This is a genomic window from Borrelia sp. RT5S (assembly GCF_021165755.1).
Taxonomy (GTDB): Bacteria; Spirochaetota; Spirochaetia; order Borreliales; family Borreliaceae; genus Borrelia.
On record NZ_CP088936.1, the window covers coordinates 634,386 to 692,056 of the forward strand.

A 57,671-nucleotide genomic window follows, 5' to 3' on the forward strand; every position below is an offset into this window, starting at 1 on the left:
TCTTCCATCATCCGAGAATATCTTAAGCTCCTCCGTACTCTTCGCAGCCTTTTGTGTTATTTCTGTTACGGATTGTATACTTCCTATCATTTCCTCAATAGCAGATGACGATTCTTCAACGCTAGCAGCCTGAGTTTCAATTGAGTTGTCAAGTGATGCAATGTTTTTAGACAAACTCTCTATTGTGTTTGTCGTGGTTGAAATGAACTCGACCTGTTTCTCTACCTCCCCCTGCGTTTTTTCTATATACTTATTTGAATTTGTTATAGTATCATAAGCCCTGTTTATCTCACTGAACAGCAAATCTCCGTTGTCTTTTAGTAATTTTACCCTGTCTTGTAGCGAGTTTATTACATTTTTTAAGTTTTCAACGAAATACCCAAAATGATTTATCGTAGAGCTGATTGAATCCTTCCCCTTTGATTCAATCTTGACTGTCAAATCTCCGTATTTAACTTTTGGAATGACTTCGTTTAAATGTTCTATTTTTGTCACTATTAATTTCTTAATGATGCTTATCATTATCAAAATAAACACTATTACAAGTGCCGTTATGATTGATATCGACATTAATTTAATATTGTGTAATTCATTTGAAAATATATTGTCATAATTCATCTGAATAGCCAGGTACCAAGATGAAGTTGTAAGTCTTGCTAAAGAGATGATGTTATTATCATGGTTAGTAATAATACTGTTTTGTCTTCTAGATATTGAATTGAGTAGTTGATTTGTTATATCGGGATTGTCTTGAAATAAATTATTCATGGACAATTTAATATGCTCGAATGTATCTTCGTTTTGTTCTCCAAAAACCTCACCCCGGTTATTAATAGCATATATCTTGAAGTAGTGGTGGCTCTTGTGTTGATTTCCCGTCCCCAACAAAGACCTCTCCAATAGCATAAATATGTTTTTTCTCAGTTGCTTTATGTGCTCCAATATGTCTAAATATAGGACTACGTATCCAGTACCAAAAGTAATCTCCTCGCCTCTTGCGTTAATCTTGTAAACCATGGGTATGTAGTTTCTGTTGCCCATCTCTATTAGATTTTTGTGTAATGCGATTATTTGAGATTTGTTTGCAAAATTTTCTGTTTTTAACCCCTTCAGGTTTACCTGAGAACCTATTCTTCTCTCATCACTTGAGTACAAGACTTCCCCAGCCTGATTCACATAATCTACTACCTTTATGTATGAAGGGAACCAATTAGAGTTACTAACAGATATTATGTTTTTAAGTTGCTGACTCTTTCGCACACTGGATTCATCTTTGTAATTTATGACGAATTCATCAATAGTCTGTAACACATTCTTCGTGTCACCAACGAAGCTTTTCGTCATAATGTGATTGACAAATTTCGTAAAATTTTTAAGCTCTTTGGTTATCACCTTCCTGTACCCATAATTTAATAGCAAAAAAGTAGTCGTTGCGATAACCACTGTGTAGAGCAGAATAGCAACATTAAATTTATAAAAAAGAGTGAAACTGGAACCTTTTTTCTTCACCTAAACCCTCACAAAACTTTTCACAAAATGCCATAACCAACTAGTATTATATATGTTTTACTATATAATTATATACATATATCTGAATAATAAAATAATTATTCTTGCTTAGATGTTTTTGCTATGTGTAAGGCTTTGTTCGCGTAGGTTTAGTTTTGGAGAATTTATGGATGGTGATCTAATAAATGTTAAGTTAAAAAATATGAGGTTTTTCCTTTATTTCGTGCTTTTTGTTTTTGTCTGCTTTAGTTCGCTGTTTTTAGGGCAAGCCTATTTAAATTACAAGAATGAGTATATGGAGCGTGTACGGTCTGATTTTGTTCTATTTTCAAGTAGTGTATCTTCTATGTTTAAGAGCAGGTACGATTATGCTAGGGGTGTCCTTAGTGATTTTGTCAAGAACAATGACTTTTTAAGCGTTTTGCATACTGCTTCAAACAGGTTTGTTTCAGGTGTAGGTTTGAAGTCTATGTATGATTTAAATACGAGTAGCGCTTTGTTTTTAAATTCGGGGGAATTTGATGAGGTAAGTAAGGCTTTGCGCGGTATATCTTTTGCAGAGAATTCATTAGAGGGGATTTTTTATGTTCCCGCTGGACAAAATGTTTTACTCTCGGACAGGAGTTTTTCATTTTTGGGTATAAACAATATTCTTGAGGATCCGATCTATTTTATTCCCGCTAGGAATAAGGTTGTCTATTATTCAAGCTATAAGAGGGTTAAGAATAAGTTTTATTCTATTGTAAGCATTCCAGTTATTAGCAGTGACTCTATATCGGTGGGTGTGCTTTGCTTTATGGTTTGTTTTGACGATTTGTTGAATAATATATCAAATCAATTCAATTCTTATCTTAAGTCTAGCAATAAGAATTATGAGTTTTTTATTGTTGACAGAGACTTTAATCCTTTGTTTTTAAGCCTTAACGATATAAACATCGGAAATTTTACGGAAACTTATGAAAATAGTGTGTTAGCGCGAGCTGTAAGTTATATTAAGACAGATTCTAATATTTCAAGGTATGTTTTCAAGCATAGAAATTCTTCTTACTTATTAAATTCTTCTCAGATTGATGGAAACTTGGTCCAGGGTATTATTTTGAATATGCACTTTGTACCCCTCGGGTTTCAATCGGGTTCAGTATTTTTCTTGGGATTTTTGTTTGTCTCATTCTCCGTTATATTTTATCTTTGCAGTAAGTTGATTTTGCCTGTTATGGACGATTTTGGAATGATGCTTGGTCACAAGAAGGCAAAAGAGGACGTTTTGAGTGTTGACTCTCTTGCAGATGTTCGGTATAGATCTTTGATCTTTTCTTACATTAGTTCTGAATTTGATGGCCTTTTCGTAAAGACTGCTAGTGCTATAAGTAGAATTAGGGGCTATGCGAGTGAGTTGGGTAGTCACTTAGACGATATTAGTATATCTGAGGAGGGGATGGAGGGGGTTAATAGCAGTCTTTCCACCTATGAGAAAATAGGAGATACTTTCTCTAAGTTTGAAAAAACGATTATCAATGTTTTAAGGGATTTTGAGTCAATATCTGAGCCAATTAGTGAGCATAATAAGAATATATCAGATATTGCTACTAAATTTGAGGAAAATGCTACTGCTTTTTACGGGATAGATAAAAATTTAGAGATTTTTAATAAGGTGGTAGGATCGAATTCTGTAAATATTGAAAGTATAAAAAGTAAAGTTTTTGAATTAAATTCTGTTTTTGAAAATGTTAATGTGAATTTTTCTGAGCTTTTATCTCAAACAAATAATCTTCAAAGTGCAAATAAACTTTTAGTTTCAATATCAAGTCAGACAAATATGCTTGCCATGAATGCGGCTATCGAGGCTGCTAAGGCTGGTGAGGCTGGTAAGAGTTTTGCTGTAGTTGCGGAAGAGATTAGGAAACTTGCCATAAACTCTGGTAAGTATTCAACAACCATTAAAGATGAACTTAAGATAGTCAATGGTATTATTTCTCTCATAAGCACAGGGATAGATACTGTTTATAAAAATTTTATGGATATCCAAGATAATGTTAATAATAATTCTGTTCAACATGAGAGGATAAATGCTACTCTTGTCAGGCATATAAAGGAAATAGGAGCTTTTAAAGATCAATACTTGTCTAATGATATTAAGATTAAAGACACTAAGAATATGTATAAGGAGATATTTAATAGTTACTTTTTCATTAACGGAAAGTTTAATAATCTAAATAATGATTTGGGTGAGTTTGAGGTTTCTAAGATGAGTTTGGAAGCGTTGGAGCCCTTGCGTGAGCATATTGCCCTAGTTAATAAATCCAGGGAAAAGATTGCCAGAATAAGGGACATCATTGAAGGTATCAATAATGAACTCAGAGATGTTTGATTTTAAGTTTTATCTTTAAAGCCGATATAGAGGACTTCTTCTTCGAGTGAAAAACCTGTTTTTGTCTTTACTTCGGTTTTTACTTTTTCAATTAGTGCCTTAATGTCTCTGGCTCGTGCGTTGTTTTTGTTTATAATAAAGTTTCCGTGGTGGGGCGATACGAGTGCCTCTCCGATTTTGAGTCCCTTTAGGTTGCATTCTTCGATTATTTTTCCGGTAGGTTTTAGGAATTTTTTATTGTTTTTAAATGTGCTTCCACTACTTGGGAAGAGGTAGTGTCCTCTATCTATCCTATTTTGTTTGTTTTGTTTCATAATATTTAAAATGTGTATTCCATTTCCCTTTGAGAGGTTTAGGGTTGCTTTTAGTATTAAAATATTTTTTTTTTGGAATGGCGAAATTTTGTATGAAAAGTCATTTCTTTCAAATTTTTTGCAGATAGTCTGCCCATTCTCATCTACAAAAAAGACTAAATCTAATATTTCAGAAATTTCACTACCAAAACATCTAGCATTCATCCAAATGGCACCTCCAAGTGTACCAGGGATTCCGTATATAAATTCTAATCCGCTTAACTCGTTTTCAAGAGCAAAGTTACATAAATTTTCAAAATTAGTTCCGCATTCAGCAGTAATCTTATTACCTTGAAGTGTGATTTTATTCAGACAACCAGTGTATATTATGGGAAAGGTAATGTCTTCCTCGTCGTTTATTAATAAATTTGAGCCCCCTCCTAGTACAAATACTTTGATTTTTTCTTCCAGTGCTGTTTTAAACATAAACTCCGCTTCTTTGATTGTTTTGGGTGCTAAAAACAACTTAGAAACACCTCCTATCCTGTAGGTAGTGTAGGTTGCAAGATTTGTTGCAGTGGGAGTAGAGTTGATCTTACTGAGAAATCTATTGACGTTCTCTGACATCCCCCCAATTCTATATTAAATAATTACTTTTTACAAACTTAAACTGGAGTTTTGGAAATCATCTTTTTAGGTTGATTGTAAGAGTTTCATGGATTGCATTGTTAAATAGGTTTGTTAAATTGGGGGTTTTATAATAGACTTGTATGGTAAGCCAATTTGAGATTTTTAAACTAGAGTTCGTGCTTTGTTTGCTCAAGAGTTGGCTTTTTCACAGAGTGTATGATTCTTAAGTTGTATAATACAAAGACAAGGGGTTTGTCTGAGGTAAAGAGGATTGGCGAGACTAAAGTCTATGCTTGTGGTCCTACTGTTTATAATTATGCTCATATCGGCAATCTTAGAACATATATTTTTGAGGACTTGCTTGTTAAGTCTTTAAAAATTTTAGGATATAGAGTTAATTATGCAATGAACATTACTGATATTGGACACTTAACGGGTGAATTTGACGAGGGTGAGGACAAGGTAGTTAAGGCTGCTCGAGATAGAGGTCTTACAGTTTACGAGATTAGTAGAGTTTTTACGGAAGCTTTTTTTTGTGATTGTGAAAAATTAAATATAGTTCGTCCTGATAATATCCTTATTGCAAGTGAATATATAGCTAACATGATAGAGGTTGTCAAAGTTCTTGAGGAAAATAATTTTACTTATTTTGTTAATGGCAATGTTTACTTTGATACTTCTCGTTTTAAAAATTACGGACAGATGGCTGGAATTAGTCTATTTAGTACTAGTGCTTCTATTCCCAGAGTTGAAGCAGATATATCAAAGAAGAATAAAACAGATTTCGTTTTGTGGTTCACTAATTCAAAATTTAAAGACCAGGAAATGAAATGGGATTCACCTTGGGGATTTGGTTATCCAAGTTGGCATTTAGAGTGTGCTGTTATGAATTTAGATTGTTTTAAAGATACTCTTGATATCCATTTAGGAGGCGTTGATCATATTGGTGTTCATCACATAAATGAGATAGCTATAGTAGAGTGTTATTTGAAGAAGGCGTGGTGTGACATATTTGTTCATGGTGAATTTTTGATTATGGGAGATGAAAAGATGTCAAAATCAGGGGGTAATTTTGTTACCATTAAAGACTTAGAAGATGATGGATTTTCTCCTCTAGATTTTAGATATCTTTGCTTAACGGCACATTACAGGACACAACTTAAATTTACATTAAATAATTTGAAATCGTGTAGAACCACTAGAGAAAGTATGATTAGTAGGTTAACATCTCTTTACCTTTCACTGACTCAGTCTGAAATATCATTGCTTGATGAGAATATTGTTTCCTCCCTGGAGAGTGAATATTATGGTAATTTTTTGGAAAAAATAGCTTTTGATTTAAGTATTCCTCAAGGGTTGGCTTTGCTTTGGAATGTTATTAAGGACTCTGAATTAAGTGCGTTTTTAAAGCTTAGGCTTGCATTTAAGTTTGATGAAATTTTATCTTTAAGTTTAAAAGATGAAGTTCTGCAAGCTGTTAAGAGGGATAATGTACATATTGATAATTGGATGAATGTTTTACTGGAAGAGAGACGAATTGCAAAGTTAAGAAAAGATTTTAATCGTGCTGATGAAATTAGGGATTATTTTGCTTCTAAAGGGTTTGTTTTAATTGATACTCAAGAGGGGACTAGAGTTAGAAGAGGTTAGGGTATTGACAAAGTCTTTCAGAGGTAAATATTTTGTTTTAGTCTTAATTTTTATCATTTTTTTGGGTTTATTTATTTTTTCGGGGTTCTTGTTCTATTTAAAACCTGTAATTTATGCAATATCGCCGATCCCTGCTTCGCATGAAAACGTAATTGTAATTAAGGGGCGCAATTTGGGGAGTAAAGTGGGGGATATTAATATTAATGACCACTATTTGATGAGGAGTAGTATCGTTAGTTGGAGAGATGAAGAAATTGTTTTCAGGATTACAGATGAAATAAATTCTGGGCTTCTTTTCGTAAAGAGTGATCAAGGGTTTAGCAATGAGCTTTTTCTTGTAATTAGGAGACAGGTTCCAGTTAAGCTTGAAAGTGAGAATAAGCCATTGCTTTTTGATACCGAAAGTTTGGTTTTAACGACTAATATTCCTGTTGCATTAAGGGGCAGAAATTTAGCGTCGGATTTTTCTGTTGTTGAGGTATTTGTGCAAGCGAAGCAGCAACTTTATAAAGTTCTTCTTCAAGATATATTGAAGATATCCAGAGATGAAATCGAATTTATCCCCCCAAGGACAGTAAATCATAAGGGCGAGGTCTTCTTATTAGTTGACGGAGTTAAGAGCAATAAGATTCCCTTTAATTTTAAGTCAAATTTTTTTAAGTGGACTTTAGGTGAGTTTAAGAACTTTAAGATATCTCAGGAGATTTATTTTGAGCAAGGATCTGATAAGGATTCTAAGCTTAAACGGGATGATATTAATTTTAATGTTTTTTATCTAGGCCCAATTGAAAATGAGAGGCAGAAGATTAAGTTTTTAAATAATGATGGTACTGACCTAGGTTTGAATAATTTGTTTTTTAAAAGTTTAAAAGTTAATAAGCATTATTTGAAGTTCGAAATTGAAGCTCATAGGTTAAGTTTGGAAGTTATAGGTGATGAACATTTTTTATATGACATTAAGGTGAATAAAAATAACGATATGCATGAATTTAAGACATATGTTTTAAATAAAAGGAACAATTATTTATTGTATGATTCACTTGATTTAAGTCCAATTACTGCAAGAATGAACAAGATAGATGGTGAGTCAGCTTATAAGTTGGCTAAATCTCTTATCGATGCTTTAGTATTGTATTTTAAGATTACAGATAATAATAGTTTAAGTTTGGAGGAGTCTATTAGGAGAAAAGAAATCTCGGAAGATAATCTGATTACACTTACTAATTTATTGTTTTTACAGGAAGGTATACCTTTAAGAACAGCAGTTGGGTTTTATTTTGATTCTGAGTCTTCTGTTCTTAAAAACCATACTTGGTGTGAATTTTTTCTAGACTCCATTGGGTTTATCTATTTTGATATAATAAAGGCGGTGTTATTTAAGAATAGTTCTAAATATTTTATGAATATGTCAGAGAATTATATTCATTATGGGTACAAGGAGAGTTTCGATGATTACTTGTCCCCTAATGAATATATGGATCTAGGGTTGTTAAAATACAAGAGCTTAACAAATCGCGATTATTCTCTGAACTATAGCTTTACTTTGGAGGAAAATATTAATGCGAGATAAAGATCTATTTGATTTAATTGATAAAGAGCACAAGAGAGAGAAGGAAAATATTGAGCTTATTGCCTCAGAAAATTTTGTATCTTCAGCTGTAAGAGAAGCTGTTGGGAGTGTTTTAACTAATAAATACGCCGAGGGATATCCTTTAAGGAGATACTATGGGGGTTGTTTTGTTGTTGATGAGGTTGAAAACTTAGCCATAGCAAGAGCAAGGGAACTTTTTGGTGCAAATTATGCCAATGTACAACCTCATAGTGGTTCTCAAGCTAACATGGCTGCAATAATGGCACTCATTAATCCTGGGGATAGAATTCTTGGAATGGAATTGTCCCATGGAGGGCATTTGACGCATGGAAGTAAAGTTAGTTTTTCTGGAATATTTTTTAATGCGTATTCTTATGGAGTATCAAAGGATACTGAGACTATTGATTATGATGAGGTTCTAAAGATAGCTAGGGAGTGTAGACCTAATTTAATAATAGCAGGTGCTTCTTCTTACTCAAGGGAGATTGATTTTAAGAAGTTTCGTCAAATAGCTGATGAGGTTTCCGCTTATCTTTTGTGCGACATTGCTCATACAGCGGGTCTTATTGCTGTGGATTTGCATAATTCTCCGATTGATGTTGCACATGTTACTACAAGTACTACTCATAAGACGTTAAGGGGTCCTAGAGGAGGATTGATTCTTTCGGGTAATGAATCTGGGCGAATAGTCAATTTTAATAAGAAGGAGAGAGTTTTGGAAAGTGCCATTAATTCTTGTGTTTTTCCAGGAACTCAGGGTGGGCCTTTAATGCATGTTGTTGCAGGCAAAGCAGTGGCTTTTGGAGAAGCTTTAAGGAAAGAATTTAAAGATTATATTTCTAAAGTCATAGAGAATACTAAGGCAATGGCTGATTATTTTAGTGCAGAGGGTTTTAGAATAGTTAGTGGGGGAACGGACAATCATTTGTTTTTAGTGGATCTTGGTGTTTTGGGTATGACAGGAGCTGAGGCTGAGAAAATACTTGAGAGCGTAAACATTACGCTTAATAAAAATGCTATTCCTTTTGATTCAAGAAGTCCTTCTGTAGCCTCTGGGATTAGAATAGGAGCAGCAGCTATTACTTCAAGAGGGTTGGGTAAAGATGATTCTTTAAGGGTTGCAAGTCTTATTAACAGGGCTTTAAGAACTAAATCAGAGAGTGAGCTTGTAAGTATAAAGAAAGAAGTTATAGAATTTATTAGCAGTTTTAATATGCCTTGATTTAATTTACAGGTTATTTGTTTTGATATCTAATTTGTTTCGAATTTTCTTTTTGTTGATATTGTTTATTTTGATTTTCAATCCCTTTATTTTAAGTGTATTCTTTATGTTTGTTATTTTTTTAATAATTTCTAGTCTTTTGGGCGGGTTTAGGATATATACAACTAGGGATTATTCTTATTCTAGGACAAGAGAATTCGAATTTTACAAGCTGTCTTTTTTGCTTATGGCTAAGTTGGTTTCTATTTTAGGATCAATTGCTGGAGAGCAATTAAATTATATTAACTTTATTATTAATTCTTTAAATTTATCTGAAAAAAATAAAACAGAGCTTTATAACATATTCCATTTCTCAATTACTAAGAACAGGAATGCAGACAAGATATTGTATACATTAAAGCTTGGATATTTCCAACATAAAGATCTTTTTGTTTGGCTTGTTTCAGCACTCAAAGAGATTAATAATTTGGCCAGATATAAAAATTCAGAGGGCGATAAATTTATTCTTTATGTTATTTCTTTTCTTGAGCTTGATTTTGAAAGTTACAATACTTACAAAAATATTAACATAGAGATCATTAATCCCTACGATGTACTGGGTTTGAAATACAACTCTAGCGATGACGATATAAAAAGAGCATATAAAAAATTGGTCATTCAATTCCACCCAGATAGATTTACAAATGATCCCATTAGGCAAAAGGAGGCTAACGAAAAATTTATCAGGATTCGAGATGCCTATGAGAAGATATGCAAAGAAAGAAATTTAAAATAAGAATAATTTTAAGTATCCTTCTGAATCGTAAAGTTTCGTCATTCAGAAGGATTTGTTTTTGCTTAATTATTCGTCAAAGGCTACTTTAAATGATAGGAATACGCTTCCCGCTCTGTCTTTTTTTGCAAGAATATCATTGGAGTCCCACCCAAGTGTAATTGTTGTAAATTTTATTAGCTTTTCTAGGTCAAGTCCGGCTTTTAAGTATAACTTCTTGTCTGAACCCTTAAATGAACCCAAAACGTGAGTACCTACATATGGAGTTATGTATGCCTTTGGTGATATAGATTCTAAAGGTATTGCGTAATCAACATACAAAGCAGCTCCGAGCTTAGCGGCGTTTACAAACGACACAGAAGGCTCATCCGCTGCAGGAGTAGTCTGATTTAGAATAGCAATTATGTCGTCTACATTAGGTTTTTCTTTTAATAAGTCGTAAATTCCACCTGAAATTATCCATCCAAGGCCAGGAATAATCCCCTTTTTATTATCTTCATAAGTTGATAGTTCAACATTTAAAGTCTTAAATGACTTTTTTGCAATATCCTTTACTAGTTTCTTTCCAGAAGTAGGGTTATACAAATTTTGTCCATAATTAACTCCAACACCGATTCCAGATTTTTTATCTTGTTCTCCAAAGATCCTTGTGCTATAAGAATCTTTTCCTTTAACGGAAAATGACTCTTTTTCGCCTTCATCCTTATTCCAAGCAAAACCTATGTTAGCTCCCACAGAGAATGCAAAGTTGGTTTTTTTGTCTTGATTAAAGCCAAGCTTGTTTTCTGCTGGGTTGAATGCCACATCCTTGTCATCTGGTGTATTTGCTTTCTTGGAAATGTGTCCAAATGTAGAGAAATCGCTAGCAAAGAGATCTATTCCCAAATCAGATCCTGTTTGGAAAATTAAATAGGTATTCTTATTGTTTATCTTTGCAAGTCCAAGCTTGTATTGAAAACCAAGGGAAGCCATGATAGATGTATTTGACAAGGTTGGAACAACAAGATCAGATCCAATAGTAGCTTTATCCTTCAATCCGTATGTTATAGATGATATGTTAAACTTCTTATTTCCAAATGCGCCTGATACTCCAAAATTTAATTCAAGTGGTGTTTCTGCTACCACAGTTGTACTGTCTTTTTCGAGCTCATTTTTTATTGGTTTCCATTTTACTTGAGTTCCGTAAAGCATACCAGTATAAATGTTATTATAAGGTTTGTTTTTATCATTTAGTTTTCCATGGTTTCTATTCCCCGTTCCTGTTGCTCCAATTGCAAGTATAAGTTCCAATTGGGGGATACTGTATCCAAACTGCAGTGTTCCTATCTTTTTATCTGTGCCTCTTGCAAGAATTGTTTTTCGTAAAGCTCTGTCATCACTAGGGAATCCGTAGTAGTCACTCTTAATGCTAGTCATTGGAGCATAGCTGAATAAGGATTCTTGGTTAAAATCAAAGTCAGTCATTGAGTTCATCTTAACGTAGAAATCATACACATTTATTTTTGCTACGATATCGCCTACATCAAGTTTGAAAGAGGCGTCCTTTTGCCCTTCAACTTTTAAAGCTAGATCTTCTATTTTAACGTAAGCTGAAAAGGGATCATCCTTTCCCACTTCTGCATGCTTTTTAAATGGTAAAAACTTAATTCCTATTTTACTTTTGTTTTCCAAGCCAGGAACTTGTTCATCCATGTCTAGCCTAAACTCACTGGTGTTTTCAAATTCAAATTTAGGTTTCCATAGATCTAGGCTAAATGCATCCTTTTCATCTTTTTTGTCTTGCGTTGTGACCTGCGTCGCATCTTGCGCAAAACCTGACATAGAAGCGGCCAGGAACAGACTGAAAATGCATAATATCAGTTTTTTATTCATTTTGTATCTCCTTTGTTGTAAGACTTAGGTTTATTATAAGTTTTAAATAATACTTCATCTAGGGACGCCACTCCTTGGATAAAAATATAAGCATCCCTGATTTATGATATTAATATTTAGATCAAAATTCAAGCATTTTTTAGTTTGCACTGTTTATTTCCAAATAAGACTAAAATTGACACTTTGACAGCTTTACTCGAAAATATCTTAATTTTATTAATATTTCGCTACTCTCCTTTATTTAAATATTTAATTTAATATTTATTTTATAACAAAATAAACTAGTATCCCTGATATAACAATGTAACAAAGAGCATATAAGATAGTTTTTGATAGTAGTCTTCCTTCTTGTCCAATAAGACCTGCAGTTGTAGTTGCTATTGTGATGTTTTGGGGGGAAATCATTTTTCCTCCTGTTGCTCCTGTTGTGTTTGCAGCCGCGAGCCAATAAGGATTAGCAGAGATGTTTTCTGCAATTTGTGTTTGTAGGGGCCCAAATAAAATGTTTGAGACAGTATCACTACCTGTTAAGAAAGTACCAAGAGCGCCTATTAAGGGGCTAAATAATGGGTAAAGTGTGCCTGTTAAAATTGAGATGCCGTCTGCGATGTCTTTTATCATTCCACTATGTGTCATAAGCCTTGATATTGATACTATACAAATAATTACAAATGAAGATAAGGCCATTTTTTTTACAGTAAGTATGAATACTTTTAATTGTTCAATCAAAGGAATGCCTCTTATTGAGTAGGACAATATTGTTGCAAGAAGAATTAATAATCCTGGCGAGGTTATCCATTTAAAGTGCAAGGGAGCCGTCCCAGGGTAAACTTCAAGAACAGTCTTAAAGCTTGACAGGTATTTATTTATGCTGTGGAAAAGTGGCGAAACAGTTATTATGAATGAGACTATTAAAATATAAGGAAGACAAGCAAGAAAACCTTGTTTTACTGATACTTTTACGGCGGTATGATCTGTGTCTTTTTTTTCGAAAAATTTTATATAAAATACTGTTATAACCATTGAGAGCATGCTTCCAAGTACAGCAGGAAGTTCTGGCCCCAATGCTCTTGATACATAAATTTGAGATACTGCCATTGATAGCCCTGAAAGGAGCGTGAGCGTAAATATACCCCTAATTCCAGCAATGCCCCCACCCACTAGCATTACTAGTATAAACGGTATGACAATAGTTGGCAGCATTAGTTGCAAGGCAATATCAGATGATACCACCTTAACATCTAGTCCTGTCGATTGGGCTAGAGATGTGATAGGAATTCCTACAGAACCATATGCGGTTGAAGATGTGTTCATAATCAGACATATAAAACATGCAAAGATTGGCTCAAACCCTATTGCTATTAATATTGAGACTGGAATCGCAACAGCAGTACCATAACCCGCAACGCCCTCTAAAAAATTCCCAAACCCCCATGCTACAAGTAAAACAATTATTCGCTTATCAGATGATACACTTGATAACATAGATTTTATAACTCTCATGTCATTTTGGCTTTCAGACATTTTATAAGTGAAGATAGCAGCAATAATCACAATGACTATTGGCCATATTCCCATCATTGCTCCCTCAAGTATTGCAAGACTTGTGTTAGTTATTCCTAAATTTTTATCAAACAAAACCATTGCAGTAGTTACTGCTAAGCATACTGGTATCACAAAATAAGCTGGTTTTTTTAATATTCCAAGTCCAATGATTATCAATACGATTGGTATTAAGGCTTTCATGAAAGCGTAAGAATTCATAATATATCTACTCCTTTATAAATTTACCATCTACAATTTATCCCTTAAGTTTATAATAAATTTCCACGCAATAATATATAATATTACTGCATGAAAATTGTCTCGGCTATGCTACAGATTTTAATTTTATCCGGTGAGCTTTTTTCAATTGATTTGGTTGAGGTTGAAAGAGTCGCAAAGGACGCAAAGTCGGTTGTTCTTCTTGATTATGATACTAAGCGTGTTCTTTATGCGAGGAGACCCAATCTAATTTTCCCACCAGCATCTCTTACTAAACTTGTCACAATTTATACTGCTTTAATTGAGGCAAGGAAAAAGAATGTGGATTTTAAAACTATTGTGCCCATTAGTGAAGCTGCTTCGTATTATAATGCTCCACCAAATTCTTCTTTAATGTTTTTAGAAAAAGGACAGAGAGTGAATTTTGAGGAATTACTTAAAGGACTTGCGGTTTCCTCTGGAAATGATGCTGCTGTAGCTATTGCTGAGTTTATGGCGGGAGGGGATTTAGGCGGTTTTGTTAATTTAATGAACATTAATGTCCTAAACTTGGGTCTTTTGAATATGCATTTTGTTGATACATCAGGGTATAGCGACAGCAATGAAATTACAGCAATAGAAATGGCATTGTTTTCAGGAACTTACATAGAAAAATTTGAATTTATGCTGAGGATACATTCTCTTGAAAGTTTTATTTATCCAAAACCTGAAAATTTAGGAGATAAATCTGCTTCAAATGTGCTAAATCTGAAGCAACATAATAAAAATCTTTTAATATACAGTTATTCCTATGCTGATGGCCTTAAGACGGGTTATATTGGAAAATCGGGATTAAATATTGTTGCTACAGCTAAAAGGGGAGAAATGAGATTAATATCCGTAATTTTAGGTGTTGATAAGGGGATTGATAATGGGGGTGAGAAAAGGCGTGCTTTAATTGCTGAGAAATTATTTGAATATGGATTTAATAATTATCATAAATTTTCTTTCATTGTAAAATCAAAAGAAAGGGTCTATAATGGGGAGACGAGTACGGTCGATGTCTCGTCTAGGGTGCCTTTTAGGTATGTTTTTTCAAAAGATGAAGTTGATAGAGTGAGGGTTGACTCCCGCATGAGGAATTTGGTTGCTCCACTTGGTGGGGATGATGCGGTTGGAAAAGCTGAGTTTTTTTTGGATAATGATAAACTGGGTGAGTTAGATTTGTTCAGTAAGCGAGTTAGGAGATTGGGATTTTTTAATAGTTTTTATAAGTTTGTTGTGAGTTTTTTCGAAAGAGAGTAATAAGGTTTATGTTAAGTCACTTTAATTTTAAGTTAAAAAGAGATGTTACGATAATAGTTCCAGGCGAAGCTTTTGTGTCGAGTAATAGGGTTATTTCTACAATACTTGGGTCTTGTGTTTCTGTTGTGCTTCATGATGGGGTGCGTAATGTTATTGGGGTGAATCATTATGTTTTAGTGAAATCGGAATCGGAGGTTGCTTCCTCACAGAAGGGTAGATATGGGGTCTACGCTGTTCCTATGCTAATCGATGCTATGTTAGACAGTGGATCCTTGAAAAATAATCTTAAGGCTAAGCTTTTTGGGGGGGCTAATTTCATGGCAAAGGGAGCTATAAGGGTGGGGTCTGAGAATGCAGAATTTGCAGTTAGTGTGTTGGCCAAGTACGGCATTCCGGTTTTGAGTAAAGATTTTGATCAATCTAGATCTAGGAAGATTTTTGCCTATCCTGAAAACTTTAAGGTCGTGGTGGAATATCCAGATGGGGCCAAGGTTTTTTAATTTTGCTTAATGATTAATTTTGACACAAAGCTGTTACCACTATTGGTAGGTTCCTTTTAATAATTGCCGGTGTTGTAGCTGTAAAGTCGAGGGTTATTGCTTATCAAATAGCTCATCTTCTCGTGGATAGCATTGCTCGGAAAGAGATTTTGCCTCTTACCTTTGCAAATAAAGCTGTCAGTGAAATGAAGGGGTAGGATAGTGTGTTTGTTAGAGCGGTCTCTTAGTGATCTTACCATTATTATTTTTCATGCATTTGCTCTTATGTTTTTAAATGAAAGTCAAAAAGGGTTAGATTATAGGAGAGATTTTAACATTTACGATGAGAATGACAAGATTGGCCTTACCGAAGAAATCTTAATTTGGTAGGGGGGATCATTGCGTTCTATTAGCGATTTTGTATCGCTTTTTAAAAATGAACTTGTTTCTTTAAATGATCTTAAGAGTGATGATAAGAAAACCTTTTGAAGTTTTAGGGGGAGAGATTAAAACTGTACGATTCTTTTGATTTTGAAGATCTCTGCTCGTAAGGTTAGATTTTGCATTCCAACTTGCATTTTAGTATTATAAGGTAGTTTTACCAAATAAATGTATCTAGTATGAAATTTTTATTAATTCTTAATTAAGGGGGCGTATGTGGAACATATTGTAATTGATTATTTTAGGAGAATATCCCAAATACCTAGGTGTTCAAAGAATATAGAGGGGATTAGCGATTATATTAAAAATGAGGCTAGAAGGTTTGGCTATTCCTTTAAGGAAGATAGAATAGGTAATATTGTAGTCAAGATTAAGGCTAATGGTACTGTAGATTCAGAACCTATTATTCTCCAAGCTCACACGGACATGGTTTGTGAAAAAAACGAAGCCTTTGTTCATGATTTTAAGAAAGATCCTATCAATATAATTGAGAATGATGGATATTTGTCAGCATTGGGTACCACTCTTGGCGCTGATAATGGGATTGGAGTTGCTATGATGCTTGCTGTTATGAGTGAGGCTAATGGATTTAGGCATCCTGAATTAGAGCTTCTATTTACAGTTGATGAGGAGGTAGGGTTAATAGGGGCCATTGGGCTTGACCCTGCTCTATGTAGTGGAAAGATGTTAATTAATCTTGACGGAGAAGAAGAGGGTTATTTCTTGGTTGGATGTGCTGGTTCTCGCCTTGTTAATGTTAGTCTTAAACCTAAATATAGAGTAAGTAAAAAAAGTATGGGGATTGAGGTTCTGTTTACTGGGCTTAAAGGGGGGCATTCCGGGGCAGATATTCATATTGATTTAGGAAATTCTTTAAAGTTGATGTTTTTTGCTTTAAGTGAACTCAGATCAAAGATAGAGTTTGAGGTTGAATATATATCTGGAGGGGATAAAAGCAATGCAATTCCCAGGGAAGCAAAGGCTCTCGTATTAATTGAACCTGAGGATTATGCCTTTCTGGAAGAAGAATTGGGAGCGTTTAATCTTAAAGCAAAGAGAATGTATACTCTTGAGCGTGATTTCAAGATTAAGCTAAAGAAGGTTGATTCTTCAGGAGTTGCATTAGAAAAGATGGATCAGGATAAGATCTTAAATATGGGTATGGCCTTCTTACATGGGGTGCAAAAGGTTGAAGATTATGAAAATAAACTTATCAGAACCTCTTTAAATTTTGCTAGTTTGTTGAAATTAAATGATGAATATCAATTTGTATTTACAATAAGGTCGTTGTTGGATGTAGAGAAAGAGTATGTTTTTGATCATTTAAGGGCAATTAGTGGGCTTGCGGGAGCTAATTTTGAAGCAATTTATGATTATCCTTCTTGGAATCCGACTAAGGATAGTAAGCTTTTAAATCATCTTAAGAGTGTGTACAAAGAGATGTATTTAGAGGACCCCAGAACTATGGTAATTCATGCTGGTCTTGAGACTGGAATAATATCCTCAAAATTTGGAGGAATAGACTCGGTTACAATTGGCCCTTGGATTGAGGCGCCTCATACACCAAGAGAGAGAGTCAATATTGAATCAACTATTAGAGTTTATAATTTTTTAAAGACTGGTTTAGAGAATATTTAGGCTTTCTGTTTATTTTTCGTGGGATGGTGGGTACATAGGTTTGTTGACTTCCTTTTTAAATGTATATAAAATGAACTTACATGTGATTTGGATGTAATTGGTGGTTGTAGCTCAGTTGGTAGAGCACCGGATTGTGGTTCCGGCTGTCGCGGGTTCAAGCCCCGTCAATCACCCTGGTTTTGTGATGCACTCATAGCTCAATTGGATAGAGCATTGGACTTCGAATCCAAGGGTTGCAGGTTCGAGTCCTGCTGGGTGCGAAATGTTGGGCGTTTGTGCTTGAAAAAGCTTTTTAAGTTTTGTATACTACCTAGGAATGCAGGAGTGGTGAAACTGGCAGACACGCTAGACTTAGGATCTAGTGCCTTTGGCGTGTGGGTTCGACTCCCACCTTCTGCAAGAAATGCGAAAGTAACTCAGGGGTAGAGTGTCACCTTGCCAAGGTGGAAGTCGCGGGTTCAAATCCCGTCTTTCGCTTAATTGGTTTTTGCTATTAAGTTTTTGTTAGAGGAATTGCGTGGTATTAAGTAACAGTGTGAGATTGCTTTCGGACTCTAGGGTAGAGGCCGTTATTAGAGTGTCTAGGGGTTTTGTTAAAGATAAGTATGATGAGTTTTTGAAGGATTATTCCTCTCGCCTCAAGGTGCAGGGGTTTAGGGTGGGGAAGGTTCCTTTTGGGGTTATTGAGAGTAAGTATTCTGATAATTTAAGGGCTTTGACCATAGATAAGGTTATTCGTGAGTCTTTGGAGGATTTTTTCAAGGGTGCTGTTTATAAACCGTTGGGTTATGCTGCTCCTACAATATTGGAAGAGAGGTTGGATATAGATTTTGAGAAGGATTTTGAGTTTACTGTTGTGTATGAGGCTTACCCTGAGTTTGAAGTGCCGGATATTACTGATATTGCTGTAGAAATGCCGGAAGTCGTTATTGCTGACTCTGATGTTGAGGACGGTCTTAGGCGATTGCAGGCAGAGAACTCGATTGTTGTTGAAGACAGGGGTAGCGTTAAGAGGGGTAGTATTGTTAAGGTTGATTTTGTTGAGCTTGATGAGTTTTTGGGGGAGATTTTGTCGACTAGGAGACAAGATTTTGTTTTCACTGTGGGGGAATCTAATAATTATTATGGGTTTGATGAAGACATCATTGGAATGAGTAAAGGTGAGGAGAGGATTGTAGAGAAGAGTTATGATAAGAAGTATAGGTTTAGCGAACTTGCGGGTTCTGCTAAGAAATTGAAGATTACTGTTACAGACATTAAAAGACGTGATATTCCTGAACTTGATGATGATTTTGCAAAAGATATTAATGATAGTTTGAATACGCTAGAAGAACTTAAAGAGCTCATAAGGGTGGATATGTTAAAACTTGTAGAGGAAAAAAAAGAAGCTCTTAAACTTTCAAAATTGTTATCCGAAATTGCAGAGAAGTTGAGCATAGAAGTTCCTCCTTCTATGCTTGAAGCTGAGCTTAATAATGCTTTAAGTAAATTTTCAGAGCAGAATAAGATCAGTATTGATCAGGCTAGAAGTTCTTTGGGTGAATTGGGAGGTGCGGATAATGTTTTTAAAGAAGAATTGCTTAAAAATTTGAAGTCTAGATTAATTTTGCAAAAGATTGTAGCTGATGATAGCGAGGAAGTTACGGATGCTGATTTGGACTTGGAGTTAACTAGGCAGGCTGAGAATGCAAGGATGGAATTAGCAGAGATTCGAAAATTTTATGAAGAGAGAAATTTGTTACAGGTTTTGAAAGATGAAGTTAAGAATCAAAAGGTTAGGAGTAAGATTTTAAAAAATGTCAAAGAAATTAAAGCTAAAAAAATTCCTTTCAGAGATTTTTTAAATAGTGAAACGGGTGAGCAATGACACGAGAGTATATGCACAATCTGGTTCCTACTGTTGTAGAGCATACAGGGAATTATGAACGAGTCTTTGATATATATTCAAGGTTGCTAAGGGATAGGATAATTTTTTTAAGCGGCGAGATTAGCGATGTTAAGGCAGATACGGTTATTGCACAACTTCTTTTCTTGGAATCTGAGAATTCTGATAAGGATGTGCATGTTTATATAAATTCTCCGGGGGGTAGTATTACTGCGGGACTTGCAATTTATGATACTATGCAATACATCAAGCCGGATGTTAGAACTATTTGCATTGGACAGGCAGCTTCAATGGCTGCGTTTTTGCTTGCAGGGGGCACTAAGGGCAAAAGGGATTCATTGTCATATTCAAGAATAATGATTCATCAACCTTGGGGTGGAATAGGAGGGCAGGCTAGCGATATTAGCATACAAGCAAATGAAATCATGAGGCTTAAGAGGTTGATAATAGATATTATGTCTAGTAGGCTAGGTGTTTCTAAAAAAAAATTATCTCTTGATATTGAGAGAGATTACTTTATGACACCTAATGATGCTCTTGTTTATGGGATTATTGACAATATTTTAGAGAGGAATTAATTTAGTTTTGGATAGTGTGTTGTATGGCAAGAAATAAGAATCAAAGGATTGTGGAGTGTTCTTTTTGTGGTCGTGTTAGAGCCGAAGAAGAGAAAATGATTACCACAAGATCTGTTGCTATTTGCTTCGAATGCTCTAGGGGGTGTTACAATCTTTTTCAAGAAGAAGCTGTAAGAGATGTGAGTGGTAAATCTTATGGGGAACTTCCATCTCCTAGGCAACTTAAGAGTCATCTGGATAGATATGTTATTGGGCAGGAAGATGCTAAGAAAGTTTTATCTGTGGCTGTTTATAATCATTATAAGAGGATATTTAGAGGTAGTGTGGAGGGGGAGATTGAGCTTGAAAAATCTAATATATTGATTGTAGGCCCTACTGGTAGTGGGAAAACTCTGCTTGCTAAGAAGTTGGCTGATGAGATGAATGTCCCTTTTACTATTGCGGATGCTACAACGCTTACTGAGGCTGGTTATGTGGGTGAGGATGTTGAAAATATTTTACTTAAGCTTATTCATGCGGCCCAAGGAGATGTGAGGTTTGCGGAGAGGGGTATTATTTATATAGACGAGATAGATAAGATTGCCAAGAAGGGTGAGAATGTCTCAATTACTAGGGATGTGTCTGGAGAAGGGGTTCAACAGGCTTTGTTGAAAATCATTGAGGGTACTGTTGCTAATGTGCCGCCAAGGGGAGGCAGGAAGCATCCTTATGAGGATACTATTGAAATTAATACTCAAGATATACTGTTTATATGCGGCGGGGCTTTTGTGGGACTTGAAAAGATTATTCAGAAAAGAATTAGCAGAAGCTCTATTGGATTTTCATCTGCTGCTAAGAAAGAGATTGAAGGGGATAATTTTTTAAAATATTTAGAAATGGAAGATCTAGTGAAATTTGGATTAATACCGGAGTTTGTGGGTAGGCTTCCTGTGCATTCCTACCTTGAAAGTCTAGGAAAACAGGATTTAATTAAGATATTAATTGAGCCAGATAATTCTATTTTAAAGCAATATTATCATATGTTTAAAATGGATAGTGTGGAGCTTGTATTTGAAAAGGATGCAATTGATGCTATTGCTGAGGAGGCAATGAGTAAGAATACAGGTGCTAGAGGCCTACGTTCTATTTTAGAAGAGTTGCTTAAACATACGATGTTTGAAGTACCTTCGATTAAGCAAGTAAAAAAGGTTATTGTTACCAAAGAGTCTGTTTTGAGTAATGATATTGAACCCTTGATTCTGACGGGGAAACAGGTCAATAAGATTTGGCCAAAAGAACTTTATGAAATCAATTCTAAGTCTAATTAGTACTAGAAAGGATGATATTCCGGTTATCTTTTTAGGACAGAATGTTTTTTTCCCAGGCGTGACCTTATGGACCACTTTTGACGATAGTGTTGCTGTTGGTGCTGTCTACCAGGCTATGCTAGAGAGTAGGCTGGTTTTGTTTGTCTATGTTAATAATTCTAAATCTAATACTTCTGGAAAGATTAGTTTAAAAAATGTGTACCCTGTTGGTACTTATAGTAAAATCATTCAAGTTGTAAAGGTTGCTAAAGGTTCAATAAAAGTTTTAGTTGAATGCCAAGATAGGGTTATTATAAGGAGTCTTCTTAAGAAGAGTGCTTCTTTTATTAGGGCTAAAGTTGATTTTATTCCTGATGAGAGTGAATTTAGTAGCAAGATTTTTGTTTATTCTAAATTCTTAAGAGAAGCTTATGAAACTTACAAGTCTTGTCTTCCTGCTAAAGAATTGGGGGATGGTGATGACAATATTAATTTCCTTGATAAACCTACTAAACTTGTTGATGTATTAGCATCTAATGTTAAGTTGGAATACGGTGTAAAGTTGGAGCTTTTACAAGAATTGGATGTTCAGAGTAGAATTGAAAAGTTAATTGTAAATTTAAATATTGAAATTGATCTTTTAAGGCTTAAGAAGGACATCAAATCCAAAGTTAACGATAAGCTTGATAAGGGGCAAAGGGAGTATTTTTTAAATGAACAGATAAAGGAAATACAGAAAAGATTAGGGAAAGATGAAGCTGAGTATCTTGATAGATTGAATTCTAAGAAAATTCCTGAAGATATTAAGCCAAGAATCGAGAAAGAAATATCTAGGCTTTCCTCCATGAACGCAAATTCTCCAGATGCCAATATTATTAGAAGTTATGCTGAGTTGTTACTTGAGCTGCCTTGGAATGAGCATACTATTATGGAGAATTCCTTAGGTGATATTGAATTTATTTTAAAAAATGCGCACTATGGGATGGATGAAGCTAAAGAAAAAATAATTAACTTTTTAGCTGTTTATCATATTAATTCTAAAATTCAAGCACCTGTTTTGTGTCTTGTGGGTCCCCCTGGTACTGGAAAGACTTCTATTGCCTCCTCTGTTGCCACTTCTCTTTCTAGGAAATTTGCAAAAATTTCTCTTGGGGGAGTTAGAGACGCAGCTGAAATTAGAGGACATAGGAGAACTTATGTCGGAGCTCTCCCAGGGGTTTTTATTAATGCAATTAAAATAGCGGGTAAATCTAATCCTGTAATTTTACTTGACGAGATAGATAAGATTGATAATTCTTATAGGGGAAATCCAGAGGCTGCCCTTTTAGAAGTTTTAGATACTGAGCAAAACTCCAAGTTCGTTGATCATTATTTGGAGATTCCTTATGATCTTTCTAATGTATTGTTTATTGCAACAGCTAATTCTCTTCATGGAATTTCTAAACCCCTTCTTGATAGAATGGAGATCATTAAGATAGAAGGGTATTCTTATATTGAAAAATTAGAGATTGCAAAAAAATTTTTAATGCCGGGTATAATCAGAGAAAGTTTTTTAAGCAAGGTTTATATAAGAATAGAAGATGATGTTATTTTGCACATAATCAAAAAATATACCATGGAGTCTGGAGTTAGAGAGCTTAAGAGAGCTTTGACCAATTTGTTTAGAATGGTTATAAGGGAATTACTTCATGTTTATTCTAGGGAAGATATAATTGAGGGTAATTTTTATTTTCCTAGTTCCTTAATGCATGAAAGTAATTCAATTTTTACTCATGATCCTGATATTCCTGGTATTTATAAAATCATCAATATGAATAATTTTCACGTTTATGTGGATTGTGAGTATAACTTTAATTTAATTAAGATTGATTCTTCTGGATTTGTTTATGGTCTTGCTTGGACAAACCATGGGGGTGTTATACTTCCTGTTGAAGCTATTAAGTTTGAAAAGAAAGGGGATGTTATTTTAACAGGCAGTCTTGGGGCTGTTATGAAGGAGAGTGCACAACTTGCTTATTCTGTGGTTAAAACCTATTCGTCCAGACTTAATTTTGATATAAATGAGAGTCCTGAAATTCATTTACATTTTCCAGAGGGAGCTACGCCAAAAGACGGTCCTTCGGCTGGAGTTACTATTGCAACAGCAATAGCTTCCATACTATCTGATAAAAAAGTTCCTTTAGATCTTGCAATGACAGGAGAAGTTACTCTTAAGGGGTCCATCCTTCCTGTGGGAGGTATTAAGGAAAAAGTACTTGCAGCTTATAGGAATGGAATAAGCAAAGTTATAATTCCTGAGGACAATAGGCGCGATTATGTTAAGCTTCCTGAAGAGATTAAGAGCAGTATGTTTGTTAAGTATGTGTCTCATCTGGAAGAAGTTTTTGATTATTTAAGTATTATTTAAAATTTGCTATCATTAGACTCATCAAGGAGGTTTATATGAAAGATGGAGTCAGAAGGCCTTCAGGAAGTAGGGCATCATTTAATGCCCAAGGTCCTGCCAAGAACCCAGCCAAGAGCGGATTCCCAACCTTTTCCAAAGCCAGCTTCGGAAAAAATTTTACTAAAGGCAGAAAGAAGGGTAAATAAGCCGTGGGTGTGTAAACCAACAACACCCTATGCTCTCTTAGAATAATACTCAACAATCATTTGCTCATTAGCAAGGGTGGGTATTTCGTCCCTCGCTGGAGGGCGTGTCACCTTAACCTGCAAAGCATCAGCATTTACTTCTATCCAAGTCGGAAGATTTCGAAGAGTTGATGTCCTCTCTATATTAGATCTAACCAGCTTCCTTAAGCTGTCCTTATCCTTTACCCGTAATTCATCATTCGCTCTTAAAGTAATAGAAGGCACCGTAACCCTTCTTCCATTAAGTATGATCACCCCATGCGAAACTATCTGTCTAGCATGGGCTCTTGAAATAGCAAATCCAGCCCGATATACAACATTGTCAATTCTTCTCTCAAGCAGAGCCAAAAGATTGTGTCCGGTGACCCCATGATGTCTTTTCGCTTCCCTGAAAATGTTAGTCAGTTGCCTCTCACTTACGCCATAAGTAAACTTAACCTTTTGCTTCTCTACCAACTGCTTCCCATACTCAGTGACCTTACCCTTCCTAGACCTCCCATGCATTCCCGGTGGATTAGGTTTCCTCTTCAGTAGTTTATCGTACTTAGGTTGTTCAAATATATTAACACCAAACCGCCTGACCATCTTACCTTTAGCTATATTCTTCCTATTCATTTATTCTCCATACATTAAAACAATATAGCAGGGATAGGACTCGAACCTATGACCTTCGGGTTATGAGCCCGACGAGCTACCAACTGCTCTACCCTGCGCCGTACAGCTTAGCATGTTAACACAACTTTGTCAGAAGTGTCAATTGATTTTGTTTCTTTATATTAAAATGTACATTTCATATATTTCTTTGTGTTGTTTTTTAATGATTTCTTTTGTTGCCTCTATTTTTCGTATCAGGCTTTTCAAATCACTTTCATGGTTTAAGTCTAATTTTGCATAAAGATTTAAATGATTCCCCTCGTGAGACAAATTAAGTTCTTTCAAGTTTATTTTGGTATTTTTCAATGTATCTTTTATCTCTCTTTTTAAATCTATGTCTTGTTTTGAGAGAAGTTTATTAGCGTTTTTTAGTATTACGTAAAGTCCTTCTCTAATAATTATAAAACTGATGAATATAGATATGATTTTGTCAAAACCTGTCCACACATAATTTGCAAGTAATAAACTTAATGTAGTGCCTCCGTGGGAAAATATACAGTTTTTATCGGCTGATGAGAGAGCTAGGAGTAAGTAGTTATTGTATCTTTTTCCGATCTGAAATTTTACTAAATATTCGACCATTTTTACTATGAAAAATATAAAGGGTACTAATGGTATCCAAATGCTTTTCCTGAAAGATTTATTTGAAAATATTTCAAGGATATTATTCTTATCCTCCTCGTGATGATTGTTTGAATGAGAATGTCCGTGTTCATGGAAGTGATCTTGTTCATGATCGTGAAAGTGATCGTGATCATGGCTATGATCTTCAAGGTGAGTGGGATGATAATGAACATGAAATCCAGATTCGCCCCCAAGGCTAATTAATTTATTCAGACCTGTTGAGTTTAAAAATATCGTAAATCCTGCTGTTATTATAATTATCCCTATGATGAATGATATTAAATTCTCCATTTTTTTATATCCGTAAGGATAATAAATCGTCTCGGGTTTATTTGTAATTTTGAGGCTAAAGTAGGTAATTGCTGATAACACAAAATCTGAGAGAACGTGAAAGGCGTCTGCTATAAGTGCAAATGAATTGAAAAGTATTCCTACAGTGAGTTTGGATGCAATAGAAACTACTTCTGCTAGTACTGAGACGAGGCCAATCCCCATTATGAACTTATCCTTTTTGATCTCAGGTGTTAGGTCTTTTTTATATACGCTATTGTTATTTATAAATCCTAAACTTTTAAGTTCTTCCTCTACTTCAGTAATTTCGCAGGAAATTTTCTGTAGTTTATTCTTTTTCCCATAATAAATTAAATTATTAAATACTATTTTTTCTATTCCCTCTGCCTTAAAGTCCGGATTGATATAAAAATCGTTAACCTCAATTTCTCTATCTTTCGTTTTTGCTTTAATATATGAAACGGCTTTAGCATGATTTTCTATATAAGCTATGTAGAATTCAGTTTGTTTTAGGCTTCCAAGATTTAAATTCACATATTTGCTAATATTTTTATTATTGATGACCTTAACCATACTTGCACCTTCCCTTGCTTTTATTGCATAATTTTACATGTGAGTATAGCAATATTTTTTTTTATGTTCAATGAATTTGTTAGTATTTTAAATAATGGATTTATTGATGTTTTCAATTTGGGGATTTATGTTACAGGCTCAGTTTTTTGTTAAGAAATGTAAAAAAGCTGTATCTAGGGATGATGTTTTGACTAATAATGTGAAGGCCGTTGAGGGTGTTTTTTATGATTTTTTTAAAATTTTTAATAAAAAATCTTTAAAGAACATATTTAATTATTATTATGAGAATTTTGAGTCTGATGAGGGAATATACGCCTTTATTGATAAATTTTTACCAATAATTAGCTTTCTGTCTCTAGAGAGTGTAGAGTATGAGTTTAATAGGTGCGAGAAAGAGCTTATATTAGAGGTGTTTGATTCCTCCGCTGAAACCCTGGATGCTAGCAAGCTAAAAGAACTAGCCAGTTCGATTGTTTCTCTTGGTATTCTAAATTGATTTCCCTAAGCAGGCCCTAAGCTTTGTTTTATTTACTAATAGAGATTCTTGACATCTCTTCTTTGTCGAATGGAATTTTGAGTAAGTCCCTGAGTGTGTAAGCCTTAAGGACTGACTTATTAGAATTAAATGTGAGGGGATTTGTTATGAGTATTTTGGTGTCCCTGTCGAAAAATTCCGACATTACCTGAAGGCATATTGCACACGGAATTGTTTCCGGAATTGTTGAGAGTAGCATAAAATCTATTCTTTGTATTCCAACAGATGATATCATGCTTACAATAGCGCCCCTTTCTGCACAGCAGGTAGCACCAAAGCTTGCATTTTCAACATTCGAGCCCTGAAAGAACAAATTATCCCTAGTTTTAAGACAAGCCCCCACTTTAAAGTTTGAATAAGGTGAATAAGAATTACTCCTTGCGTCCTCAGCCATCTGAAACGCTTGCCTAATCTGATCTTTATCAATACCGTTCAAATAAAATCCTCATCTTCTATTGATACCTCTTAAGTATAACAATTTACTTATGATTTTGAACAAAACTTTTAAATTTTCAATTGTATCAAAATTTTGTTAATATTTGTTTATGTTAGTTGCTATTGAATTTATTAAAAAATACGATGATTTTATTATCATTGGGCATAAGGATCCTGATTTTGATTGTGTTGGTTCATCCTTAGCTTTAGCTTCTTTTTTGTCCAGAATAGGAAAGAGGTCTGTTATGCTTAATGAAGGGCCTTTTGTTAGAAGAGAAATAATTCCTTTCAAAGATAAATTTTTATCTCAATGGCCTAGTATTAACACTTCAGATTATGCTGTAATCATTTTAGATTGTTCTATCTTTGACAGAATAGGGGATGAGTTTGTTTTTTATGTAAAGGATATGCCTATTCTTGTTATTGATCATCATGCCTCGGGGGATAAGTTGGATGTTCCCAGTTACATTAATCCCTTAGCCCCTTCAACTACTTTTTTGATAGAGAAATTAATTAGGGAATTTGGGTATGATGTTACTAGAGAAGAGGCGTGGTATATTCTGGTTGGATTTTGCACAGATACAGGGTTTTTTAGATTTTTATCGAGCAGCGATCCTGAGCCTTTCGAAATGATAGCTAGGCTTGTCTCTAAGGGATTAAGCCTGAAGGATGTTTATAGTTACATTGAAGCTGTTAAGAGCTTATCTTCAATAGATATCCTGAGATCGATGTTGAACAACCTTAAATCTTATTTTGATGGGAAAGTGTTAGTCACTGTTTTGCCTTTCGATGCAAAAAAAGACACTAATATTAGTGGAGTTAATGAGCTATTTTATGCACTTCTTAGTAATGTTGAAAATAATGAAATATTGGTTATCTTAAAAGAGACTGAAGATGGTTCTATTTTAGCAGGACTTCGGTCTAGGGAATATTTTGATGTTGGGGAGCTTGCTAAGGCTTTTGGAGGGGGAGGGCATAAGCACGCGAGTGGATTTAAGAGCAAGAGGAGCTCTTTAAACCTTTTAGAAAATCAAGTCATCTCATATATAAAGGAATATATTAAGGCTTGAAATTTATTAAAGGAAGTGCTCCTCTTGGGTTAAATCTTTCTATTAGAGCTAAGAACCCCGATTTAAATGCTAGTGCTGTTGTACCATAAACTACCACTATGTTCTCTACCCAGTCTAGTGTTTTAATATGTCGAGGAGTAAGAGATACAATAACGCTTATTTTGTCTTTGTATTTTTTTAAGTTTTCTATGTATTTAAGGCTACCAGGAGTCGAGAGATTGAAAATAACTTGCTCGTGCTTCTCGATTAGCTTCTTAATTTCATGAAGTTTGTTGGAATTAATGCCGTTTAAAGGGTAGTAGTCATAGTAATAACTGGAGCTATTTTGAAATGTTTTTCTTCCTTCTGAAACCATATGATAATAAGGTGATACTAGTAGTGTTTTCTTGTCCCTTGAAACTTTTTTTTCTAGCCTAATTTTTGTTATTCCTCTTAATGTGCTTTGCTCAAAAAATCTTTTAGCCTCACTGGTGGGTATTTCTTGTGCTTTTTTGTAGTTTGGATAGATTTCTACTTTATTTTTATCTTCTTTTAAATATTGCAACTTGATCCTAAGTATTCTTTTATTGGATTTAACGATATTTTCTCTTATCTCGTTATCTTCTTTCATAAGGGCTAAGAGCCTGTCATACGCGCTGCTTTGTAAATTTTCGTTTAATGATATTAATAAAATGTCTGTTTCTGTTCTGATGATTCTTTCAATTGTGTCATATATACTTTCATTTTTATATCTTACAGCGTTCATTAATAAATCATCTGTTATGATCAAATTATTATATTTTAATTTTTCCCTAAGAATTCCTTTTAAAATTTTAATTGATGATGAGGCAGGTATCTCTTCTCCGTTTGTAAGCATTGGATATGCCAGGTGTCCACTCATGATTACTGGAATATTTTCCTGTATTAATACTTCGTAAGGTAATAATTCGTTTTCTAGTATCTCTTCTAAATTTGAATTTATTATTGGTATTTTTGTGTGAGAATCAACAACTGTATTCCCATGCCCCGGGAAATGTTTTGCTGTTGAGATCACCCCTGCTTGTTTTTGTCCTTTATAGGATGCTAGGGCAAATAGAGCAACTATTTGTGGATCATTGGAGTATGCCCTTGGGCCTATTATGAAGTTGTCCTCATGAGTGTAGATGTCAACTATGGGCGCAAAATTTAGGTTGATTCCAAGGCGATTTAATTCGTCTGCTATGTAATATCCTGTGAGGTAAGAATCGTTTGGCGAGAGAGTGGCAGTGATGCCAAGGTTTCCTATTGTTTTTGAGGTCTTTAGTTTTATGTGCTGTGTCCATCCACCCTCTTGGTCTGTAGCAATGAATAGGGGAATTTTAAATCTATTTCTTTGAGACATTACTTGTGCTTTACTTATGCTGTCTATTAGCACAGATAGGTTGCCAGCATTCCATCCAAAGATTTTTATGCCACCCAAGTGCCTCTCTTTGATAAAGTTAAGAGTAAAGTTAGTTATTTGTTCTCCCGGATAACTTATCATAAACATTTGTCCTAGTAGTTCTTTGTCGCTCATTTGGTAGACTATTTTGTTTATTAATTTTTCCCTAGCTTCCGTGTGCCAAAAATCGTACGAGAAGCAACTATTGCTAATAAAAAAGATGTAAATACAAACAATTTTTTTCATATAAACCATACTAATCTTTTATTTTTTTGAAGCACAAGTGCAACATCTTGCTTAATTTGCTTTATTGCCTTAATAACACTTAAACCAAAAAGGGAATTGTAACTTTATCTACATACTTCCTCAATATACATTGTCATTAAATGTACCGAACATAATTCTATTATATTTTTTAAAAATGAAAAATGCTTATTTAAATTAGTGGTTATTAAGTTTGACTAATACAAGTTTAATTTAGTCTATTTATTTAAAATATTCCTTGACAAAATATTTTTGAATTTATACACTTTAGAGGCCGTAAGCTGATGTAGCTCAGTTGGTTAGAGCACTCGGCTCATATCCGAGTTGTCGTGGGTTCAAGTCCCTCCATCAGCATAAGTCAAGGAGTTTTGTGTTATGAGAGTAGCTGTTGTGCTTGCAGATGGCTTTGAGGAGATCGAAGCCATTGTGCCCGTTGATATTCTAAGACGAGGTGATGTTAATGTTAAGCTTATTAGTTTAAGTGATGATAGAGTTGTCCCAGGCTCTAGAGGAGTTGTTTTTTGCGCAGATGAGAAGGTTTCAGATTGTAGTGCGGATGATTTTGATTTAATTGTACTGCCTGGAGGGATGCCGGGCGCTAGCAATCTTTTTAAGTCTAGAGATTTAGATAAGATTTTAAGAGATATGAAGTTGGGGGGTAAGTTTATTGCAGCTATTTGTGCCTCACCAGCTGTTGTGCTTTCTGCTAAGGGACTTTTGGGAACAAGTAAATTTACATGCTATCCAGGATTTGAAAATGGCATTACAGATGGTGAATTTGTGGATGAAAATGTTGTCCTTAGCAATAACTTCATTACCTCTAAGGGTGTCGGTACGGCCTTCCAGTTTGCTTTTGCTTTACTTGAGCTTGTAAAGGGAGTGCGAGTAGCTGAGGATGTTAGACAGAAAGCTTTGCTTTAAATTAAAGACCGTCTGCTTTATTGTCTATGGTGCATGGATTGGGTTTTAAGCAAAGGCTGTAGGTATCTTCAAGAATAGAGAGCTCTTCGTTTGTAGGGATTACAAGTATTTTTACTTTGCTGTCCTTGCTTGAGATGTCAGACTCCATGTCTTTTTTGCATGCTCTATTATTTTTTTCAGGGTCCATTTCTATTCCTATTTTTTCAAATCCGCTCAATGCTAGTTCTCTTATCCCATAGTCAGTAACACCAACGCCGGCTGTAAAGACGATTGCATCTACATTAAAGTCCAGGATTGCGAGGTAAGATCCGATATATTTCTTTATTCTATAACCCATTAACTGGACTGCAAGTCTAGCATTATAATCACCATTTTCAACCGCTTGCCAAATATCTCTTAGGTCGTTTGAACAACAAGAGACCCCCAGCATGCCACTCTCATTATTAAGAATCTCTTCTATCTCTTTTGTTGTCCTCTTAAGTAGCTTACTCATTAAAGGAATAATCGTAGGATCAATGTCACCACATCTTGTTCCCATAACGAGCCCTTCAAGTGGAGTAAGCCCCATGCTTGTATCGTATGACAAGCCACCCTTAACAGCATTAATGCTAGCTCCATTTCCCAGATGTAGTACTATTAAATTTAAATCACGACTGTCTTTCTGCAAAATTGTTGCAACTCTCCTTGTTATGTATGAATAAGATAGTCCATGAAATCCGTATTTTCTAATATTGTAATCTTTGTACCAAGAGTATGGTGTAGCGTATAAAAATGCCTTTTCGTTCATGCTTTGATGCCATGATGTATCAAAGCATAGAGCTTGTTTTGTATTTGGAAATATTTTAAGTGTTGCTTTAATGACTAAAATTGCTGCTGGGTTGTGCAGAGGAGCAAGTTGAGCTACTTCCTCCAGTTCGTCTAGAATGTCGTTGTTAAGTAATACTGAGTTTGCAAAACTAGCGCCGCCGTGCACAATTCTGTGTCCTATTGCATAAATCTCATCTGGATTGGCTAGTATTTCAAGTTCCTTATTTGTTAAAATGCTGACCAATTTTCTTAATGCTTCTTCGTGTGAACCAATCCCAGCCCCTGTCTTTGTTTCTACTCCGTATTTAGTTTTAATCTTAGTTATTGATTCACTTTCTTTTATCTTCTCAATTACTCCAGTCACTAATACTTGCTTGTCTTTGTATTCGTAGAGTGTAAACTTTAATGACGAACTTCCTGTATTAAGTACTAATATCTTCATTCTCTATCTATTCCTACAGTAATAAGTTAAGATTTTTGTAAATGTAGTTAATTTTGTCTGCTTCTTTGGTGCCATTTAGGTTTAGGAAAATTGAGGTTTTATATTCTGGATTTATTTTTAGTGTGTTAGGGTTGACTTTTATTATTTCCATTATTTTTTTAACAGGAATGAGTTCCGTATTTAAATATTCAATTTCCAGTAATTCATTTTTTTCTCTAAGACCTAGGATGTTGAGTTTTTTTGCAAGTATTTTCATTTCCGCTAGTGTAAGTAGGACGTTTATTTCTTTAGGAATGGAGCCGAATTGGTCATAAATTTCAGCTCTTATTTTTTTATTTTCTTCTTCACTCTGAATGCCCGAGATTTTCTTGTAGATTAACATCTTGTCTTGCTCATTATCTGTGTAGCTATCAGGAATGAATCCATTGTAATTAATCTCAACAGCGATCTCGTTTTCTTGCGAGCCCCTGCCCATTCGATGCTCAATTGCCTTATTTAACATTCCTAAGTAGCAGTCTAGACCAACGGACTCAATCTCTCCATGTTGTTCTTTCCCAAGTAGATTTCCAACACCTCTTATTTCCATATCTTTCATTGCAATTTTAAAACCGGCTCCAAGTTCTGAAAATTCAGATATCGAACGTAGTCTTTCAATAGCACTTTCATTTAAGCTTGAGCCTTCTTTGTACAAAAGATAAGCAAAAGCTTTTTGTGAACTTCTTCCAACTCTTCCCTTTAGCTGGTATAGCTGTGAGAGACCGAATCTGTTAGCATTGTTAATTATTATTGTATTTGCGTTTTCAATGTCTATTCCATTCTCAATTATTGTTGTAGCTAAAAGTATTTGGTATGACTTATTTATGAAATCGTACATAATGTTTTCAATTTGATCTCCTGCAAGCTTTGCATGAATGATTGCAATTCTTGCATAGGGAATTATTTTTTCCAAAATTACTTTTATTGAGTCCAGTTCTTCAATGTTATGATGCACAAAGAAAACTTGCCCATCACGAGAAAGTTCATGCTCGATTGCATGTTTAATTAAAGCTTCGTTAAATTCTTCTACGTAAGTTTCTATTTTAATCCTGTTTTCAGGTGGAATTTTCAAGACGGATATGTCCCTGAGTTTAATTAATGACATATGAAGAGATCTTGGAATTGGGGTCGCTGATAACGCGAGGCAATCAACAGATACTTTTATTTCTTTTAAGTTTTCCTTTTCTCTTACTCCAAATCTTTGCTCCTCATCAATTATTATGAGCCCTAAATCTTGATATATTAGGTTTTTGGATAATATTTTGTGCGTTCCAATTATTATGTCAATTTCCCCCATCGATAAGTTCTTAATAATCTCTCTTTCTGTTGATTTTTTTATAAATCTGCTCATCATTGCAATTTTGATTGGGAAATTTTTAAATCTTAGTTTAAATGTATTAAAGTGTTGTTCTGCCAAAATTGTTGTTGGAGCAAGTATTGCCACTTGTTTCTTGCCCATTACAGCCTTAAATGCAGCTCTCATTGCTAACTCGGTTTTACCAAATCCAACGTCCCCACACAAAAGTCTGTCCATTACCTTAAAACTCATCATATCTTCTTTGATTTCTTCTATTGCAGTTAATTGATCTGGGGTTTCATCATAGGGAAATTCTGACTCAAATAATAATTGCCACTCGTCATCTTCAGGATATTTAAATCCCTTAATACTTTCTCTTTCTGAATAAAGTGCAACAAGTTTATCCGCTATGTCCTCAATCCTTTTTTTTGCATAGGCTTTTTTCTTTTCCCATGTTTTTGAACTAATGCTGTCTAACTTTATGTTTTGGATATTATTCCCAATATATTTTTGAATAAGATGTGTTTGCTCAATTGGAATAAACAATTTTTCATTATCGGCATATTCAATCTCAATGTAGTCTTTTTCAAGGAGGCTTGTTTTAATTCTCCTTACCTGTCTAAATATTCCAATTCCATGGTTTATATGTACAACATAACTATTTTTTTCAACTTCAACAAATGAATCAATGATTTTTGTTTTTGATGATTCAAAATTTTTATTTATTTTTTGTTTTCTGTTAAATATGTCAGATTCAAGAATGATAGCTATTTTTTCTTTGTTAATTATGAGTGAACTAGATATCTTTAGAACTTCAATTTTTATCTTCGGAAGATCCTTGAATAGGTATTTTAATTTTTCCCTCTGTGAACTAGATTCTGCTGCGATTATTACTCTAAATCCGTCCTTTATCCAGTCAGTCATTTCATTTTTTGCAAGTGTGATGTTTGAAAAAAAATTAATATTAGTTTCAATTTGAAATTCTATGAATTCTTCCGTTTGAATATCTTCAGGTTTTGAAAAAAAAATATTAGTTTCTAATTTTAAATCCTTTGAGCTTATGAAAATTTCTTTTGGTGCAATTATCTGGCTTCCCGTCTCTATTGCCTGCCTGTGAAGCTTTTCATGCTCTTTGTAAATTTTTTTTATCTCTTCTTGAAAGTTTGCGAGCTCGAAATTGATAATGGGGGTGTCTTTATTGATTTCTCGGCTTAAGTGTGTATCTCCTATTAATGAATAAAAAAGTTCTTCCACTTTAGCACTACGCCTTGTCTTAATGTCTTTAAATAATTCTTTATATTCATCTTCTTTTACCCGTTGTGCTAGCTTGTTTATGTTTGAATCGTTCCATATAATCTCTTTTTTGGGTATGATTTCAAATTCATAAAGTTCATTCCCTTCTTTTAATTGGGTAAGGGGGTTGAATGTTTTTATTTCTTCTATTTTGTCAAGATTGAAGGAAATTCTTACTGGTTCTTTTTTAATAAATGAATATATATCTACTACTTCTCCCTTTATGGTAAATTCTCCGGGTAGTGTGACTCTTGTTGTTTGTTCATAACCTAACTTTATAAGTTTTTTCTCCAATTCCTTTACGTTTACTGTCTCTTCTTTCTGAATTTTATAGATGTTTTTAAGTAGATTTTCTTTATTAGGGATTTTGCCAAGAAGAGATTTTATTACAACAAGATAGATGCCAGGATTATTTGCATAAAAATTGATTAAAAATTTTACTCTTTCGCTAAAGACTTTACTTTTTGAACTGATTCCTTTGTATGCAAGAGAACTGAAGTAATTTAGTTCGTATATTTGGTCTGTGATTTGCAGTAAATCGGATTTGATCTCTTCTGAGGTGTTCTCATCTTTAACTACCAGAATAACGCTCTTGTTCTTGCTGTATTCTTTTATTTTATTTATTAAAAAGGCCTTAAAAAACCCTTCACATCCTACCAATGTAAATGGTGTTTTTCGTTCGCAGAGTTGCTTTACTTTTTCTAAATCATGACTATCTCTTAGCCTGATGGTTAATTCTTTTTCTATATCCATCTTTTACCTTTTTGTTTCTGTAGTTTAGTATAATATTATATATTATAGTTATTATCGGTTTCTTTACGTATAATGTAGGGGGTTTTTGAGGAGTTTATGGAATTTAGAAAGTTGTTTTTGTTTTTGTTTCTTGCTTATGTTCCTGTTATTCTTTTTTCTAGAGATTACAGGGGTCTTGATTTTAAGATAAAGTTTTTCAATCAATCAATCTATCGTATTAATAGTAATATTTCTGTTGAGGTTTCACTTGCTAACTTATCTGATGATTTGATTGCTCTTGAAATGGGGGACATTAATACTTTTGGATTCGATTTCGATGTTACAGATATTACTAATATGAGAGTTAAGAGACCTATTGAATATGTTAAGGATAGATCAAAGAATGTTGCTATTCCTGTTAGAACGCTGACTTTAAGACCTAATGAAAAATTTTCTGTAGTTATGAGCTTAAATCAATTTGTACAATTTGATAAGGATGGAGTTTATTTTATAAAGGGTGTATTCTTCCCAGATATTTCGGATGCGCAAAAACGAATAGAATCTAATGTTGTTACATTATTTTTAAAACCTAGGGTAGATGATGTTGATCAGAAGGTGGATTTTTCCAATATCTCATCCAATCATGAGATACAGGGTGTTTTAAAAAGAGTAAATTTGTCTCCTGATAAGATTGTTGAATATTTGTTTGAGGCATTGCGTCTTGGGAAGAAGGAGAAGTTTTTCTTGTATATTGACATTGAGAGTTTTATTTTAAATGATCAGAATAAAGCATACATCTATGAACAAGAATTAAAGTCAGGTTCTAGTAATATGTTAGAAGAGTATAAAGAGTATTTATGGAGTGGAAATGGTGCTGACATTTCAAGGATTCCTAGTAAATTTTCTATTGTTGAAACGACTTATACAGATACCACGGGGAAGGTGATTGCTGACTTGTATTTTGATGATGGTCATTTTTATATAATCAAACGCTATACCTTTTTCTTCAAGAAGTATGATTTTTATTGGATAATTTATGATTACGCCGTTCAAAATATTGGAGTTAAGGAGAAGTATTAAGCACCTAATTTTTAAGATTAAAGGACTTGGTATTTTTTTGTGGATCATAAGTTCCCTGGGTTTACATGCGAATTTTAAGCATGAGGTGGTTAAAGGGGATACCCTGTATTCTATTTCTCTTAAGTATAGAGTTCCAATAAGAGACCTTAAAAGGGTAAATAGTCTTAGTTCTGATAGTATTAGATTGGGGCTTGTATTAATTATTCCAAAGCTCTCCGATGGGCATGAAATTGTTAAGAAGAACGTTGAAAAGCCTGGTATTAGTAATGATGGTAGTATTGGTTCAAAAATTCATGTTGTAAAAGCTAATGATACTGTTGAGGCAATAGCAAAGCAGTATGGGGTTAAAGAGAAGGAGTTGCTTGCTTGGAATGGTTTAAGTACTAAACCTGTTAAATTTGCCTCTAAGCTAGTTGTAAGTGAGCCTGATTTTTTAAAGCCATATGTAGTTAAGAAAGGTGATTCACTGTCCCAGTTAGCTCTGGATTTTAATATTAGTATCCAAGACATCATAAGATTAAATTCTTTAGAGGATCAAAATTTAATAATCGGGCAGAAATTATATTTAAAGAAGGCCTCTGGTAATATTAATTTTCATTATGTAAAGAGGGGCGAAACTCTTGGTAAGATTGCATATATTTACGGTGTGACCTCAAAGCATCTAGTTAATCTTAATGGAGAGAAGGCAATAAACTTAAAAGCAGATTCCATTTTGGAGGTTTCAAAGACTATTGAAGAGAGTTCGGTAGGCTCTGGGAATGTGAGGCCGGCAATAGAAAAGAGTAGTAAGGATTTTATGTTACATGAGGTATCTGTTGGGGAAACCCTATATAGTATTGCACGTAAATATGGAGTTTTGATTGAAGAACTTAAGAGATGGAATAATTTAAGTGGAAATAATATTTCTTATAAACAAGAACTTAAAATTTACGACAAACAAAAAGAATCTAATGTTGCTAGTAAAGATTTAAGAGATTCTGTGGAACAGATTAGTAACTCTGGAAGTAAAGTTAGAGCTCTTGCAAATGTTCCTTCTACTAAGAATAAAAAGTTGGATTTAAGCTTTTCCAATGTTTTAGATAGGAGGGATTTTTTTGATGTGAGTGCTTTGGTGGTTCTGGATCCTAAAATACCTATATTTGAAGTTAATGGAGATTTTTATTATTGGTATAAACCCAGGAAAATAAGCCAACCAAGTGAATTTTACTCGGAGGATTGGCGCTCGCCTCTTAATGCTTATAAGAAGGCAAGTCAGCTTTTTCAAAGTTTTGAAAGTCTTGTTAAGACCAGACCAGTTAAGAACAATAAGCTTAAAAATAAATTAATAATTATTGACCCTGGCCATGGGGGGCTTGATCCTGGTGCCATTGTTAAGGCAAAAGATGGCCTTGGTAATGAAATTTTTGTTGTTGAAGACGAATATGTTTATGATATTGCCTTAAGGCTTTATGTGTATCTTAAAGAGTATGGAGCTAATGTTGAGCTTACTATTTTAGCTCCCGATCATTTAATTAGAGACAGCGTATCTGCTAATAATACATTTGTTAATGTTAAGAATGAAGTTTATAATGACTATGATTTAAACAAGAATGATACAGTTGATTCTTGGATAAGCGGGACCCAGGAAGGTTTAAAGAAAAGGCTATCCGTTGTTCGTAAATTTGTAAATAAGTATAAAAAGATCGATGAGAAAGATATTCTCTATATTAGCTTACATGCCGATAATAGTGTAGGAGCTCCTCGGAGCATGGGATTTTATTACCAATATGAAGATGGGAAGAGTTCGGATTTGCATTCTAAGGCTGCTATTGAAAAAATCACACAGGGGTTTAAGAGAAGTTTCTATATTAAGGGACAAAATCTTTATGTGCTGAAGAATAATATTGTTAGGACTAAATTTTTGGTTGAAGTTAGAAATTTGGCATTTGATGAAGATGCTTGGGCAATCAGGTTTGCTAAGTTAAGAGACCAAGATTCTAAGATGCTTGCGGATTCTATTTTTAAAATCTTGTCTTAGACTAAATTCGCCATTTTCTGGAAAAAATTGCAATTTAATTGACAAAAAAAAATCAATTTAGGATAATACTTCTAGTGTTTATTCCCCTATAGCTCAGTGGTAGAGCGGGTGGCTGTTAACCACTAGGTCGGAGGTTCAAGTCCTTCTGGGGGAGTTTTGTTTTTTTTGGTGAATTATCTCTTCTATTTCTTCTCGTTTGATTCTAAAATAGTTTATCCTTTCAAGTAGTCTTTTGTTGTTACCATTTCCTAATTGAAAGTGTTGTTGTACCTTCTCTCTTCTTTCCCTAGATTGGCTTCCTGTGAGTCCGAGCTCTATTAAATCACTTAAGGTTAGGCCCTCTTTAGCTCCTCTTGCGTAGAAAGTGGTCACTTTTTTTAAAGCTTTCATTATTTCAAGTCTAGAGGACATCTCAACCTCTTTATTTTCACTTTCAAGAAGAGCATGCTTAATATTGTCCTGATTTGAATACTTTAGCCTTCTGAGTATCTGTTTCCTAATTAAATCTCCTGCCTTATCGCTATCAGTAAAGATAATTATTCCATTTGTTGCTAGTGCTCGCTTTAGTACTTTGATAGTTTCTGTGCTAATGTGAAGTCCACCAGTTTCAATTACAGTACACTCAAATATTTCTTTTAGTCTCCTAGCATCATCTTTACCTTCAACCACAATGATTTCTTTTATTATTTCCAGAATTTAATTCCAATTTTCAAAAAATGATCTGAGCAATTTGATTGCATTTATGTGATCCGATATCGCGATTGTTTCTCTTAAAGAGTGCATTGCCCACATTGGGGTTCCAATGTCTATGGTTTCAATACCTGTTTGAGCGTTTGTAATAGGTCCAATTGTGGTTCCGGCATTAACATTTGCTTTCAATATTATTTCTTGAACTTGAATGTTATTTTTCATGGCCAACGATTTAAGTTTTGCACAGCCATTTGCTGTTGTTGCATATTTAAAATTAGCATTACTTTTAATCGTCACACCTTTCCCTAGGCTTACTTCATACTGTGGGTCGTGTTTATCCGTGTATCCAGGATGCACACCATGCGCAGCGTCCATTGAAATGTGGAATGATTTGTTTAGCTTTATTAAGTGTTCTTCTCTTCCCAAGTTTAAAGCATAATCAATTCTTTCTAATACTTCTGTTAATAGTTGTGAATCAGCTCCTCTTGAAGTTAAAGACCCAATTTCCTCATTGTCGAAAAACACAGCCACTTTGTTTTTATTGTTGTTTGTATGCACGAATGCGTTCATGATGGCGTGACATCCAGATTTGTTATCAAGATTTTTTGATGACAAAAATTCACCTTCACTACCAATGATTTTAGAGGCTTCAGACGCTGTAAAGAGTAGATCACAAGATAGGAAATCTTTCTCCGATATGTTGAGTTTCTCCAGAATTATTTCCTTAATGCTTTTCTGGATGCTAGTAATAACTATAATATTTTCATGGGTATCATACGCAAATCCTTCATTAATCCTGCGGTTTAGGTGAATTGCAACATTTGGTATAATGCCAATGTTTTCGATCGTTATTAGTTCTGAATTAACCATCCCATCTTTATTGAAATACACAACTCCTGCTAGGGTTAAATCTCTGTCAGTCCAAGTTGAAATGATTGGTCCCCCATAAACCTCAATGTGATTTGAAAATACATTCCCTTTATTCTTTATAGACTCTATTTTAAGTTTTAACCCAGGGCTGTCAGAGTGTGCCCCTGCTATTAAAAACGGTTCTTGTATTTTATCGGTATTAATGTTAAATGCAATAAGAGATGTGCCTTCTTTTTTAATGTAGTAACATCCTGTTTTTAAGATCCACTTATCATCAAGTCTTAATTCACTAGCATTAAGGTAATGTACTAATTTTTGTTCAATGTAATTTACTAGATGATATGGGGTTATGCTTGTATCTAATAAATTTCGAAAATATGAAATATCTAAGGTTTGATCATCCATCCGTTGTGTCCTCCTACTGTTTTGGTTTTATTGTCTTTATAGTTTATATATTATTATAATGGTTGGTATGTATATAAAGGAGATTAAATGAAAAATTTTAGTAAATTGTTGCTCATGTCTTTAATTTTTATTTCTTGTACTGCAAATACAACGGTCGATTTAAGAGATAATATGAGTGGAACAGTTTCAGTAGTATTTAATGTTAAGCCGGAGTTTGAAAGAATAAGAAGAGAACTTGTGGCTACCCTTGGGGGCGAGAAAGTAGCTAGAATGCCTCTTTTCCCTGTCGATGAGATAAGAAAGTATTTTAAAGATTTGGGAGAGGATTCGGGTCTAAAGCTTTCAGAGATCAAAGAGAAAGGAGATTCTCTTGAACTTGTTGTTGAGTTTGATAATTTAGGTAAAGTCCTTAAAGATTATTTAGAAAAAGAAACAATGCCACTATTGAAGGTGGAGAACAAAAATGGCAGAAATATTATTGATATTGACATTAATATAAAAAATGTCACAAAAATTATCAACGATAATAAAGAATCAATAAATGATGCTCTTGCAGCACTTCTTCCATCAGAGGAAGTGCCAATGACTGAAAAAGAATACAGAGATGTTTTAGTTTACTTTTTATCAGATTTTACTAGCAAGGCGGGTGAGCTTATAGATAGCTCTAACATTAAACTTAAGATAAAGACTTCAAGAAAGATTAAAGAACAATTCGGATTTAAGCAGACTAGTTTAAATAATCTAGAGTTTAAATTGGACATGATTAAGGGCTTGAGTCTAGAGAAACCAATAAGATTGAGACTAGTTTATTAAACTCCCTTATTATGAAAGGAGGATGGAATCAACCCTCATCTCTTTTCATAAATCCCAGTGATAGCGCTGTTACTACACTTCCTATCAGGATGGATATTATCCACATTAGGGGGTTAGTAGCTATTGGGAGGATGAAAATTCCCCCATGTGGGGCCATGAGTTTTACTTCAAATAGTGCAGATAGAAAGCCGCCTATGGATGAGCCCAGTATGCAGGCAGGTATAACCTTTAAGGGGTCTGCTGCTGCTAATGGGATTACTCCTTCTGTAATAAAACATGCGCCTAGAAAATAGCAAACTTTACCAGTTTCTTTCTCTTCTTTTGAGAACTTGCTGCTGAAAATACTGGTTGCAAGTGCTACTCCAAGAGGGGGGATCATTCCGCCTGCCATTATGCTTGCGTGAGGAATATAATTGTGGGCGGTTATCATTGCAATCCCGAATGCATACGCCGCTTTGTTCACGGGCCCTCCCATATCTACTGCCATCATACCACCTAACAAAGCACCAAGTATTGCCATATTCATACCACTAAGTGTGTTTAGCATATTTGTTATTGATATATTAATAAATGCAATAGGCGCTAGTAAGATATATACCAAAAAACTTGATACTAGTACTGAGAAGAAAGGATAGATTAAAACAGGGTTTATTCCACTTAAAGTTTGAGGTACGATTTTGCGGCTTATTGACTTTACCCCCAGAGTTACATAACCTGCAATAAATCCTGCCAGTATTCCACCAAGGAAACCAGCATCTCCCTTACTCATCATGAGTCCTGTAACCATACCAGGAGCAAGCCCAGGACGCTCTGCTATGCTGAATGAAATGTAGCCGGCAAGTATTGGAATCATTAAGAAAAAGGCATTATTGCCGCCAATTTGCATTAAAATGTCTGCTATCTTATGATAGCTTGGATCACTAGGATCAAATGCTTTAATCCCGAACATGAATGATATTGCAATTATTATACCCCCTGAGACTACAAAGGGAAGCATAAATGAGACACCATTCATTAAATGCTTATACGATCCGTTTGCTTTCATGTTGTGCTCGTTTTTTACTTGCACAAGTTTACTTTCATAAATTTGTGCTTTGTTTTCAAGAATATTTTCAATAAGTTCTTTTGCTTTGTGTATGCCATCTTTCACGCTAACTTCAATTAGTGGTTTGCCATTAAACCTTTCCTTCTGGACAGTTTTTCCAGAAGCAATTATTATGCCCTTTGCTCTTATTATTTCTTCTTCTGTTATTGGATTATCAATCCCACTAGAGCCATTAGTTTCTACTTTTATCTCTACATTTAGTTCAGCAGCGGCACGTCTGAGACTATCAGCTGCCATGTATGTATGAGCAATTCCCACAGGACAAGCCGTTACGGCTAGGATAAAATTCGCAGAGCTAGAGTTATTGGTTGTCTCATTTGTGCTACTACCTAAAAGGATGTTTAAAAACCTATCTTTATCGTCTGTATTCATAATTTCTTCTCTTAAAGCATTATTGTTGAATACGTTATTAAGTGAAGATATTACCTTAATATGAGTATTCCCAGTAATCTCTTCAGGGACAGCCATCATGAAGAATAATTTTGAGAGTTTTGAATCAGAAGCATCAAAATCAAATCCATCGCCTGTAACTCGCAATATGGCGATTCCGTGTTTCTTAACGAAGCTGCCCTTTGCATGTGGCATTGCAATGTGCTCTTCAAGGCCCGTTCCATTTGTTTCTTCTCGTTTTCTTATGTTGTCTATGAAGGTCTTCTTATCCCGCAGGTATCCGTTTTCAAAAAGCATAGATGCCATTTTTTCAATGACATCGTCTTTGCTTTTAGCTTCATAATTCAACAATATTAAGTTTTCAGAGAATAAATGCTTCATAGAAGACTCCTTTACCATAGATGGTATATAATACGTGGTTATAAACTATATAATGATTTAACGATTTTATCTAGTTGCAAGGAGGCTGGTTTGATATATACTCTAACTCTCAATCCTGCTGTTGATTATAAAATAGTTGTGGATGGTTTTCGTGAGGGATGTCTTAATCGCTCTCTTATGAGCAACTTTTTTGCAGGCGGGAAAGGGATAAATGTAAGTAGCGTGCTTAAAAATTTTGGCACAGAAAGCATAGCTTTTGGGTTTGTGGGTGGATTTACTGGTGATTATATAGAGCATTCTCTTGATTTGCTAGGAATAAAGCATGACTTCGTAAGGATAAGAGAGCACACTAGGGTAAATATTAAAATGATGTCTAATAAAGAAGAGACAGAGATTAACGGAAATTCACCTGTAATACTTAAGGATGATTTAAAGCTTTTGATTTCAAAATTGGAACAATTAGATGATGGTATACTGATAATGTCTGGTAGCATTCCAAGATCGATTGGACATAGTGCATATAACGAGATAGGTAAGCACATTTCTGACAAGGTTAGATTGATTGTTGACACCAGTGGGATGGCTTTACAGGAAGCTATAGGACTTAAACCTTTTTTAATAAAGCCGAATATTAGGGAACTTGAGGAGATTTTAGGTATTAAGTTAACTTCTGTTGAAGATATAATCAAGGCTGGGCATAAATTAATAAATGAGGGTATCCAAAATATTATAGTTTCAATGGGATTAGAAGGAGCTGTTTTTGTAGGAGCACAAGACGCTTATTTAGCTATTGTTCCAAGAGCTGATTCCCCCAGTACGATTGGGGCAGGGGATTCTGTTGTAGCCGGATTTGTATATGCTCACCACAACGGGAAATCCTTTTGTGATTCTTTCAAGTTCGGAGTCGCATCAGGTACCGCAACAGCACTAAAGGGACAGCTTTGTAGTCTTGATGATGTTAAAGACGCTTTAAGCAAAATCAGAATCAAGCAGATCTTTCCAAAACTCCCCAAAAACAAAGGAGAACAACAAACCACACGAAGAAAAAAGTGAATGAAGTCCCAAAACATCGGGAGCGACGGGTCTCGAACCCGCGACCTCCTGCGTGACAGGCAGGCGTTCTAACCAACTGAACTACACCCCCAAACACAATACCCTAAAAGTATATTGTTTTTATTTTTCTTTGTCAATTTATTTTAATGTATGTATGTATTCCCATATTTTTGAATCTCTGTCTACTGTTTTTCGGCTAACATTTTTAATGATATCTTGGCTTGATATTATTTTTATGCTTTTCCTAGCTCTAGTTACTGCGGTATAGAGTAGTTCTTTTGTTAAGAAGGGATGATCTTCTATTATGATTACTACACTTTCATATTCAGAACCTTGGCTTTTATGTATTGTTGTAGCAAAGCTAAGTTCATATTTATTTAGTAAGTTAAAATTTATTTTTTTATATTTTTCATTATCTCTTTTAAACAAAGCGTAAATTTTAGAATTTTCTTTAAAGAGAATTCCTCTTTCTCCATTAAATAAATCATTTTTATAGTCATTTTGAGTAATAAGAATTATTTGTCCAACTAAATTACCATGAATTTTTTTTAAATGAGTTTTTATGCTTTCATTTATTCTTTTTGTTCCAAATTTCCCAAGATTTCTTGAGCATAAAATAGTTTTGTTGATTAAAATGTTAAGAATTGATTCTATTTTTTCATCTGTTAATAATTTAAGATTAAAGCCGGATATATTTTCATATAGGGTTGTTGTGTAATTGAGTAATTCATTTTCTATGCTTATTTTGTTTATATCCTTTAAAAGCATGCTGTTACCATTATTAATTTGGGTAAAGATTAAATCTTCGTTTTCTTTATATATTGCTTCTGCTAGCAAGTTAATCTCTTGGTTGCTTCTGAAATTTTTTTTAAGTATTTCTACATTTTCATTGTTTATGTCTTTTATTTTAACAAGACTTGCATACACGTTGCCCCCAGATATTGATGGAAGCTGATTTTTATCCCCTGTTATTATAAGTTTTGTGTTTATATGGACTGCCTTGAGTAACTTTAAGAAAGTGCTTGCATCTACCATAGATGTTTCATCAACTATGATTATGTCAAAATCTAAAGGATTTTTTTCATTGTATTTGTAATCTTTATTGATAAATGAAATTTTTAATAATTTGTGTACCGTACCATATTCTGTTTCAAGATTTTTAAATGTTTCTTTTAAGCTCGATTTCAGCTTTTGACTTGCTTTTCCAGTTGATGCTATGAGTGCTACTTTTTGCTTGGTGTCTAAACCAATATCAATTGCTTTTAGAATGTAACCGATGGTTGTTGTTTTTCCTGTACCAGGACCTCCGCTTAGAATAAAAAAGTTACTTTTTAAAGATTTTCCAATTGAGCTTACTTGCTCTTTGTTTAAGCCTTTAGTATTTAAATTCGTCATGATATTTTGTACTGTCTGTTTGCTAATTTTACTCTTGCTGTTTTTGATTCTTTCGTCTATCTTTTTAATTAATTCTTCTTCTTCCCTGAAATTTTTTTGAGTGTAAATATTAGTATTGCTTTCTAGTATTAAAGGAGTTGTTATTTTTTCATTTAAATTAAGATCTTTTATTATATTGCGTTGCTTTAAACATAATACTATTTCGTTGATTTTGGTTATTCTTGTAAATTGTTTAAGTCCTTCCAGTATTTGTATTGATTTTCTATAAAATTTATCTTCCTCTTCAAGTTCAAGGTAAGCATTCTCTATTGTTTTTGCAATATTGTCTATTAGTAAGCTGATATTAGCTCTTAAATGTCCTTTAGAAAGATAATTGAATAAGAATATTAAAAATATAGTAAGCTCTTCATACATTCCGTCTTTGATGTTACCTATCAGTAGATGTGATTTGTAATAATTTTCTATATTTATATTTAGTATTTCAATTAGTTCACAGATTTTAAGTTCGGGATTTAAGTAATTTCTCTTATTATCTTTTAAGAATTCTCTTAAGACTAGATAATTTCTCATATTTTCCTTTCAATTATTTAAGTTATAACTATCTGCTCCAAGTCTAATTCTTTAAAGTTTGGTAGGGCTGTATAGATTCCATTCTGAGAGTCAGACTGACTTTCTGTTCCCTTCCCAAATGCCCTTGTAAAGAGGTATAGTATCCCTCCGAAGTTTTTATCGTACTCATCCATGTTCTTAAATAGTATTTTTCTTAGCCCCAGTGCATAAATTTTGTATTGTAAATCATAACGTTCTTGTTTCATTACTTCCTTTAAGTTTGCCAGATGATAGTCCCGTATGTTTTGTCCAAGATAATTTGTTTTATAGTCTAGAATGTATACCTTATTATTAATTTTAAAGGTAAGGTCGATTATGCCTTTGATGTATCCGCCTTTCAAATCTAAATTAAGATTTTTGTAATTCAAAAATAGGTTCCTCTCTTCATTAGGTTTGCTATCTATTTTAACTAAAAATTCCATTTCCTTTTGTAATTCCTGAAGATCGCATAACCTTGCGTCAATAAATTTAATTTTTGTGTTCAACATATTGTAAACCATTTGTAAAAGTGCTTCTTGTATTTCAGATGTGTTTAGATTTGAATTGAAATATCTTATCTTTTTTTGTACGAGATTTAGGCTCATTTCTTGAAAAGTTTCAAAAGTGCCTTTTGCAACGCTAAAATCTATGTCTTCCATAATAGCATGCAAAATATTTCCAATATCTTTACCCCTTGGAAGTGTTTCTTTGATAAAATCATCATTAGCATAATCTGCGTCATCTCTTGCGTCTCTATTTGTGTAATATATTGATTTATGAATTGCTGCAAGGCTTGTATAGCTGTGTGTATGTTCTTTTTTAAATAAACTCTTATTTATTGGGGGCGGCGGAATTAATGCTACATTTGTGTTACAGTCCGTATCTAGTTTATTGAATTGATGAGTTTGTAATAAATTGTGTACATTAAAGTCTAGGTTTATACCGGCAATTGTTTTTGTTTCTGCTAGAGCTAGCATTATTTGCGTTATTTTTCCTTTATTGATAATAAATAGTGCAAATCGAGCCCTTGTTGCTCCTACGTAGAAAAGGTTTTTTTCTTCGTTTAAGAATTTAAGTGTAGCAAATTCTTGGTTTTCTTTTAATTTTAAAAAATCATATTCTATTTTGTCTTCAGAACAAAATTTATAGAATGGTTCGGATGGCTTGAGTAAGGTTTTATTTTTATTGTCTTGAGGGTCGCCTATTAGAAATACAATGTTAAGGCTTAGTCCTTTTGATTTGTGAATTGTAAGTATTTCTATGGATTTACTATCTTTAATTTCTTGCTTATCTTCGTCTTCTTCAAAGTCCTTGTTGATTATGTGGGCTTCTAGTGTAGATATTACTGATTCTACATTCTTTTCCTTGTAGTAAATTTTGGAAATGAGATCTAGGCATGCCTCATGATTATTAAGCTCTTCAAATTTTCCCTCATTTATTAGTGTTTCTCTATAGCTTCTTTTTGTGATTGCAAATTCGCTAAAGGGTGGACTACTAAAATTTTTTGCCAGTTTTATCCAGAAATTTTTGTTTGATATAATCATTTCTATTGCTTTTATTAGTGTTATTTCTTTATTCTCAAGTAAGTATATGATGTCACTAATGGATTCTTCTATGTAGTGGATTTCATTTTTTTCCATGAAGTCCAGGTACAGCTCCCAGGGAAGATTTATTATTTTACTGGTTAATACATAGTTTAAAGTTTTAAATTCTTGATTTCTGTCTAGACATTTGATTAAATAAAATACCTCACCAAATTCTTTCGTTTTAAAGAATGATCTTTCAGTTTTGTTTGTTTTAATATTTTCGCTTTGGAGTGCTTTATCTATTAGAGTCATTTCTTTTGATGTTCTACAGAGTATTGTAATATCGGATTCTTTAATTCTTCTAAGGTTGTCATCATCGTATATTTTTCCATTTGTTAGTAAATATTTGATTGTAAGTGCCGCTTTTTGCATAGCGTTTTCATCTCTTTCAGCCTCTATTATGTTTATTCCTTCTATTTCTTCATCGTTTATAAAAATGTTATTTTTGTCATTTTTAGGTTCTGTTTTTGAGCTACTAAATTCAATTTGTTCAATTTTTGATGTCCATGTTTTATTGTAGATATTGCTAAACATAATATTTAAAGGATCAACTAACTTTTTATTTGATCTATGGTTTATGCCTAAAGTTATTCTTGCCTCTTCCTTTGTTTTATATTTTATTCCTTGGTTATAAAATGAAACATCAGCATTTCGGAATGCATAAATTATTTGTTTAGGGTCGGCTATAAACACTAGTTTTATTCCACAAGAGTTGAGAATTTCAAATATTTCTATTTGCACAAGGTCTAAATCTTGTGCTTCATCTATTAGTATTACTTTATATCTACTTTTTAGTGAATTTAATAAGGTCTTGTCAGGAGACTTGAGGTGTTTTCTAAAGTTCAGTATTACGTGTTTTTGATCTATTGTATTTGTTGCACTAATAACGTTTGCAAGTTCTCTTTCTATATATTTAAGGATTTTATGTTTAACACTCAATTTAATATATTTTCTGAGTTTGCTTTTCTGAATCTTTTTCTTATCTAGGTTTTGCTCTTTGTCTGTATTTGTCTCGCGACTAAGCTCTATTAAAGAATTTTTAATCCATATTTCTTTATCCAAGAGAGTAGTATTTTTATTGATATTGGATGTTATTATTTTGTGTAAGAATTTGTTGTTTATAAGTACTTCTGTTATCTTTACTATGTCTCCTTCTTTTCTATATTTAATTTCTGAAATTTTAGTTCCTTGATTATGTTTGTTAAGAAAAGTTCTCCTTTCTTCCATATTCATTGTGTTTAGTGTTTCTACTATTAGGTTATATTTCTCAATTAGTTTGTCTTTATTGGTAAGTATGTTTTGAAAAATAGTTTGTTTCTCTACCCATTCTCCAAGCTCTACTGTCTTGTCTCTTTTATAAGCATTTCTTATGCTTCTAATCATCTCGTCTGTGTTTCCAAAATTGGATTTAAAGATTTCAAATTCATAATTCTTTATTGCTAATTCTTTTTTAAGTCCTTCCGTTTTTCTTAAGAGTTCGTAGACTATTTCATCTATTTCTGATGTGAAATTCTCTTTTACTCTATATTGAGAGAAATTCTCTGTTTCAATTTGAAAATTATTTAGGGAATGTAATGCAAATTTGTGTATAGTTGAGATGAAAATTTTATTTGATTGTGTGTAAATTCTCTTTAGTAATTTTTCTGTTTTGGAATTGTTGTATGCATTCTCAATTGACTTTAATATCCTGACATGCATTTCTTCTGTTGCCTTTTTTGTAAATGTCAACACCAAGATCTCGCTTGGAGAGTATATTTTGTTTGTTAGCAAGCTTGTAATTGTGTGTTCAAGTGTGTATGTCTTTCCAGTTCCTGCTGATGCCTCAATTAATATTTTTTCGTTTTGCTCAATTTTATCCAGTATATCTTGCATAAAAAATTAACTTTGCGTCTTTATAAATTTAATATAAAAATCTTTTAGTAGTTTTTCTAAGGATTTATCTATGCTTAAATTATTGGTATCTTTAAATCTATTGTAATAAGGGCACCATGTAATGTCTTTTTGTGCAAGAAAATACTCCATATTTTTTGTAGTAGCAAGGCTTTTCTGAGGATATCTTATCTGTGCTTCTAGTTCGGTAGAAAATTCATTTATATCTTTTATTTTAGTTAAGCTTTTATTTATTAAGTCTTTGTAGATGGGAGTGGGGTAACTTGAGATGTATGCAATTTGTTTTAATAGGTTTTCAAGCTCTGAAAGATTTATTGCTGTGCCCTCATAGGCATTATCAAGTGACAATTGAGCATTTTCATAAGAGATTTTAATTTCCTGAATTGAATTTATATTCTTAACCTCGCTTTTTAAAATTAGTCCTAGTATGTATAGGTCTATTTTCCTGGCAATAGTGTCCGTTCTGTGTTCTTTTTTTTCCAATGAGCAGTAATAGTACCTATTATCGATCTTATATATGTTTTGAAGACTTCCATTTAATTTAAATTCTAATGTTTCGTCTTCAAAACTAATAGGTACTATTTTATTTAATGTAATATTGACCATCTCCATTTTAAAAAATTCTTGAAAATTTATTTCAATGTTATTTTTTATTTCATTAAGTTTTGATACGAATTCTTCCTTAATCACTTCTCTTTTGAAATTCAGAGGAATCACTCCTTTTTGAATTTTATGCTCAATTATGCTATCTATTCTTTCAAGTATTTGATGTTCACCAATTTCATTTTTTATATATTTGTGTAGTAATGTAAAACTGTCCATCAAACTGTAGTTAAAGTTAATAATATCTACAATTTGTTCCTCTTGTTTTTCTTTAATTTCATTAACTTGGCTTATGTCTTTAATGTATACATTTAGTATTTTTTCATAAAAGTATTTGTATGGGTTAGTTATGGCTTTATTGATATCCTTTATGTCTAGTGAGATTGGCCTCCTTAATTTAACTCTTTTTTGTATAAATTTTGTATAATTGCCATGCTTTAGTGATTCTGCGATGCAGAAGGCATTTTTATCATAGTTTATTAAATAATTAGCTTTTGGTTCTTTAAAATATTTAAAATCATAATTTTCTCTTGGGTGTGTCTCAATTTCCACTTCTTGCCCCATATCTTTTATGTAATCTATTATTTTGTGTATTACTTTGGGTTTGTTAATATCCGGATTTAAAGATTTGCTTAGTGAATAATAAAGATAAAATTTATTTGATGCCGCAAAGATTATATTGATTAAATTTGAGATGTTATTTTGTTCTACATTCGCATAATCATAATATTCATTTAGTAAGTTCATGTTATCCAAGGCTATGTTTGAGTTTAATTTATCAGCTCCTAGAAAGTGGATTTCAGATTTCAGTAGATACTCGATTTTATCACAGCTAGCAACAAGTATTCCCATGTTTTGATTCATTAGTTGATATGATTTTTGTTCTAGACTTTCTTCAAACATTATTTTAAAAAGAGCAAATTCGACTTTTGTATCTTTAATTTTTTCCATGTAATCTTTGTAAAGATTTTCATTAAAGTCTCTTGAAAAATTTTTGAGGTATTGTACTCTTGTCCTTATGTATTCATCAATTTTGTCGTCATCTTCAAGCTTAATGTATTTATTTATAAATATTTCTATTATTTCTGCCCATTCATATACTGTGTATTCCCTTCCTCTAAAATAAGTTATATCTTCATACAGACTGCTTATTATGGTTTTTAGTTGTATTACTGAAGTTGGGTCCTGAAAGCTTATATTTTCTTCAAGATTTTCGTTTTCATATTTTTCATTAAAGATTTCAGACATTAAGAATCTGTTAAAACCATCTTCCCATGAATTTAAAAAAGTTTTGTCATATGATAAATTTTCTTTATGAGCGTCATTCATTCCGAAATTAATATTCATGGCATCACTAAATGTTATTAAGTTTTGCAATTCATTTATTGATATATTGAATTTATTCATAACCTTTGCACTACTTAAGAATTCAATTATTTCTTTTCTATTAAAGTTGCTAACAGTACCTTTGTTTGAAATGAATAGTTCCATTAATTTTTTTAAGGCCACCACACTTTTACTTTTTGAAATGTCTTTATAATCTAGTACATTAAAATCAACATCGTATTTGTTTAAAAATTCTTCTATGTATGGTAGGTATATGTCAATTTCTTTTGGAAGACAGGTTATTACGATGTCGTTTAGTTTTAAATTACTATTTTGTGTTGAGTATAAAATATTATTTACCAAAATTTCTACTTCTCGTCTTTGTGTTGATGCTTCTATTATTTTAAAACTGTTATCTGGGCTTAACAGGGCAGTTTGTGCTATGATGCTATTTTTAAGGCTTGCTAGGAAATTTTTCTCTTCAAATAAGTTAGTGTCAATTTCTTTCTCTATTTGTACCTCTAAATTGTGTTTTTCTATTTTTGTTGGCAGAAGTTCATCTATTAAAACAGACTGATATTGAGTTACGTCTTCTAAAACTAGTTCATGGACTTCAAGTTTGAAAATTTTTTGCAAGTAGTACAATATTTTTTTGTCAGTTTCTCTGGCCTCTCCAATAATTATCAGTTTTTTTGTTTCAATGCACTCAGGAACGCCTTTTATTTCATTTTCTATTTGTTCATATAAGTCAAAGATGTTGATTTGGTTTTCAAATAGTTTTTTAAACATTTCCTTTTGCATCAACTCATATCGAGAGTTAATTTTGTCCTTAAATAAGGTCTTGCCCTGTCTCCAATTCTCAATTATTTTAAAAAATTTATCGTAGTATTTGTGAAACAAAAATACTGCCTTTGATGCGAAAATATATCTGTTTCTTATTGATTTGAATCGGTGAACGTTTTTTATTTTATTTTCTTTTAATATATTGTAGAGAATAAACTTTTCTGTTCCTGAATAAAGAAGCAATGTATTACTTTCCAGAAAGCGTTTTATGTTCCGGTTTTCTACTAAAAGATTGTATATGGTTTTCATTATGTTTTGTTTTATGTTGAGATTGTACGAAATTCCATTTAAAGACGCTAAATATTTCTTAATTTCATCTTCTAGAATGTTGCTATTTGAGATTATGACAGTTTCTTTTCTAAATATGCCATCATCTCTGATCAACTCTTGGATTCTATTATAGATCGCACAAACTTTGTTTGTTTTGTATATCTTATACATAAATTAATTCATATAACTTTGCTTTCTTGAATTAGTTTGTTTCTTAAGTTTCTTAGGTTCTCCGTAATACTTACTTTGTATATGTGGGGATTTATTACTCTTTTGTATGTGTGATCAATCTTTTTAAGATCGCTCTGAACCCTGTGCCTTAAATTTTCCAGGCTTATTTCTGCTATTTGATTAATTTTATTGGTTTCAAAGTTAGTATCCATTAAAAATTCGAAGCTTTCATAGGATTTTATTGCTTTAAACACGTTTTCTTGTAAGGGGTGATAAATTGTGAATTTTTGTCCCAAATTTAACATTTTCCTTATCTCTTCCTCTTCTTCTTTTAAAAAGATTAGGTCAAAAATCATTTGATCGTCAGAATATATTCTGACAATCCTTTTCTGAGAGGGTAGGGTTGATTTTTCGATGTTATTTGATATCTTCATTTTAGGAACAAATCTTCCATTTTGGTCAATTGATATCATTTTATACACTCCTGAGAGGCTAGGGTCTCCTTTTGCTGTAACTAAATGAGTCCCTACTCCCCAAAAATCAATGGGAGCATTAATTGAGTTTAGGTACATAATAATATCTTCATCAAGTTCGTTAGATACAATGATCTTGACTTCATAAAGACCATTCTTATTAAGTTCTCTTCTTACTTCTCTACTTAAGTATTCAAGATCTCCGCTGTCAATTCTGACAGAAAAATTTTGATTTTCCTTGCTCCCTAGTGATTTGAAAACTTTAATTGCATTCTTAATCCCGCTGTTAAGCGTATCATAAGTGTCAATTAGCAAGCTTACATTATTTGGATATGTTTTTGCGTATTCCCAAAAAGCTTCTTCTTCACTTTTAAAACTCATCACCCAACTGTGGGCCATTGTGCCAGTGACTGGAATATTGTATTTGTATCCTGCAAGTACATTGCTTGTAAAGTCAGCCCCTCCTATGTAGGCGGCTTTACTTGCTGAGAGGGCTCCATTAATTCCTTGAGCTCTTCTGAGACCAAATTCAGCTATGGTTTGAGCTCCTGCCTCTTTAATTCTTGCTGTTTTAGTTGCAATGAGGCTTTCAAAATTTATGATGTTTAGTACTAGTCCTTCTATGAGTAAAAGCTCGATGAGGTTTCCTTCAATAATTAGTATTGGTTCTAAAGGAAAGACAATTCTTCCTTCGTTTATTGAGATTATTTTTATGTTCAGCTTAAGCGTCTTTAAGTATTTTAAAAATCTCTTATCAAAGTGTTGCAGTTTTTCTAAGTATTCAATTTCTTCTTCTTTAAAATGGAGTTCTTCTATGATTCTAACCAATGTTTGTATTCCTGCTAGAATTATGTACCCATTTTTAAAGGGTGTTTTTCTGAAAAACATTTCAAATTGTGCTTTCGGGTTGATGTTCTTTACAAAATAGGCATTCATCATCGAAAGTTCATAAAAGTCTGTAAACAGGGACATGTTATCCATCTTATACATTATACATTATGTCAATCTTTGCTTCTCAATTTACATATTAGATCGATTAAATGTGTTTAAACTGAACTTAAAGTAAGAGCAACTGTTCTTATGAAGAGTATTTCATAGTTTTTAGCTTTGTGATAATAGTATAATTTGTTTATTGGAGATAGTTTGTGATGCAAAAGAATGTATCTGGTTTCGATATTGTAATATTTGGTGTAACGGGGAATTTATCAAGAAGGAAGCTTATTCCTTCCCTTTTTAATTTGTATAAAGATGGTTATATTAGCGATTTCAGGGTCATTGGGTTTTCACGTAGAATTTTTAATGACGAGGAGTTTAGGGTCTACATTAAGGATGCTTTGTGGCAAGAAGAAGAACTGACCTTGGTAGACGATTTTTTGAAGTTTTTTGTTTATTTGGCAGGAGATTTTCAAGAAAAGGAAGCTTACGTTGCACTGTTTAATCTGTTGGGTAAGACAAGAGAGAGGGTATATTATTTGTCAACTTCTCCTGAGTTTTATGAGGCAATAATTGAAAATTTAAAGCCATACTCATTAACCGATATGCCTTCATGTTCCAAAATAGTGCTTGAAAAGCCTTTTGGCAGCAGTCTTGATACGGCTAGGTACCTAAACTCACTTCTTTATTCCGTTTTCAAAGAGAATCAACTCTACAGGATAGATCACTATTTGGGCAAGGAAACGGTTCAAAATATTTTTACATTCAGATTTGGAAATTCTATTTTTGAAAACATTTGGAATAATCGTTATGTAGATTTTGTTCAAATTACAGTTGCTGAAGAAGTAGGTATTGATGGTAGATTTGAGTATTATGATTCTGCAGGTGCCTTGAAAGACATGTTTCAAAATCATATCTTGCAGCTTTTAAGTCTTGTTGCAATGGAGTCACCTATTGGATTTAATTCAGACTTTATTCATGATGAAAAGGTCAAGGTTTTAAAGAGCTTGAAAAAATTTGACAAAGAGGAAATTGAAAATCATATTGTTAAAGGACAATATGTAGGCTCTCGAGTACAAGGGCTTTTAAGAAAAGGATACAAGGAAGAAGCTAAATTTTTAAAGTCTTCGAATACTGAAACTTATTTGGCAATGAAGGTATTTATTAATAATTGGCGTTGGTCTGGCATTCCATTCTATATTAGAACGGGAAAAGCACTTGTAAGGAAATTTTCAGAAATATATATTCAGTTTAAAAAACCAGACTTCACTCTTTTCAACACTACGCTGAATAATATGTCAAATGCTTTGATTTTCAGAATTCAACCAAGAGATGGGATTGAGATTAAGTTTAATACTAAGAGACCAGGATATAACTATGAGATGCAGGAAGCTAATATGGAATTTTCTTATCACTCTTCATTTAGTAAATTTTTTGGAGAATCTTATGAGCGTTTACTTCTTGATGCTTTTTTAGGAGATAGAACCTTATATGCTCGTAATGACGAGATTGATAGTTCTTGGGAATTTGTATCAGATATTCTTAGTAAGTGGGGTAGTGTTAAGAATTGGGATTATTTTTATGGATCCGAGGGCCCACGACAGGCAAACGTGATTTTAGAAAAGGGCCATTTTTGGCGCAGGATGTAAATGCAAAAATAGTACATTTACATCTACGTACCTTTTAATTTGGAAATAGAGATAGACTTAAGGTAACAGTGTTGTAGTTTTTTGTGTTAAATAGAATCTGTTTTTTTGATTGTATTCATTTATTTGTGGAAGATTCACTGTGATAGATTAGGGGGGTAAGTAGTTTATTGTTTGAGGGTGTTTTGTATGAGGAATGTTGATGTTAAGATTAGACCAAATTTTTTAGGGCTGTTGCCTTTCATTGTTTTTGTAGTAATTTATTTGGGAACTGGGGTTTATTTGGAATTTAGAGGTGTAGAAATGGCTTTTTATCAGCTTCCTGCAAGCGTTGCAATGTTTATTGCGTCCATTACGGGGTTCTTGGGTTTTAGGGGAAAATTAGAGGATAAAATTCATAGTTTTGTTCAAGGGGCTTCTCAATATGACATCATTTTGATGTGTCTTATTTTCTTACTAGCAGGAGCTTTTTCTACACTTTGTAAAGAAATAGGCAGTGTTGAAGCTGTTGCTAACATTGGGCTTAGATATATAGGCTCCAGATGGGTCGTTTCAGGCATATTTTTAATTACTTGTTTTATTTCTTTCTCAGCAGGAACTTCTGTAGGGGCAATCGTAGCAATTGCTCCTATTGCTTTTGAAATAGCTAGTCGGATCGGTTCTAATTTAGGTTTAATGGCTGCTGCTGTGATGTGTGGTGCCGTATTTGGGGATAATCTTTCTTTAATATCAGATACAACTATTGTTTCAAGTCGTACTCAGGGTAGTAGTATTGCAGATGTTTTTAAGGCTAGTTTTGTTTATGCATTCCCAGCAGCCATATTTACTTTTTTCGGATTTTATTTTCTCTCAGGTGATTTGACTACTGTGGAATCTTTGGTTAGTAGTTCAGTAGACCTAATTAAAGTAGTGCCTTATCTTTCTGTTATTGTTTTATCCCTGTTGGGGTTAAATGTTTTTTTTGTTTTATTTGTAGGCATTCTCTTTGTATGTGTTATTAGTATTTTTTATGAAAACTTGCAATTTTTATATGTGATGAAAAAAATTAGTGAAGGCTTTCTAGGTATGGGTGACTTAATTTTTCTCTCAATACTTACAGGAGGGGTGTCTTTTGTTGTGATTAAAAACGGAGGGTTTAAGTGGGTTTTAGTTAAGCTTAAGACTTTAATACGAGGCAAGTGCTCTGCAGAGTTCGTAATAGCATCCCTTGCTTCTGTTGTTGATGTTTTTCTGGCTAATAATACGATTGCCATTCTTATTTGTGGCAAATTTGCAAAAGAAATATCTGTTAAGAATGAGATATCCTCTTGTAGGAGTGCTTCCCTTCTAGATATTTTCTCTTGTATTTCCCAGGGCTTTATTCCATATGGGGCTCAAATGATAATTTTAATAGGATTTTTTGATGGACTTGTCTCTCCTATGGATATTATATCGTTTTTAATTTATCATTTTTTTTTGCTACTTTTTGTGATTTTATCTATGGTTGGCCTTGATATTAAAAGATTTTCTTGGTCTTTTTCTAGGAATTAAGATAGTTTAAGTTATATAGGAGGTGTTAATGGACACGAGTAAATGTGTGGCACCGAATTTTCTAGGACTTGTTCCCTTCATTATTTTTATTGTTGTCTATATTGGAACTGGGGTGGTTTTAGAAATTCAAGGTGTTAAGATGGCTTTTTATCAAATGCCACCCATAGTTGCTATGCTATTGGGTATTGTTACAGCATTTCTTTTATTTAAGGGTTCGTTTACAGATAAGATAAATGAGTTTATTAAAGGATGTGCACAGTTTGATATTACATTTATTTATTTAATATTTATGATTTCAGGTGCTTTTTCTTCTGTTTGTAAGGAGATAGGTAGTATTGAAACTGTAG

At 33.4% G+C, this 57,671-nt stretch carries 41 protein-coding genes, 8 tRNA genes and 1 pseudogene (2 of these 50 cut by a window edge); 31 read left to right on the forward strand and 19 right to left on the reverse strand.

Annotation, left to right across the window (positions count from 1 at the left end):
* Positions 1-1,509 carry the 5' portion of a methyl-accepting chemotaxis protein gene (locus LSO06_RS03075; protein ID WP_231760600.1) on the reverse strand. It extends 660 nt beyond the left edge of the window, so only the first 1,509 of its 2,169 coding nucleotides appear in the window; it begins with the start codon at positions 1,507-1,509; the stop codon falls past the left edge of the window.
* A gap of 166 nt (positions 1,510-1,675) precedes the next feature.
* Here LSO06_RS03075 and LSO06_RS03080 point away from each other — a divergent pair, with 166 nt between their 5' ends.
* The gene (locus LSO06_RS03080) at positions 1,676-3,877 is read left to right on the forward strand and encodes a methyl-accepting chemotaxis protein (RefSeq protein ID WP_231760601.1); all 2,202 of its coding nucleotides are present in this window, start codon (positions 1,676-1,678) and stop codon (positions 3,875-3,877) included.
* A gap of 2 nt (positions 3,878-3,879) precedes the next feature.
* Here LSO06_RS03080 and murB read toward each other — a convergent pair whose 3' ends face one another.
* Positions 3,880-4,797, reverse strand: coding sequence for a UDP-N-acetylmuramate dehydrogenase (murB, locus tag LSO06_RS03085; RefSeq protein WP_231760602.1), 918 nt, complete (start codon positions 4,795-4,797; stop codon positions 3,880-3,882).
* Between the two features lie 219 nt (positions 4,798-5,016).
* Between murB and LSO06_RS03090 the strand changes: the two genes are divergently transcribed.
* The 4 genes from LSO06_RS03090 to LSO06_RS03105 are packed head-to-tail and all read left to right on the forward strand — an operon-like array spanning position 5,017 to position 10,038.
* Positions 5,017-6,450, forward strand: coding sequence for a cysteine--tRNA ligase (locus LSO06_RS03090; protein ID WP_231760603.1), 1,434 nt, complete (start codon positions 5,017-5,019; stop codon positions 6,448-6,450).
* A gap of 4 nt (positions 6,451-6,454) precedes the next feature.
* A complete protein-coding gene (locus LSO06_RS03095; RefSeq protein ID WP_231760882.1) occupies positions 6,455-8,020 on the forward strand; it encodes an IPT/TIG domain-containing protein in 1,566 nt (521 codons plus the stop codon).
* Positions 8,010-9,263 (forward strand): serine hydroxymethyltransferase, encoded by a 1,254-nt coding sequence (gene glyA / locus LSO06_RS03100; RefSeq protein WP_231760604.1) that lies wholly within the window; start codon positions 8,010-8,012, stop codon positions 9,261-9,263. Before LSO06_RS03095 ends, glyA begins: the two co-directional genes overlap by 11 nt.
* A gap of 25 nt (positions 9,264-9,288) precedes the next feature.
* Positions 9,289-10,038: a J domain-containing protein gene (locus tag LSO06_RS03105; RefSeq protein WP_231760883.1), complete on the forward strand. Its 750-nt coding sequence runs from the start codon at positions 9,289-9,291 to the stop codon at positions 10,036-10,038.
* Positions 10,039-10,104: 66 nt separating this feature from the next.
* Here the strand turns inward: LSO06_RS03105 and LSO06_RS03110 are convergent, their stop codons facing one another.
* Both LSO06_RS03110 and LSO06_RS03115 read right to left on the reverse strand, forming a co-directional pair.
* Positions 10,105-11,907: an integrin-binding adhesin P66 family protein gene (locus LSO06_RS03110; protein WP_231760605.1), complete on the reverse strand. Its 1,803-nt coding sequence runs from the start codon at positions 11,905-11,907 to the stop codon at positions 10,105-10,107.
* A gap of 261 nt (positions 11,908-12,168) precedes the next feature.
* Positions 12,169-13,671: a lactate permease LctP family transporter gene (locus tag LSO06_RS03115; RefSeq protein WP_231760606.1), complete on the reverse strand. Its 1,503-nt coding sequence runs from the start codon at positions 13,669-13,671 to the stop codon at positions 12,169-12,171.
* Positions 13,672-13,761: 90 nt separating this feature from the next.
* Here LSO06_RS03115 and LSO06_RS03120 point away from each other — a divergent pair, with 90 nt between their 5' ends.
* The 14 genes and pseudogenes from LSO06_RS03120 to LSO06_RS03180 all read left to right on the forward strand — a co-directional run bounded on the left by LSO06_RS03120 (position 13,762) and on the right by LSO06_RS03180 (position 23,854).
* Positions 13,762-14,955: a D-alanyl-D-alanine carboxypeptidase family protein gene (locus LSO06_RS03120; RefSeq protein ID WP_231760607.1), complete on the forward strand. Its 1,194-nt coding sequence runs from the start codon at positions 13,762-13,764 to the stop codon at positions 14,953-14,955.
* Between the two features lie 8 nt (positions 14,956-14,963).
* A complete protein-coding gene (locus LSO06_RS03125; RefSeq protein ID WP_231760608.1) occupies positions 14,964-15,455 on the forward strand; it encodes a chemotaxis protein CheD in 492 nt (163 codons plus the stop codon).
* Between the two features lie 38 nt (positions 15,456-15,493).
* A pseudogene (locus LSO06_RS05830) lies at positions 15,494-15,652 on the forward strand (UvrD-helicase domain-containing protein); the annotation flags it as partial.
* A gap of 4 nt (positions 15,653-15,656) precedes the next feature.
* On the forward strand, positions 15,657-15,824 hold the full coding sequence (locus LSO06_RS03130; protein ID WP_231760609.1) for a UvrD-helicase domain-containing protein: 168 nt from the start codon (positions 15,657-15,659) through the stop codon (positions 15,822-15,824).
* Between the two features lie 267 nt (positions 15,825-16,091).
* On the forward strand, positions 16,092-17,513 hold the full coding sequence (gene pepD, locus LSO06_RS03135) for a beta-Ala-His dipeptidase (RefSeq protein WP_231760610.1): 1,422 nt from the start codon (positions 16,092-16,094) through the stop codon (positions 17,511-17,513).
* Between the two features lie 100 nt (positions 17,514-17,613).
* Positions 17,614-17,686, forward strand: a tRNA-His gene (locus LSO06_RS03140).
* Positions 17,687-17,699: 13 nt separating this feature from the next.
* Positions 17,700-17,773: transfer RNA gene (locus LSO06_RS03145), tRNA-Arg, on the forward strand.
* Positions 17,774-17,831: 58 nt separating this feature from the next.
* A tRNA-Leu gene (locus tag LSO06_RS03150) sits at positions 17,832-17,912 on the forward strand.
* A 6-nt stretch (positions 17,913-17,918) separates the two neighbouring features.
* A tRNA-Gly gene (locus LSO06_RS03155) sits at positions 17,919-17,990 on the forward strand.
* 40 nt (positions 17,991-18,030) lie between these two features.
* The gene (gene tig / locus LSO06_RS03160; RefSeq protein ID WP_231760611.1) at positions 18,031-19,380 is read left to right on the forward strand and encodes a trigger factor; all 1,350 of its coding nucleotides are present in this window, start codon (positions 18,031-18,033) and stop codon (positions 19,378-19,380) included.
* A gap of 11 nt (positions 19,381-19,391) precedes the next feature.
* Complete coding sequence (gene clpP, locus LSO06_RS03165; protein ID WP_231760884.1) at positions 19,392-19,976, forward strand: ATP-dependent Clp endopeptidase proteolytic subunit ClpP; 585 nt, start codon at positions 19,392-19,394, stop codon at positions 19,974-19,976.
* 23 nt (positions 19,977-19,999) lie between these two features.
* Entirely contained in the window at positions 20,000-21,283 is a 1,284-nt protein-coding gene (gene clpX / locus LSO06_RS03170; protein WP_231760612.1) for an ATP-dependent protease ATP-binding subunit ClpX, read from the forward strand.
* Positions 21,258-23,669: an endopeptidase La gene (lon, locus tag LSO06_RS03175; protein WP_231760613.1), complete on the forward strand. Its 2,412-nt coding sequence runs from the start codon at positions 21,258-21,260 to the stop codon at positions 23,667-23,669. Before clpX ends, lon begins: the two co-directional genes overlap by 26 nt.
* A 35-nt stretch (positions 23,670-23,704) precedes the next feature.
* Positions 23,705-23,854 carry a hypothetical protein gene (locus LSO06_RS03180; RefSeq protein WP_231760614.1) on the forward strand — a complete coding sequence of 50 codons (150 nt, stop codon included), beginning with the start codon at positions 23,705-23,707 and terminating at the stop codon, positions 23,852-23,854.
* Positions 23,855-23,881: 27 nt separating this feature from the next.
* Here LSO06_RS03180 and rpsD read toward each other — a convergent pair whose 3' ends face one another.
* The 3 genes from rpsD to LSO06_RS03195 form a co-directional block, all read right to left on the reverse strand.
* A complete protein-coding gene (gene rpsD / locus LSO06_RS03185) occupies positions 23,882-24,508 on the reverse strand; it encodes a 30S ribosomal protein S4 (protein ID WP_231760615.1) in 627 nt (208 codons plus the stop codon).
* Positions 24,509-24,533: 25 nt separating this feature from the next.
* Positions 24,534-24,606 (reverse strand) — tRNA-Met (locus LSO06_RS03190).
* A 58-nt stretch (positions 24,607-24,664) separates the two neighbouring features.
* On the reverse strand, positions 24,665-26,035 hold the full coding sequence (locus LSO06_RS03195; protein ID WP_231760616.1) for a cation diffusion facilitator family transporter: 1,371 nt from the start codon (positions 26,033-26,035) through the stop codon (positions 24,665-24,667).
* A gap of 94 nt (positions 26,036-26,129) precedes the next feature.
* Here LSO06_RS03195 and LSO06_RS03200 point away from each other — a divergent pair, with 94 nt between their 5' ends.
* Positions 26,130-26,531 carry a hypothetical protein gene (locus LSO06_RS03200; RefSeq protein WP_370639786.1) on the forward strand — a complete coding sequence of 134 codons (402 nt, stop codon included), beginning with the start codon at positions 26,130-26,132 and terminating at the stop codon, positions 26,529-26,531.
* A gap of 28 nt (positions 26,532-26,559) precedes the next feature.
* Here LSO06_RS03200 and cdd read toward each other — a convergent pair whose 3' ends face one another.
* Positions 26,560-27,006, reverse strand: a complete 447-nt coding sequence (cdd, locus tag LSO06_RS03205) for a cytidine deaminase (protein WP_231760617.1) — start codon at positions 27,004-27,006, stop codon at positions 26,560-26,562.
* Positions 27,007-27,115: 109 nt separating this feature from the next.
* Here cdd and LSO06_RS03210 point away from each other — a divergent pair, with 109 nt between their 5' ends.
* Entirely contained in the window at positions 27,116-28,075 is a 960-nt protein-coding gene (locus LSO06_RS03210; RefSeq protein ID WP_231760618.1) for a DHH family phosphoesterase, read from the forward strand.
* Here the strand turns inward: LSO06_RS03210 and LSO06_RS03215 are convergent.
* The gene (locus LSO06_RS03215; protein WP_231760886.1) at positions 28,065-29,609 is read right to left on the reverse strand and encodes a glycoside hydrolase family 3 N-terminal domain-containing protein; all 1,545 of its coding nucleotides are present in this window, start codon (positions 29,607-29,609) and stop codon (positions 28,065-28,067) included. The two genes, LSO06_RS03210 and LSO06_RS03215, sit on opposite strands and share 11 nt — an antisense overlap.
* 409 nt (positions 29,610-30,018) lie before the next feature.
* On the opposite strand from LSO06_RS03215, the gene LSO06_RS03220 reads away from it, so the two are divergent.
* Positions 30,019-30,092: transfer RNA gene (locus tag LSO06_RS03220), tRNA-Met, on the forward strand.
* 21 nt (positions 30,093-30,113) lie between these two features.
* A complete protein-coding gene (locus tag LSO06_RS03225) occupies positions 30,114-30,659 on the forward strand; it encodes a DJ-1 family glyoxalase III (RefSeq protein ID WP_231760619.1) in 546 nt (181 codons plus the stop codon).
* Between the two features lies 1 nt (position 30,660).
* Here the strand turns inward: LSO06_RS03225 and LSO06_RS03230 are convergent, their stop codons facing one another.
* Positions 30,661-31,908 (reverse strand): acetate kinase, encoded by a 1,248-nt coding sequence (locus LSO06_RS03230; RefSeq protein ID WP_231760620.1) that lies wholly within the window; start codon positions 31,906-31,908, stop codon positions 30,661-30,663.
* Between the two features lie 13 nt (positions 31,909-31,921).
* A complete protein-coding gene (gene mfd, locus LSO06_RS03235; protein ID WP_231760621.1) occupies positions 31,922-35,287 on the reverse strand; it encodes a transcription-repair coupling factor in 3,366 nt (1,121 codons plus the stop codon).
* Between the two features lie 96 nt (positions 35,288-35,383).
* On the opposite strand from mfd, the gene LSO06_RS03240 reads away from it, so the two are divergent.
* The 3 genes from LSO06_RS03240 (at position 35,384) to LSO06_RS03250 (ending at position 38,517) form a co-directional block, all read left to right on the forward strand.
* Positions 35,384-36,346, forward strand: coding sequence for a hypothetical protein (locus LSO06_RS03240; RefSeq protein WP_231760622.1), 963 nt, complete (start codon positions 35,384-35,386; stop codon positions 36,344-36,346).
* Positions 36,303-38,363, forward strand: coding sequence for a LysM peptidoglycan-binding domain-containing protein (locus tag LSO06_RS03245; protein ID WP_231760623.1), 2,061 nt, complete (start codon positions 36,303-36,305; stop codon positions 38,361-38,363). Before LSO06_RS03240 ends, LSO06_RS03245 begins: the two co-directional genes overlap by 44 nt.
* A gap of 82 nt (positions 38,364-38,445) precedes the next feature.
* Positions 38,446-38,517, forward strand: a tRNA-Asn gene (locus tag LSO06_RS03250).
* Here the strand turns inward: LSO06_RS03250 and rnmV are convergent.
* Together rnmV and LSO06_RS03260 are read right to left on the reverse strand one after the other, a co-directional pair.
* Entirely contained in the window at positions 38,499-39,032 is a 534-nt protein-coding gene (gene rnmV / locus LSO06_RS03255; RefSeq protein WP_231760624.1) for a ribonuclease M5, read from the reverse strand. The genes LSO06_RS03250 and rnmV overlap by 19 nt on opposite strands.
* Positions 39,033-39,059: 27 nt before the next feature.
* Positions 39,060-40,328 (reverse strand): M18 family aminopeptidase, encoded by a 1,269-nt coding sequence (locus LSO06_RS03260; protein WP_231760625.1) that lies wholly within the window; start codon positions 40,326-40,328, stop codon positions 39,060-39,062.
* An 87-nt stretch (positions 40,329-40,415) separates the two neighbouring features.
* On the opposite strand from LSO06_RS03260, the gene LSO06_RS03265 reads away from it, so the two are divergent.
* Entirely contained in the window at positions 40,416-41,141 is a 726-nt protein-coding gene (locus LSO06_RS03265) for a hypothetical protein (protein ID WP_231760626.1), read from the forward strand.
* Positions 41,142-41,169: 28 nt separating this feature from the next.
* On the opposite strand, the gene LSO06_RS03270 is transcribed toward LSO06_RS03265, so the two are convergent.
* Positions 41,170-43,017 carry a fructose-specific PTS transporter subunit EIIC gene (locus LSO06_RS03270; protein WP_231760627.1) on the reverse strand — a complete coding sequence of 616 codons (1,848 nt, stop codon included), beginning with the start codon at positions 43,015-43,017 and terminating at the stop codon, positions 41,170-41,172.
* A 90-nt stretch (positions 43,018-43,107) separates the two neighbouring features.
* Between LSO06_RS03270 and pfkB the strand changes: the two genes are divergently transcribed.
* A complete protein-coding gene (gene pfkB, locus LSO06_RS03275) occupies positions 43,108-44,070 on the forward strand; it encodes a 1-phosphofructokinase (protein WP_231760628.1) in 963 nt (320 codons plus the stop codon).
* A 17-nt stretch (positions 44,071-44,087) separates the two neighbouring features.
* Here pfkB and LSO06_RS03280 read toward each other — a convergent pair.
* The 5 genes from LSO06_RS03280 to LSO06_RS03300 all read right to left on the reverse strand — a co-directional run bounded on the left by LSO06_RS03280 (position 44,088) and on the right by LSO06_RS03300 (position 54,196).
* Positions 44,088-44,161: transfer RNA gene (locus LSO06_RS03280), tRNA-Asp, on the reverse strand.
* A gap of 47 nt (positions 44,162-44,208) precedes the next feature.
* The gene (gene recD, locus LSO06_RS03285) at positions 44,209-46,035 is read right to left on the reverse strand and encodes an exodeoxyribonuclease V subunit alpha (RefSeq protein ID WP_231760629.1); all 1,827 of its coding nucleotides are present in this window, start codon (positions 46,033-46,035) and stop codon (positions 44,209-44,211) included.
* Positions 46,036-46,052: 17 nt separating this feature from the next.
* The gene (gene recB, locus LSO06_RS03290) at positions 46,053-49,511 is read right to left on the reverse strand and encodes an exodeoxyribonuclease V subunit beta (RefSeq protein ID WP_231760630.1); all 3,459 of its coding nucleotides are present in this window, start codon (positions 49,509-49,511) and stop codon (positions 46,053-46,055) included.
* Positions 49,512-49,517: 6 nt separating this feature from the next.
* Positions 49,518-52,742, reverse strand: coding sequence for a PD-(D/E)XK nuclease family protein (locus LSO06_RS03295; RefSeq protein WP_231760631.1), 3,225 nt, complete (start codon positions 52,740-52,742; stop codon positions 49,518-49,520).
* 8 nt (positions 52,743-52,750) lie between these two features.
* The gene (locus LSO06_RS03300) at positions 52,751-54,196 is read right to left on the reverse strand and encodes a nicotinate phosphoribosyltransferase (RefSeq protein ID WP_231760887.1); all 1,446 of its coding nucleotides are present in this window, start codon (positions 54,194-54,196) and stop codon (positions 52,751-52,753) included.
* A gap of 167 nt (positions 54,197-54,363) precedes the next feature.
* Here LSO06_RS03300 and zwf point away from each other — a divergent pair, with 167 nt between their 5' ends.
* The 3 genes from zwf to LSO06_RS03315 all read left to right on the forward strand — a co-directional run.
* Positions 54,364-55,797 carry a glucose-6-phosphate dehydrogenase gene (gene zwf, locus LSO06_RS03305; protein WP_370639798.1) on the forward strand — a complete coding sequence of 478 codons (1,434 nt, stop codon included), beginning with the start codon at positions 54,364-54,366 and terminating at the stop codon, positions 55,795-55,797.
* Positions 55,798-55,983: 186 nt separating this feature from the next.
* Entirely contained in the window at positions 55,984-57,324 is a 1,341-nt protein-coding gene (locus LSO06_RS03310; protein ID WP_231760633.1) for a Na+/H+ antiporter NhaC family protein, read from the forward strand.
* Between the two features lie 28 nt (positions 57,325-57,352).
* On the forward strand, positions 57,353-57,671 hold the start of the coding sequence (locus LSO06_RS03315; RefSeq protein ID WP_231760634.1) for a Na+/H+ antiporter NhaC family protein. The gene runs 1,022 nt beyond the window's last position; only the first 319 of its 1,341 coding nucleotides appear in the window; its start codon is at positions 57,353-57,355; its stop codon lies beyond the right edge, outside the window.

What these genes read in the sequence shown, in the direction of transcription:
- LSO06_RS03080 (WP_231760601.1), top strand. Translation starts at nt 1,676, where the DNA reads ATGGATGGTGATCTAATAAATGTTAAGTTAAAAAATATGAGGTTTTTC.
- murB (WP_231760602.1), bottom strand. Translation starts at nt 4,797, where the DNA reads ATGTCAGAGAACGTCAATAGATTTCTCAGTAAGATCAACTCTACTCCC.
- LSO06_RS03090 (WP_231760603.1), top strand. Translation starts at nt 5,017, where the DNA reads ATGATTCTTAAGTTGTATAATACAAAGACAAGGGGTTTGTCTGAGGTA.
- glyA (WP_231760604.1), top strand. Translation starts at nt 8,010, where the DNA reads ATGCGAGATAAAGATCTATTTGATTTAATTGATAAAGAGCACAAGAGA.
- LSO06_RS03110 (WP_231760605.1), bottom strand. Translation starts at nt 11,907, where the DNA reads ATGAATAAAAAACTGATATTATGCATTTTCAGTCTGTTCCTGGCCGCT.
- LSO06_RS03115 (WP_231760606.1), bottom strand. Translation starts at nt 13,671, where the DNA reads ATGAATTCTTACGCTTTCATGAAAGCCTTAATACCAATCGTATTGATA.
- LSO06_RS03120 (WP_231760607.1), top strand. Translation starts at nt 13,762, where the DNA reads ATGAAAATTGTCTCGGCTATGCTACAGATTTTAATTTTATCCGGTGAG.
- LSO06_RS03125 (WP_231760608.1), top strand. Translation starts at nt 14,964, where the DNA reads ATGTTAAGTCACTTTAATTTTAAGTTAAAAAGAGATGTTACGATAATA.
- clpP (WP_231760884.1), top strand. Translation starts at nt 19,392, where the DNA reads ATGCACAATCTGGTTCCTACTGTTGTAGAGCATACAGGGAATTATGAA.
- clpX (WP_231760612.1), top strand. Translation starts at nt 20,000, where the DNA reads ATGGCAAGAAATAAGAATCAAAGGATTGTGGAGTGTTCTTTTTGTGGT.
- lon (WP_231760613.1), top strand. Translation starts at nt 21,258, where the DNA reads ATGAAATCAATTCTAAGTCTAATTAGTACTAGAAAGGATGATATTCCG.
- LSO06_RS03180 (WP_231760614.1), top strand. Translation starts at nt 23,705, where the DNA reads ATGAAAGATGGAGTCAGAAGGCCTTCAGGAAGTAGGGCATCATTTAAT.
- rpsD (WP_231760615.1), bottom strand. Translation starts at nt 24,508, where the DNA reads ATGAATAGGAAGAATATAGCTAAAGGTAAGATGGTCAGGCGGTTTGGT.
- LSO06_RS03195 (WP_231760616.1), bottom strand. Translation starts at nt 26,035, where the DNA reads ATGGTTAAGGTCATCAATAATAAAAATATTAGCAAATATGTGAATTTA.
- LSO06_RS03200 (WP_370639786.1), top strand. Translation starts at nt 26,130, where the DNA reads ATGGATTTATTGATGTTTTCAATTTGGGGATTTATGTTACAGGCTCAG.
- LSO06_RS03210 (WP_231760618.1), top strand. Translation starts at nt 27,116, where the DNA reads ATGTTAGTTGCTATTGAATTTATTAAAAAATACGATGATTTTATTATC.
- LSO06_RS03215 (WP_231760886.1), bottom strand. Translation starts at nt 29,609, where the DNA reads ATGAGCGACAAAGAACTACTAGGACAAATGTTTATGATAAGTTATCCG.
- LSO06_RS03225 (WP_231760619.1), top strand. Translation starts at nt 30,114, where the DNA reads ATGAGAGTAGCTGTTGTGCTTGCAGATGGCTTTGAGGAGATCGAAGCC.
- LSO06_RS03230 (WP_231760620.1), bottom strand. Translation starts at nt 31,908, where the DNA reads ATGAAGATATTAGTACTTAATACAGGAAGTTCGTCATTAAAGTTTACA.
- mfd (WP_231760621.1), bottom strand. Translation starts at nt 35,287, where the DNA reads ATGGATATAGAAAAAGAATTAACCATCAGGCTAAGAGATAGTCATGAT.
- LSO06_RS03240 (WP_231760622.1), top strand. Translation starts at nt 35,384, where the DNA reads ATGGAATTTAGAAAGTTGTTTTTGTTTTTGTTTCTTGCTTATGTTCCT.
- LSO06_RS03245 (WP_231760623.1), top strand. Translation starts at nt 36,303, where the DNA reads ATGATTACGCCGTTCAAAATATTGGAGTTAAGGAGAAGTATTAAGCAC.
- LSO06_RS03260 (WP_231760625.1), bottom strand. Translation starts at nt 40,328, where the DNA reads ATGGATGATCAAACCTTAGATATTTCATATTTTCGAAATTTATTAGAT.
- LSO06_RS03265 (WP_231760626.1), top strand. Translation starts at nt 40,416, where the DNA reads ATGAAAAATTTTAGTAAATTGTTGCTCATGTCTTTAATTTTTATTTCT.
- LSO06_RS03270 (WP_231760627.1), bottom strand. Translation starts at nt 43,017, where the DNA reads ATGAAGCATTTATTCTCTGAAAACTTAATATTGTTGAATTATGAAGCT.
- recD (WP_231760629.1), bottom strand. Translation starts at nt 46,035, where the DNA reads ATGAGAAATTATCTAGTCTTAAGAGAATTCTTAAAAGATAATAAGAGA.
- recB (WP_231760630.1), bottom strand. Translation starts at nt 49,511, where the DNA reads ATGCAAGATATACTGGATAAAATTGAGCAAAACGAAAAAATATTAATT.
- LSO06_RS03295 (WP_231760631.1), bottom strand. Translation starts at nt 52,742, where the DNA reads ATGTATAAGATATACAAAACAAACAAAGTTTGTGCGATCTATAATAGA.
- LSO06_RS03300 (WP_231760887.1), bottom strand. Translation starts at nt 54,196, where the DNA reads ATGGATAACATGTCCCTGTTTACAGACTTTTATGAACTTTCGATGATG.
- zwf (WP_370639798.1), top strand. Translation starts at nt 54,364, where the DNA reads ATGCAAAAGAATGTATCTGGTTTCGATATTGTAATATTTGGTGTAACG.
- LSO06_RS03310 (WP_231760633.1), top strand. Translation starts at nt 55,984, where the DNA reads ATGAGGAATGTTGATGTTAAGATTAGACCAAATTTTTTAGGGCTGTTG.